The sequence below is a fragment of the Serratia sp. J2 genome (assembly GCF_046269175.1).
In the GTDB taxonomy this organism is placed as follows: Bacteria; Pseudomonadota; Gammaproteobacteria; order Enterobacterales; family Enterobacteriaceae; genus Chania; species Chania fonticola_C.
On sequence record NZ_JBKABN010000035.1, the window covers coordinates 1 to 52,009 of the forward strand.

Annotated in this window: 66 protein-coding genes; 10 read left to right on the top strand and 56 right to left on the bottom strand. The window is 44.2% G+C overall.

The window, feature by feature from the left end; translation table 11 throughout:
- The 5 genes from ACKWMY_RS24775 to ACKWMY_RS24795 all read right to left on the bottom strand — a co-directional run.
- On the bottom strand, positions 1–2,101 hold a 2,101-nt coding region (locus ACKWMY_RS24775; RefSeq protein WP_409487232.1), incomplete at its 3' end, for a DNA topoisomerase.
- Between the two features lie 163 nt (positions 2,102–2,264).
- Positions 2,265–2,798: a restriction endonuclease gene (locus ACKWMY_RS24780; RefSeq protein WP_178380963.1), complete on the bottom strand. Its 534-nt coding sequence runs from the start codon at positions 2,796–2,798 to the stop codon at positions 2,265–2,267.
- A gap of 110 nt (positions 2,799–2,908) precedes the next feature.
- Positions 2,909–3,193, bottom strand: a complete 285-nt coding sequence (locus ACKWMY_RS24785; protein WP_409487233.1) for an Arc family DNA-binding protein — start codon at positions 3,191–3,193, stop codon at positions 2,909–2,911.
- Between the two features lie 167 nt (positions 3,194–3,360).
- Positions 3,361–3,687: a hypothetical protein gene (locus ACKWMY_RS24790; protein WP_409487234.1), complete on the bottom strand. Its 327-nt coding sequence runs from the start codon at positions 3,685–3,687 to the stop codon at positions 3,361–3,363.
- A 41-nt stretch (positions 3,688–3,728) separates the two neighbouring features.
- Positions 3,729–4,232 carry a hypothetical protein gene (locus tag ACKWMY_RS24795; RefSeq protein ID WP_409487235.1) on the bottom strand — a complete coding sequence of 168 codons (504 nt, stop codon included), beginning with the start codon at positions 4,230–4,232 and terminating at the stop codon, positions 3,729–3,731.
- Positions 4,233–4,368: 136 nt separating this feature from the next.
- Between ACKWMY_RS24795 and ACKWMY_RS24800 the strand changes: the two genes are divergently transcribed.
- Positions 4,369–4,875, top strand: coding sequence for a DapH/DapD/GlmU-related protein (locus tag ACKWMY_RS24800; protein WP_409487236.1), 507 nt, complete (start codon positions 4,369–4,371; stop codon positions 4,873–4,875).
- Between the two features lie 62 nt (positions 4,876–4,937).
- Here the strand turns inward: ACKWMY_RS24800 and pilV are convergent, their stop codons facing one another.
- The 24 genes from pilV to ACKWMY_RS24920 all read right to left on the bottom strand — a co-directional run bounded on the left by pilV (position 4,938) and on the right by ACKWMY_RS24920 (position 28,305).
- Positions 4,938–6,290 carry a shufflon system plasmid conjugative transfer pilus tip adhesin PilV gene (pilV, locus tag ACKWMY_RS24805; protein WP_409487237.1) on the bottom strand — a complete coding sequence of 451 codons (1,353 nt, stop codon included), beginning with the start codon at positions 6,288–6,290 and terminating at the stop codon, positions 4,938–4,940.
- Positions 6,291–6,303: 13 nt separating this feature from the next.
- Positions 6,304–6,969, bottom strand: coding sequence for a prepilin peptidase (locus ACKWMY_RS24810; protein WP_409487238.1), 666 nt, complete (start codon positions 6,967–6,969; stop codon positions 6,304–6,306).
- Positions 6,966–7,412, bottom strand: coding sequence for a lytic transglycosylase domain-containing protein (locus ACKWMY_RS24815; RefSeq protein WP_074032018.1), 447 nt, complete (start codon positions 7,410–7,412; stop codon positions 6,966–6,968). Before ACKWMY_RS24815 ends, ACKWMY_RS24810 begins: the two co-directional genes overlap by 4 nt.
- 118 nt (positions 7,413–7,530) lie before the next feature.
- Positions 7,531–8,148, bottom strand: coding sequence for a type 4 pilus major pilin (locus tag ACKWMY_RS24820; protein WP_074031999.1), 618 nt, complete (start codon positions 8,146–8,148; stop codon positions 7,531–7,533).
- Between the two features lie 2 nt (positions 8,149–8,150).
- Positions 8,151–9,257 carry a type II secretion system F family protein gene (locus ACKWMY_RS24825; RefSeq protein ID WP_409487239.1) on the bottom strand — a complete coding sequence of 369 codons (1,107 nt, stop codon included), beginning with the start codon at positions 9,255–9,257 and terminating at the stop codon, positions 8,151–8,153.
- 41 nt (positions 9,258–9,298) lie between these two features.
- Positions 9,299–10,828: a GspE/PulE family protein gene (locus ACKWMY_RS24830; RefSeq protein WP_409487240.1), complete on the bottom strand. Its 1,530-nt coding sequence runs from the start codon at positions 10,826–10,828 to the stop codon at positions 9,299–9,301.
- A 9-nt stretch (positions 10,829–10,837) separates the two neighbouring features.
- The gene (gene pilP / locus ACKWMY_RS24835) at positions 10,838–11,401 is read right to left on the bottom strand and encodes a type IV pilus biogenesis protein PilP (protein WP_409487241.1); all 564 of its coding nucleotides are present in this window, start codon (positions 11,399–11,401) and stop codon (positions 10,838–10,840) included.
- The gene (pilO2, locus tag ACKWMY_RS24840) at positions 11,388–12,704 is read right to left on the bottom strand and encodes a type 4b pilus protein PilO2 (protein ID WP_409487242.1); all 1,317 of its coding nucleotides are present in this window, start codon (positions 12,702–12,704) and stop codon (positions 11,388–11,390) included. Before pilO2 ends, pilP begins: the two co-directional genes overlap by 14 nt.
- Positions 12,705–14,348, bottom strand: a complete 1,644-nt coding sequence (locus tag ACKWMY_RS24845; protein WP_409487243.1) for a PilN family type IVB pilus formation outer membrane protein — start codon at positions 14,346–14,348, stop codon at positions 12,705–12,707.
- Between the two features lie 14 nt (positions 14,349–14,362).
- Positions 14,363–14,809 carry a type IV pilus biogenesis protein PilM gene (pilM, locus tag ACKWMY_RS24850; protein WP_409487244.1) on the bottom strand — a complete coding sequence of 149 codons (447 nt, stop codon included), beginning with the start codon at positions 14,807–14,809 and terminating at the stop codon, positions 14,363–14,365.
- A 6-nt stretch (positions 14,810–14,815) separates the two neighbouring features.
- Positions 14,816–15,718: a TcpQ domain-containing protein gene (locus ACKWMY_RS24855; RefSeq protein ID WP_074031992.1), complete on the bottom strand. Its 903-nt coding sequence runs from the start codon at positions 15,716–15,718 to the stop codon at positions 14,816–14,818.
- 16 nt (positions 15,719–15,734) lie between these two features.
- Positions 15,735–17,561, bottom strand: a complete 1,827-nt coding sequence (locus ACKWMY_RS24860; protein ID WP_409487245.1) for a type IV secretory system conjugative DNA transfer family protein — start codon at positions 17,559–17,561, stop codon at positions 15,735–15,737.
- A complete protein-coding gene (virB11, locus tag ACKWMY_RS24865; protein WP_409487246.1) occupies positions 17,548–18,579 on the bottom strand; it encodes a P-type DNA transfer ATPase VirB11 in 1,032 nt (343 codons plus the stop codon). Before virB11 ends, ACKWMY_RS24860 begins: the two co-directional genes overlap by 14 nt.
- A gap of 1 nt (position 18,580) precedes the next feature.
- Positions 18,581–19,861, bottom strand: coding sequence for a VirB10/TraB/TrbI family type IV secretion system protein (virB10, locus tag ACKWMY_RS24870; RefSeq protein WP_409487247.1), 1,281 nt, complete (start codon positions 19,859–19,861; stop codon positions 18,581–18,583).
- A complete protein-coding gene (locus ACKWMY_RS24875; RefSeq protein WP_256714439.1) occupies positions 19,854–20,768 on the bottom strand; it encodes a TrbG/VirB9 family P-type conjugative transfer protein in 915 nt (304 codons plus the stop codon). The genes virB10 and ACKWMY_RS24875 overlap by 8 nt, the downstream gene beginning before the upstream one ends.
- Complete coding sequence (locus tag ACKWMY_RS24880; RefSeq protein ID WP_409487248.1) at positions 20,765–21,451, bottom strand: virB8 family protein; 687 nt, start codon at positions 21,449–21,451, stop codon at positions 20,765–20,767. Before ACKWMY_RS24880 ends, ACKWMY_RS24875 begins: the two co-directional genes overlap by 4 nt.
- A gap of 171 nt (positions 21,452–21,622) precedes the next feature.
- Positions 21,623–22,672, bottom strand: coding sequence for a type IV secretion system protein (locus tag ACKWMY_RS24885; protein WP_409487249.1), 1,050 nt, complete (start codon positions 22,670–22,672; stop codon positions 21,623–21,625).
- Positions 22,673–22,723: 51 nt separating this feature from the next.
- Positions 22,724–22,972 (bottom strand): EexN family lipoprotein, encoded by a 249-nt coding sequence (locus ACKWMY_RS24890; RefSeq protein ID WP_409487250.1) that lies wholly within the window; start codon positions 22,970–22,972, stop codon positions 22,724–22,726.
- Positions 22,969–23,700 carry a type IV secretion system protein gene (locus ACKWMY_RS24895; protein ID WP_409487251.1) on the bottom strand — a complete coding sequence of 244 codons (732 nt, stop codon included), beginning with the start codon at positions 23,698–23,700 and terminating at the stop codon, positions 22,969–22,971. Before ACKWMY_RS24895 ends, ACKWMY_RS24890 begins: the two co-directional genes overlap by 4 nt.
- 10 nt (positions 23,701–23,710) lie before the next feature.
- The gene (locus ACKWMY_RS24900; RefSeq protein ID WP_409487252.1) at positions 23,711–26,455 is read right to left on the bottom strand and encodes a VirB3 family type IV secretion system protein; all 2,745 of its coding nucleotides are present in this window, start codon (positions 26,453–26,455) and stop codon (positions 23,711–23,713) included.
- Positions 26,456–26,472: 17 nt separating this feature from the next.
- The gene (locus ACKWMY_RS24905) at positions 26,473–26,763 is read right to left on the bottom strand and encodes a TrbC/VirB2 family protein (protein ID WP_409487253.1); all 291 of its coding nucleotides are present in this window, start codon (positions 26,761–26,763) and stop codon (positions 26,473–26,475) included.
- Positions 26,764–26,773: 10 nt separating this feature from the next.
- Positions 26,774–27,409, bottom strand: a complete 636-nt coding sequence (locus ACKWMY_RS24910) for a lytic transglycosylase domain-containing protein (protein ID WP_074031983.1) — start codon at positions 27,407–27,409, stop codon at positions 26,774–26,776.
- 122 nt (positions 27,410–27,531) lie between these two features.
- Positions 27,532–27,756, bottom strand: a complete 225-nt coding sequence (locus ACKWMY_RS24915) for a hypothetical protein (protein ID WP_074031982.1) — start codon at positions 27,754–27,756, stop codon at positions 27,532–27,534.
- 81 nt (positions 27,757–27,837) lie between these two features.
- Positions 27,838–28,305: a transcription termination/antitermination NusG family protein gene (locus ACKWMY_RS24920; RefSeq protein ID WP_074031981.1), complete on the bottom strand. Its 468-nt coding sequence runs from the start codon at positions 28,303–28,305 to the stop codon at positions 27,838–27,840.
- A gap of 220 nt (positions 28,306–28,525) precedes the next feature.
- Here ACKWMY_RS24920 and ACKWMY_RS24925 point away from each other — a divergent pair, with 220 nt between their 5' ends.
- Positions 28,526–28,807 (top strand): helix-turn-helix domain-containing protein, encoded by a 282-nt coding sequence (locus ACKWMY_RS24925; protein WP_074031980.1) that lies wholly within the window; start codon positions 28,526–28,528, stop codon positions 28,805–28,807.
- 480 nt (positions 28,808–29,287) lie between these two features.
- Here the strand turns inward: ACKWMY_RS24925 and mobP1 are convergent, their stop codons facing one another.
- From mobP1 to ACKWMY_RS24990, 13 genes are all read right to left on the bottom strand, one after another.
- Positions 29,288–30,433, bottom strand: coding sequence for a MobP1 family relaxase (mobP1, locus tag ACKWMY_RS24930; RefSeq protein WP_409487254.1), 1,146 nt, complete (start codon positions 30,431–30,433; stop codon positions 29,288–29,290).
- Positions 30,423–30,980, bottom strand: coding sequence for a DNA distortion polypeptide 1 (gene ddp1 / locus ACKWMY_RS24935; protein WP_074031978.1), 558 nt, complete (start codon positions 30,978–30,980; stop codon positions 30,423–30,425). Before ddp1 ends, mobP1 begins: the two co-directional genes overlap by 11 nt.
- Before the next feature lie 454 nt (positions 30,981–31,434).
- Positions 31,435–31,638, bottom strand: coding sequence for a hypothetical protein (locus ACKWMY_RS24940; protein WP_409487255.1), 204 nt, complete (start codon positions 31,636–31,638; stop codon positions 31,435–31,437).
- Between the two features lie 153 nt (positions 31,639–31,791).
- Positions 31,792–32,001, bottom strand: a complete 210-nt coding sequence (locus ACKWMY_RS24945; protein ID WP_409487256.1) for a hypothetical protein — start codon at positions 31,999–32,001, stop codon at positions 31,792–31,794.
- Positions 32,002–32,124: 123 nt separating this feature from the next.
- Entirely contained in the window at positions 32,125–32,316 is a 192-nt protein-coding gene (locus ACKWMY_RS24950; protein WP_409487257.1) for a hypothetical protein, read from the bottom strand.
- Positions 32,317–32,328: 12 nt separating this feature from the next.
- Positions 32,329–32,559: a hypothetical protein gene (locus ACKWMY_RS24955; RefSeq protein WP_409487258.1), complete on the bottom strand. Its 231-nt coding sequence runs from the start codon at positions 32,557–32,559 to the stop codon at positions 32,329–32,331.
- A gap of 137 nt (positions 32,560–32,696) precedes the next feature.
- Entirely contained in the window at positions 32,697–33,212 is a 516-nt protein-coding gene (locus ACKWMY_RS24960) for a J domain-containing protein (protein WP_409487259.1), read from the bottom strand.
- A 479-nt stretch (positions 33,213–33,691) separates the two neighbouring features.
- Positions 33,692–34,126: a hypothetical protein gene (locus ACKWMY_RS24965; protein WP_409487260.1), complete on the bottom strand. Its 435-nt coding sequence runs from the start codon at positions 34,124–34,126 to the stop codon at positions 33,692–33,694.
- On the bottom strand, positions 34,123–34,392 hold the full coding sequence (locus tag ACKWMY_RS24970) for a hypothetical protein (protein WP_409487261.1): 270 nt from the start codon (positions 34,390–34,392) through the stop codon (positions 34,123–34,125). Before ACKWMY_RS24970 ends, ACKWMY_RS24965 begins: the two co-directional genes overlap by 4 nt.
- Positions 34,385–34,945, bottom strand: coding sequence for a hypothetical protein (locus ACKWMY_RS24975; RefSeq protein ID WP_409487262.1), 561 nt, complete (start codon positions 34,943–34,945; stop codon positions 34,385–34,387). The genes ACKWMY_RS24970 and ACKWMY_RS24975 overlap by 8 nt, the downstream gene beginning before the upstream one ends.
- Before the next feature lie 43 nt (positions 34,946–34,988).
- Positions 34,989–35,270: a type II toxin-antitoxin system RelE family toxin gene (locus ACKWMY_RS24980; protein ID WP_074031970.1), complete on the bottom strand. Its 282-nt coding sequence runs from the start codon at positions 35,268–35,270 to the stop codon at positions 34,989–34,991.
- Entirely contained in the window at positions 35,260–35,511 is a 252-nt protein-coding gene (locus ACKWMY_RS24985) for a type II toxin-antitoxin system Phd/YefM family antitoxin (RefSeq protein ID WP_074031969.1), read from the bottom strand. Before ACKWMY_RS24985 ends, ACKWMY_RS24980 begins: the two co-directional genes overlap by 11 nt.
- 69 nt (positions 35,512–35,580) lie before the next feature.
- Positions 35,581–36,273, bottom strand: a complete 693-nt coding sequence (locus ACKWMY_RS24990) for a hypothetical protein (protein WP_409487263.1) — start codon at positions 36,271–36,273, stop codon at positions 35,581–35,583.
- A gap of 1,053 nt (positions 36,274–37,326) precedes the next feature.
- On the opposite strand from ACKWMY_RS24990, the gene ACKWMY_RS24995 reads away from it, so the two are divergent.
- From ACKWMY_RS24995 to ACKWMY_RS25010, 4 genes are all read left to right on the top strand, one after another.
- Positions 37,327–38,265 carry a RepB family plasmid replication initiator protein gene (locus ACKWMY_RS24995; RefSeq protein ID WP_409487264.1) on the top strand — a complete coding sequence of 313 codons (939 nt, stop codon included), beginning with the start codon at positions 37,327–37,329 and terminating at the stop codon, positions 38,263–38,265.
- A 9-nt stretch (positions 38,266–38,274) separates the two neighbouring features.
- Positions 38,275–38,736: a hypothetical protein gene (locus ACKWMY_RS25000; RefSeq protein ID WP_409487265.1), complete on the top strand. Its 462-nt coding sequence runs from the start codon at positions 38,275–38,277 to the stop codon at positions 38,734–38,736.
- Between the two features lie 223 nt (positions 38,737–38,959).
- Positions 38,960–39,322 carry a DUF2726 domain-containing protein gene (locus ACKWMY_RS25005; RefSeq protein ID WP_409487266.1) on the top strand — a complete coding sequence of 121 codons (363 nt, stop codon included), beginning with the start codon at positions 38,960–38,962 and terminating at the stop codon, positions 39,320–39,322.
- 15 nt (positions 39,323–39,337) lie between these two features.
- Positions 39,338–40,402 carry a hypothetical protein gene (locus ACKWMY_RS25010; RefSeq protein ID WP_409487267.1) on the top strand — a complete coding sequence of 355 codons (1,065 nt, stop codon included), beginning with the start codon at positions 39,338–39,340 and terminating at the stop codon, positions 40,400–40,402.
- Positions 40,403–40,426: 24 nt separating this feature from the next.
- Here the strand turns inward: ACKWMY_RS25010 and ACKWMY_RS25015 are convergent, their stop codons facing one another.
- From ACKWMY_RS25015 to ACKWMY_RS25040, 6 genes are all read right to left on the bottom strand, one after another.
- Positions 40,427–40,744: a hypothetical protein gene (locus tag ACKWMY_RS25015; RefSeq protein ID WP_074031964.1), complete on the bottom strand. Its 318-nt coding sequence runs from the start codon at positions 40,742–40,744 to the stop codon at positions 40,427–40,429.
- A gap of 128 nt (positions 40,745–40,872) precedes the next feature.
- A complete protein-coding gene (locus ACKWMY_RS25020; protein WP_074031963.1) occupies positions 40,873–41,517 on the bottom strand; it encodes an AAA family ATPase in 645 nt (214 codons plus the stop codon).
- Positions 41,518–41,877: 360 nt separating this feature from the next.
- Positions 41,878–42,105, bottom strand: coding sequence for an antirestriction protein ArdR (locus tag ACKWMY_RS25025; RefSeq protein WP_409487268.1), 228 nt, complete (start codon positions 42,103–42,105; stop codon positions 41,878–41,880).
- 11 nt (positions 42,106–42,116) lie between these two features.
- Positions 42,117–42,359 (bottom strand): hypothetical protein, encoded by a 243-nt coding sequence (locus ACKWMY_RS25030; RefSeq protein ID WP_074031961.1) that lies wholly within the window; start codon positions 42,357–42,359, stop codon positions 42,117–42,119.
- Positions 42,360–42,469: 110 nt separating this feature from the next.
- Complete coding sequence (locus ACKWMY_RS25035) at positions 42,470–43,294, bottom strand: SprT-like domain-containing protein (RefSeq protein ID WP_409487269.1); 825 nt, start codon at positions 43,292–43,294, stop codon at positions 42,470–42,472.
- Between the two features lie 269 nt (positions 43,295–43,563).
- Complete coding sequence (locus ACKWMY_RS25040; protein ID WP_409487270.1) at positions 43,564–44,031, bottom strand: hypothetical protein; 468 nt, start codon at positions 44,029–44,031, stop codon at positions 43,564–43,566.
- Positions 44,032–44,574: 543 nt separating this feature from the next.
- On the opposite strand from ACKWMY_RS25040, the gene yjeJ reads away from it, so the two are divergent.
- Positions 44,575–45,432, top strand: a complete 858-nt coding sequence (yjeJ, locus tag ACKWMY_RS25045) for a YjeJ family protein (RefSeq protein ID WP_409487271.1) — start codon at positions 44,575–44,577, stop codon at positions 45,430–45,432.
- A 91-nt stretch (positions 45,433–45,523) separates the two neighbouring features.
- On the opposite strand, the gene ACKWMY_RS25050 is transcribed toward yjeJ, so the two are convergent.
- Positions 45,524–46,306 (bottom strand): tyrosine-type recombinase/integrase, encoded by a 783-nt coding sequence (locus ACKWMY_RS25050; protein WP_409487272.1) that lies wholly within the window; start codon positions 46,304–46,306, stop codon positions 45,524–45,526.
- Positions 46,307–46,869: 563 nt separating this feature from the next.
- Here ACKWMY_RS25050 and ACKWMY_RS25055 point away from each other — a divergent pair.
- Together ACKWMY_RS25055 and ACKWMY_RS25060 are read left to right on the top strand one after the other, a co-directional pair.
- Entirely contained in the window at positions 46,870–47,316 is a 447-nt protein-coding gene (locus ACKWMY_RS25055) for an STM2901 family protein (protein WP_409487273.1), read from the top strand.
- A complete protein-coding gene (locus tag ACKWMY_RS25060; protein WP_409487274.1) occupies positions 47,316–47,621 on the top strand; it encodes a DUF1493 family protein in 306 nt (101 codons plus the stop codon). The genes ACKWMY_RS25055 and ACKWMY_RS25060 overlap by 1 nt, the downstream gene beginning before the upstream one ends.
- A 73-nt stretch (positions 47,622–47,694) precedes the next feature.
- Here ACKWMY_RS25060 and ACKWMY_RS25065 read toward each other — a convergent pair whose 3' ends face one another.
- The 3 genes from ACKWMY_RS25065 to ACKWMY_RS25075 are packed head-to-tail and all read right to left on the bottom strand — an operon-like array spanning position 47,695 to position 48,753.
- Positions 47,695–48,174 carry an Hcp family type VI secretion system effector gene (locus ACKWMY_RS25065; RefSeq protein ID WP_074031956.1) on the bottom strand — a complete coding sequence of 160 codons (480 nt, stop codon included), beginning with the start codon at positions 48,172–48,174 and terminating at the stop codon, positions 47,695–47,697.
- A gap of 25 nt (positions 48,175–48,199) precedes the next feature.
- Entirely contained in the window at positions 48,200–48,466 is a 267-nt protein-coding gene (locus tag ACKWMY_RS25070; protein ID WP_065684450.1) for a hypothetical protein, read from the bottom strand.
- A 41-nt stretch (positions 48,467–48,507) separates the two neighbouring features.
- Positions 48,508–48,753 carry a hypothetical protein gene (locus tag ACKWMY_RS25075; protein ID WP_409487275.1) on the bottom strand — a complete coding sequence of 82 codons (246 nt, stop codon included), beginning with the start codon at positions 48,751–48,753 and terminating at the stop codon, positions 48,508–48,510.
- A gap of 882 nt (positions 48,754–49,635) precedes the next feature.
- Here ACKWMY_RS25075 and ACKWMY_RS25080 point away from each other — a divergent pair.
- Positions 49,636–49,914: a hypothetical protein gene (locus ACKWMY_RS25080; RefSeq protein ID WP_409487276.1), complete on the top strand. Its 279-nt coding sequence runs from the start codon at positions 49,636–49,638 to the stop codon at positions 49,912–49,914.
- 202 nt (positions 49,915–50,116) lie between these two features.
- Here the strand turns inward: ACKWMY_RS25080 and ACKWMY_RS25085 are convergent, their stop codons facing one another.
- From ACKWMY_RS25085 to ACKWMY_RS25100, 4 genes are all read right to left on the bottom strand, one after another.
- On the bottom strand, positions 50,117–50,311 hold the full coding sequence (locus ACKWMY_RS25085) for a hypothetical protein (RefSeq protein WP_409487277.1): 195 nt from the start codon (positions 50,309–50,311) through the stop codon (positions 50,117–50,119).
- A 2-nt stretch (positions 50,312–50,313) separates the two neighbouring features.
- Entirely contained in the window at positions 50,314–50,634 is a 321-nt protein-coding gene (locus ACKWMY_RS25090) for a PcfJ domain-containing protein (protein WP_409487278.1), read from the bottom strand.
- A 201-nt stretch (positions 50,635–50,835) separates the two neighbouring features.
- Positions 50,836–51,120: a hypothetical protein gene (locus tag ACKWMY_RS25095; protein ID WP_409487279.1), complete on the bottom strand. Its 285-nt coding sequence runs from the start codon at positions 51,118–51,120 to the stop codon at positions 50,836–50,838.
- 402 nt (positions 51,121–51,522) lie between these two features.
- Positions 51,523–51,960, bottom strand: coding sequence for an H-NS family nucleoid-associated regulatory protein (locus ACKWMY_RS25100; protein WP_409487280.1), 438 nt, complete (start codon positions 51,958–51,960; stop codon positions 51,523–51,525).
- Positions 51,961–52,009 lie beyond the last annotated feature (49 nt).

Consider the following 52,009-nt stretch of genomic DNA (forward strand, 5'->3'; position numbering starts at 1 on the left):
CTTTATCCTGTAATACCAGAATTGCGTCAAACTTTTTACCCGCACTACTGGTGAAGCCTTTAATCTCGCTTGATTTACCTTTTTTAAGGATCGTTTCAACCTGATTCGTGGTCAACTTCTTCTGTGCTACTGTTGACCAGATTTTGAAATCACACCCTGTACAAGCAAAGTTCTTTGGCCGAATCATGATATCGCTATCACAGTTCGGGCATTTTTCAGTGAGTCGAGGGATTTTACCATCCTCCCTTTTCTCACCTTTAATTTCGCCTACATTAACGTCTTTAAGTTGCTCAGTCAAAAAATCATATAAATCGTTTACGAACTGATCAACACTTAACTTTCCTTCAGCAATCTGTAATTGCTGCTCAAACCAAAGCGCTGTCATATCAGGTTGCGTCGCCACCTCCGGCAATGCATCGAAAAGCGCCAAACCAGTATCGGTTGGGATAAGCTTGCCTTTTTCAACAGTGATAAAGTTACGTTTTTTCAACGTCTCAATAATTGTGGCGCGAGTTGCCTCAGTACCGATTGAGCCGTGCGCCTGATCGTTGTCCTTGTCCTTCTCTTTAAGCAACTTCTTAATCTCAGGGTTATCAACAAAATCTGCAATTCGCGTCATAGCCGATATTAAACTGGCTTCATCAAAAAGTTTGGGCGGCGTGGTTTCTTTCTGTTGAACAGTAGTTGAATCGCAATTCCCATCTTGGCCGACTTGCAATTGACTGACAGTTTCAAAAGCCGTTTCTACCGTATCATCATCACTAGTTTCTTTAGGCTCTCTCAGATACAACTCAAAGCCCGGATGCACGTCTTTAATCGCGCGATAGGTAAAGATATGGCCGTTTGCCTGGATGCGCCCTGTGGCCTCCTGGAAGCGCTTAGGCGGCATAAATTGGATCAGGTACTGCTTAGCAATGGCTGTGTAGACATGCCGCTCATCGGTGCTCAGTTTATCCAGGTCAGGTACGTTATCGGTCGGAATGATAGCCGTGTGCGCCGTCACTTTGTTGCTGTTAAACGCCTTGCTCTTGCGCGTGGTGTCTACATCAGCGTCCGCGAACGCAGCACTGGCTTTCAATGCGGCCACTACGTCCGGGGCTTCCGTAAACTGCTCATCGGACAAATAGGCGCAATCCGAACGGTTATACGTGATCGCTTTGAACTTCTCACGCAACCCTTGAGTCACTTCCAACGTCCGGGCGGCAGACATGCCGTGATCGCGGTTCATTTTTTGCTGTAATTTGCTCAGGTTAAACGGCAGCTTAGGCGCGGTTTCCTTGTCTTTCACGGCAGCTTCAACAACACGCGCTGTTTTACCGTTCACCAGGGCGGCCAGCTCGTCTACATAGCTTTTCTGGAGCACATGCCCTTTATCATCGACCGGGACACTTTCTGGGAATTGAAGCCGGGCAGTCAGGCTACCGGCACCAAATGTAAAAGTGCCATCGAGCATGTAGTAGTAAGATTTGCTGTGTACCTTATTGGCTCGCCAGCGGCGGACAATAAGCCCAAGCGTTGGCGTCTGGACACGCCCGACCGACAGCACACCACGATAACCTTGTGATTGCGCTTCAATGCTGTAGGCGCGGGTTGAACTCAACCCATAAATCTCATCGCCCACACTGCGTGAAAGCGCCTTGAGGTAATCCCCATGAAAATCTTTGTTGTCTCGCAGATCGGCAAGTGATTTTTTCACGCCTTTATCGGTGTTGTCGTTAATCAGCACACGCTTTACCGGCTTATCATTGCCGCTATAAATCAACAGTTCATCAACCAACAATTGCCCTTCATCGTCTGGGTCGCCCGCGTGTACAATCACATCGGCTTGTTTGATTAATTCGATAACCTTGTTAACGTGCTCAACCTTATCCGGTGAAATTTCATACTGCGGTGGATACAGTTTTAACGGTAAATCCTCTTTACGCCATTGTTTGTATGCCGGGTTATAGATTTCCGGCTGAACCGTTTGTAAAACATGGCCGAACAGCCAGGATACTTTATCGTTACCACAATCAATGTATGCACCTTTATGACTTCCACCACCCAAGGCGGCGGCAATATCTTTAGCAACAGCGGGTTTTTCTGCAATAAAAAGTCTCATTTTTATTTCCTTTTAATTAGGTATGAAATTAGAACGTTAAATTAGCGGGAGAAATACTTAATTCTTCAATGTCGTTATTTTCCTATGCACCCCAAAAATCACACTGCATCGATAGCAACGATAATATTTAATAAATCTTATTTAAATCCCATCTATTCCCCATTCAATTTATTGAGAAGGGCTTATCCAAATCGATGAAATCCAGTAACCTGCTCCCGGAGAGCATAAATATGTTTGAATGACCGTTAACAAGGTCTTTAGAGCCGCTCGACGTTCGCCCGGTATGGCAGAACAAACCTTTGCACTGGAACACCTCGATCAGCTCGATAAAGTCCTGTACATGACGTTTATTGATTTGATTGCTATAACGCTTGGCCTGGATGAAGTAGAGCTCGCCATCGTGCCAAACTTTGCCGTCAATACCGCCATCACCGGAGTAGCGCTTGTTGCGTTGGATCGTGAAGCCACGTCGCTCAAACACTTCGAGAAGCAGCTCTTCAAAAGCGTAGGGGTCAATCTTGCGTAGATACGTCAAGCGCTGCCCTGGATGCGGTATCTCGTTGAGTTTCGCTAGTACCCGGCCAGCCTGGCGGATCTTGCGTCGGTGTCGCTGTGTCTTTCGCCGCCAGGACAACCAGGCGAAGAACAGCAACACGGCCAGAAAAGCTATGGCATGGAGTAAGTGAAAGTTCATCATTGCATTCGCTATCATAAGTTGCCGCGATGGCGGGATGGCCAACACGAAAATGACTGTAATTTTTCTGCCTGGTTAGCTGCTGCTGAGATCTGTTTGCTATCAAACAAGTATTAATCGTTTGTGTCTGGAGGGTAAACGTCTTCCTTAGCAAACGATTCAGTTAGACGTTTGATAATTTCATGTCTGATACTTCGGAATCCCTTTTTAGCCGATTCGCGCAATGCGTTCAGCATCCACTCTGGTAACTCTGTGCCTTCGTTTAAAATGGGATTATTTAGGGCACATGTAAGAAGAAATCGAACATGTCCTTCTAAAGAACGCTCATTTTTTTGAGCATCCGTCATTAACTGTTCGAATAAATGCTCTGGAAAATTTCTAGCTTGTATTTTTGCCACAAAAATAGCCCTCTATTGAGAGATAGCAATATAGCGCTATCCACAAATCCACATGAGCAAAGCCAGTGAAGCGGAGAGGCCAACAAGCCACCTCCGCGAACGGGAGCGCCTTGATAGCCGGTGCAAGGCTTTCAGGGGCGATTGTGGAGTTCGTGGATAACGCGGAGCTACGCATTACGGAGACGATTGGGGATTAACCGATTTTTGGCTCCAAAGACCAGGCAAAATCCTGAGTACAAAAAAAGAGAAATGACAGTCAATTGAAATGACAATTTAACGACACTTTTTAATATCTCAAGGAATTGTTCAAAATTTAATACCGTCGCTGGGGACTGGCTAACTCCAGCCAGCATGATCCAGAAAGTCAGCACAGGAACTGTTATTGAAATTGCCAGAATAAAACGAATTACCATCTGACAAAGGTCGGCAAAAACCTTAAGGAAAGACATTGCACCATTTACCAAACCAATTGCAACAGTCTTTACATTACCCATAAAATACTCCTTTTTTTATTTAACAACCGGAACCTAGCTGATTAGAAATCATTTGGGTTGTAAATATTTCCATTGCTATCGTAATAAACAGCTTCCCCCCACGGCTTCCCATCAATTATTGTCTGAACAAAACTAATCGACTTACATTGAGAACGGTATGCATCCGTATAAGGTTCTTTTTTACATCGACTCTCATTAACTATTTTATTTGGTAATTCTTTGAAAGCAACACAACCGTAATCATTATGTTCCCGTGTACATTTCACCCGGTCATAGTAGAACGCTGCATACCCTTCATTGGTTCCAATATTTCCACTTTGAGGCGAGTCTACAGCGCAACTGCCGAAAGATGGCAATGGAGACTTACCCTTTTTAATACGCTTAATCATTGCATTGTGGGGTGCATTACACTCACTACCAGGAAACCCCGCAGGCATACAAAGCCAAATAGCGCATTCATCTTGTGATGCAGCCATTGAGACTTTTGGGGAAATTGTAGAAACTAAGGTTAATAAAAATATCACAATAAAATATTTACTCTTCATCAACTCACCTCTTCTAATTAAAACCATTTAAACTCACCCTCTACTTTCTCTTAACACCATTAAACCGCGAACAATAGCATTGTACGAGCAATCAATTAGCTGTATAATTTAAATTTTAACGAAGTGGAAATTCAAAATGTTATTTTACTACCTTTCAAGCATATGCAAGTCGATTAAAGTTTCACGCGCCAGATCACTTTTCAACACAAAAAACTTATCGAGAAAAAAAAGGAATACTTTACTTAAAAAATCGGGAGTTGTACTTGATGGTGAAATCACCATTGTTGCCCCTTTCTTTTATGAGTTTGGTAAAATAACCGTTGGTGACAACGCCTACATTAATTCCGGTTGCGTCTTCCTAGATAACACAACAATATCAATCGGCGCGGACTCTTTAATAGGGCCGCATGTGACATTAAGTACCGTAAGCCACCCTATTTCTCCTGCACTTCGTAATTCTGATGTAATTACGTCACCTATAAAAATCGGATGTAATGTATGGTTAGGTGCCGGGGTCGTAGTGCTTCCTGGTATAACTATTGGAGATAATAGCATTATCGCAGCAAATAGCGTTGTGACATCTAACGTACCTGAAAATACTTTATTTGCAGGAGCACCCGCAATATTCAAAAGAAATATTTAATAATTTTCATTTGACAGCAAGGTCAATACATTACAAATCTTGCTGTCAAAATCTGAAACCTTTTAGTTATTAGCACACCAGGCGATAGCCTGAATACATGATCCTCCATCAACACCCCCACCAGTGTAAATCTGCCAACCATTACCATCCGCCGTAGGCTTGGTTAAATCAGGGGCATTCCACCCATCCCCACCCCAACGAGACAATATATACCCACCAGATAAAAGCTGCTTTCCAGCAGGGCAATACGCATTTGAGTAATTATATTTACCACAAGCATCCCCACCCGAAACCATCTGAAAATCCTTTAGTTTTCCAGAGGCAGTCCATAGACCATTTTGGCAATATAGGATAGCACCAGAGGCATCACGACTTACAAGTCCGTTTGGACTACAGCCCCATCCTACGTTTGCAGTACCGTCTAGCTGTAAGTATTCACCTACAGATGCACGACCATCCGCCCTAACAGTTCCGCCTTTAAGCTGCCCGCCTGTATAGATGCCTTTGTTATTAACCGAACGAATCCAGTCATTATCATCCATGTAGAACCCGCCACCGTGATCTTCATTGAGCCAGCCTTTACCATGTTTGCTAATAAGCCAACCGGCATTGCTACGAATATCACCATTCGAACCAATCCAACCGTTCGACCAAACGCTATCATTCGCAATTAAACGTTTACCGTTAACATCTTCGCTAAAATTCCCCATTTTTGCGTTGATTTTATTGGCGTTATTCATGTCATTGGCTCCCATGTCAATGCTGGTATGCATTCTGTTCAAGTCTGGCCGTCCATTGACCTGATAACGATACAGCCGGTCACTCTCCTGCATTGCTGTTCCCAGCACCTCAGACGACAAGGCAATTGCAATATGGCCTGTCGTGCAGGTGATCCCAAAATCGCGCGTGTTGCTCGTCCAGCCGCCGTACGCGCCGGTTGCAACATTATCTTCATTCACATAGCCACCCATGCCTTGAATTTGCGTTGAAATTGACCGCAAACCGCGATAGGGGATCGCCGTTCCACTGACGGTACACGTCAGCGCCTGGAGCTTGTCTTTCAATTTGTCGTTTTTGACAACTGCCGTTACATAAGTTTGACCGTAGCTGTTCTCTGCTGAGAATCCATTTTGCAAGTAGCCCTTGCTGATCAACAGGGATGGCGTGATCTTCGTGGGATTACCAGGCGTCGAGGTTGCCAATAGTGAGTCTGTATTATCCGCAATATAGCTTTTGGCCGCTTCGTTGAAGGTCGTGGCATGTATTGCCATGACACCCCACTCTTTTTCTTGGAGGTATTCACTAACTTTTTCAGCCGCGAATACAGACGCCAGCATGATAATGAGTAAAACACCCAGCGCTTCAAGCGCCATATAACCCCGGTGTATTTTTGGGGATGGAGGGATAATTTTCATGATCTAATCCTGATTATGAGAAGATTGCGACAGGCAGAACACCCCACACAGCCGCTACCCCGCATAAGAACGGGGCAAATGGTGTACCTCGATATTCATGATGGTGACGCCAACGAGAAGGGAAACGATACTTTTTGAATAAAAGAAAGAGGATTGCCAACAACGTTGCGACGATGATTAATTTTAGTGCGGTTAAAACTGAAAACCATACAGCCAAGCCCACTATTAAATAAACATCACCCAGACCAAAGACTTCCCCTCCTGCTCGCCTGTTGATATAGACTCTAAACAGAAACAACCCCAGGCACAGGAGAAATACTGTTGCTGTCATTATCCGCCATTCGTATTTTTGTTCAATAAAAAGGTAGGCAATACCAATAACAATAAAGGTGAAGGTAAAACACTTTGGTAGCCAATTACGCTCGGTGTCTAATATGATAAACAGTGACAAAAAACCATAAAGTGCCGAAATAAATAACACATTTATGAATGTTGTGTCGTTTTGCATTGACAGAACAGCTAGCACAGAAAATAACGATATAATTATCGCATAGTACCACTGACCGGTCAGGCCAGAAGGAGATCCATGTGCTTTAACAAAACAGTCAGCAGAATATAAGGCCAGCATCTGAAATGCATAAGCGGAAATGATAAACAACAACACGTCCCAATAGTTCATGAGGCTTTCCTCTTCCCAGTCAATAATGACGTGTAAATAGCGTAAATCAGCTTGGCATATTCCATCCTTTTTTTATCGTTATCCTCACGAAACCCGGCGTTATATGTCCCCAGACACATCCAGTTCACACCACATTGTTTTATGTGCTTAGCCAGTATCCATGCCCCAATTTGTACATTCAGGCAGGGGTTAGTGAGCAGATCATCTTTTGATTTAATTACCCCCATACGAATGAGTGTGGGAATATGCGTTGAGTTAATTTGTGCCAAACCGTAATCGGTACTGGTTATCTTGCCCGCTTTATTTTTATTGTGATTAATGGCTTTTGGATTTAACCCGCTTTCTTGTATTACTATTGCTTTTAACAACAGCGGATCAATTTTATATTTTTCTCCAGCAGTCTCAAAACAATAGGCTTTTACACCGGAAGAAAAGCACAGCATGATTATAGTGAAAAAACACAATAAGGATAAAAAGGTATGCTTACATTTCACTCGCTACCCCCAGTTTATTCAGTAACAGGGGGCATAAGCCCCCTTGATTACCTATAGGGAAATGTCATTAGTTATTGGACTTGAAAATCAAGGTATTTGTACCAACAGAACCGTTATCCGCTTTGCACTGTGTACCGGCTTTTTCTGCGGTTACACCACCAACATTATTAGTTCCCGTAATGCTCAATTCACTTACCAGGCTAGTTTCACTCATTTTTGTAGCCAGTGTTACACATGCCTCTTGAGGCACGTTCTTGTAGGTCAGCGAGAATCCTTTGTTATTCGTAGAACCATTCACTTTCTCAGGCGCTATTGTCACATCGCCGCCCCACACGTTAACCGCCGTAGCCGTTCCTGATTGCGCATTACCGTTAATGGTCATGCCGGAAGGAATGCCGCCGAACTGGATCAAGGTGCCGGTCATTTTAGTGGAACTACTGAAGTCATAGTTCCCCTTGGATTTCAGAAGGCCCCGCGTCTGGTTCATGATGAATTGTGCGTTAGAAAGCTCCGTACTGGTATCATTTTTACTAAACAGCGAAGCAACCAGGATTAACGCCAATACTGTACCGACCATAATCAGCAGCAGTACCCCGCCCGCCTCCAGTCCTAACCAGCCACGGTGTACGCTGTCAGTTTTGTTAGTGGTTGATGCGTTAGTTTTATTACGTGTATTTACAGTCATTTTTATCTTCCTAATGAGTCAACAAGTGAATTGATTTGAGATATTGCCAGCAACAGTGTTGCCATATACGAAAACACCAAGACAAAACAAAATATTGTTAAACGAAGTGCTTTTTTCTTTACATCTTTTATCGCTTGTTTAAGCCAGCGATTAGCATATCCTTCAAGTATATTTTCAGCGCCATCTCCTTCTGTTAGTAACATCATTTGATTTACACATTCCTTTGACGGGAAATTATAGCCTGTACTTTTTAATGCTTTTCCTAAGTGTTGCCCCTGCCTAATGTATACCTGTGTTTCATTAACCCGCTGTTGCAACCAAGGACTGGCATTCTCGTTGATAATGTTCAGTGCATTTAACGTCTGGATATTCACACGCAGTAGCGCTGATACATTTAGCAAGAATGTGACACCTTGAAAAATTCGATACAGTGACCAGGGCGTTGTTGAATCAATGAATCGCCTTAATTTACCGGTGTAGTTTTCTAAAGACCAATAAATCAACCCACCAATCAACACTGCAAGAATGATGAATAAAATACCGTTTTCTATCACTCCTTGTGATAGGTTACCCAACCACCATATCGCCCCCTCCCATTTCTCACGCGGCACCATTTTCTCTAATTGAGGAATGAATTTAGCGTTTACCATGTACATCATCGCAATCACGATAATGATTAACACGCTGGGATACATGACAGCACCTTTGATAGCGCCCAACATTTCTCCCTTACCCGCAACGATCCGGCTGGCCCGGCGCAACGACTCAGCGATATTACCTTCGAGAACGCCTGCCCCGATTAATGTTGCTTCCTGAATAGGCACCCAATCAAGCAATGCCACTTCTATTGATTCCCCGTCATCCAGGGCATGTATGCAGTCCGTCAACAACACCGCAGAAGGATGTTTTTTTCGACCAAAATCCGTCGCAACGTCGCGCATGTCAGATAACGCTTGCCGCAAAGGTTTTTCATTATCTAATAAAAACGCAAGCATCTCGTAAAACTCGATGCGGTCGTTAGCTGAAAATGAGTGTCGATATAGCCATCGATTCGCATGAGTGGCCTTTTCTTTGACGGACTGCAATGAGAATTGCAGCCGGTGGATCATGTAAAGCAACCCCTTATAATGAAATGGTTAATTGTCGATGATTAACTTTCTTTAATTAACGTATAAGTATCTTCATCAATTGGACATATTGCATCCGCTGCAAGTGGGTCAACTTCTCCGGCGTTGATGTAATGCAACAGGTGTTCGTTTCTCGTGATGCCTTTTAGGTTTGTTTTCCAGTAGGTTTTGGCTGCTGCCTTTCCCCGCGTAAGGTATATTTCAAAAAATTTAGCGTCAGGAGCAATGACTTCCGATATAACCGTCCGACCAATAACGCCTTTAAAACATTGTTCACATCCTTCCATACTACGTAGATATACATGCTCAGATTGACAGTAGTGCTCTATCAATTTGCGGTCATCTTCATCCATGCGCTCCGCCTCTTCCTTGTAGGAGACTTTGCAATTCGGACACAATCGTTGCACCAGGCGCTGACTTATCAATCCCACCATAAGTTGCGCATCGGCAATTAAACGCACGTTTATCCCCATAATCTCAAGACGTTCAATAATACTGATTGCATCATTGGCGTGTAGCGTTGTCATCAGCAAGTGTCCTGTCATAGCCGCATTAATCGCAGCCATTGCTGAATCCATATCGCGCATCTCACCATTCAAAATAGCATCTGGATCTAACCTTAGCGCCGATGATATAGCCCGAAGCCAGGCAAGCGTTACCGCTCGCGCATCCTTTTTGTCAGCAATAATCGGAGTTTGTACTGCACCAGGTATACGCCCTTCCGGCGGGTCTTCTATCGTCAGGAGTCTTTTCCTTGGAAATCCATTTTTACTTATCCCCGCCCTCGATAGGTAACACGAAGATAGCGATCTAAGCGTGGTGGATTTCCCAGACCCCGTGGGGCCTGACAGAACAACAATCCCTTCCGGGCGACGCAGGATGCGTTTGGTGGTGGCAATCTGTTCGGGCAAAAAACCCAGTGCCTCTAGTGAAGGAACATTATTACCATCATCAGGAATAATTCGCATCACGGCATAAAGCCCCCCCACCGCAGGGGTATGACTGTAACGCGCACCAAAAATACCGAGTGGCTTTACAAACTCCTCTTTAATTCGACCATCTTGCTGCCTGTTGGGATAAAACTGTTTTTCCGTCACATCGCACATGCCCTGGCAGATAGCCGCAGCCAGCTGCATCCCATCTTGTTTATCGATGCAGTCAATCTGTTCCAGTTCGCCGTGAACGCGAACCTCGATGTAGGTAAACTCACTGTTATCCCGGCCAATGGTAAAGTGAATATCAGAAGCGCCAAGCTCGACGGCCTGCTTGAAATAACGCAACACACGCTGCTGGCTTTCAACATTTTCCCGCGCATCGCCTTGTTGGTTATCAATACCGTTCGCCTCGCGGAATTGACTCACCTCATCGAATGAGACGAACTTTACATTCGTTTTCCCTGGATGTTTACGTTGCAGAGTGCTGACATAATTCTGCACCGAGAATTGTGCTCTGTGGTTATCTGACACCACGATATCGATAAAACCTTCGTCAGTAAAAGACGCACACACATAGCGCTCGATGTCTTCACCAGGACGCTCAATGACATTTTCCATGACTTATCCTCAATTGAACGGTAACGACTGCACCCCGGCACCATCCAGGGCCGAAACACGCACTTCCCGCGCGGAAATGCTGGTTATTTTCAGTAGAGTTCCCGGCACTTGCTGTCCGGTAGTCAACTCGGCATAGCTTCCATCACCAAGCACCAGGCGGGCGATCAGCCGGTTGCCTGTACCATAAATTTCATTGATCTGCGGTAATGGCATCGCTTTGCTTTTCATCTGTGACACATTGACCGCCACCGCAGCCGTTCCCGCCATCACATCCGGCACACTGCCCGATGAACCGCTGTCCACTAGGGATTTCATGGCCTTTGCTCGAGCAACCTGCGCTTCTACGATCACCGTCTCAGCCTGAATTTTTTCCAGGCGGCGAAGAGTAAAATCCTTCCCCTCATCACCCTGCTCCACTGTTTGAGTGTGTTCTTTCGGCAGTTCGACCTTTTCTAACGCCTGCGCCGGTGGAGACGCTGGTAACTCATTTGTCGCTGCATAAGCGGGCAATTGTCCCCAAAGGCCACAAATAGCCAGAACAAGCCATCCCGGAACTAATTTACTGTTTAGCATAGAATTTTCCTTCAATTTGATACGTCAACCGCCCCTGTTGGAGCGATAGCTTGATAGCGCTCAATCGAACGCCTGTATCGTCCAGTCCCGAGAAGAGCAACGTTGGGGGAATATCGGTTTTTAATGACATTGTGAACACTCGCCAGGGCAAGAGCGTTTCTACACCGGCCTCATTGGTAATACGGTTGTTTTCCTCCGCAAAGGTAAACTGTAGGCGGGTTTGCTGTGCGAACGTAGTCATACGCTGCACCTGAATATCTGCACTTGGCAGCGGTCTGTTATCCCTGCTTGCCAGCAGTTCTACAGACTGCGTAAACCCTCCCAGATCCCCCGGCCCAGGGACGTTAAAGAATGGCGTGTATTCACCGTCGAAATACCGCTTAACCCGGAAAGCGAAATCGCCCACAGTGCCACCTTCCGGCTTGGTGTAGGCCAGTCGGATACGGCCCTGGTTCCCTGTCACCTGCGCACATTCAGCTTCACTGAATAACCACCCCGCCAGGGATAAAGGCGCTGCTTGCCAGTGTGCCGAACAGGCAGCAACGAAGCTTTTGACACTTGGCGCATTTTCCCAAGGTGCCGTGACCTGCGTTGCTGCTTCCTGAGCCGCCTGCTGCGCCTGTAAATAGGCTTCGTGGGCGGCTTTGAGCCGTAAGGCTTCCTCGTGATCAGCATAAAGACGGTAGCCGTAATAGCTGCCACATAAGGCAAGCGTCAGAACGATTACCCAAGTGAGCGGTTTTTTCGCGGACACCGATTGAAACCGCGCCGATGCGGGGAGTTTTTTAACATCCAGAAGGCTGTCCAAATCGAAGACTGAGCAGCCCTCTAAACCAAACTCCGGCGGCGCATAGCACCGCCAGCCCGTTTCTGGCTCCGGGTTAAACTGGAGGAATGTGTGGTGCGCCTGCTCAATCGCCGATTTGTCGCCGACAACATCGTTCATCAGCACACCATCGACACAACCAACGAAGGTGTAAACGTCAGGGGCAAGGTTAATAATGGCGTACCCTGCTTGCTCCAATACAGGAATAACCATTAGCGCCAGGGCATAAACACCTTTCACCGCTTGAACCGGTTGACCAAGATCGGCCAGGTTGATTAACCCGGCCACATATTCGCGCCCGGTATCCTGATTTTGATAAGAATAGGTGACAACCCTGTCAGCGCCCTGGCGTCTTGCCAGCCCCTTGATATTTTTGCGATAACGGGTGGATACCGGCACCCAATTTACGCCAGCGAGATAAGCAGTTTTCCCTCTGACGAGCGGCCACACGTTGGCATTGTCTTGAACGGCTCCCATTTATTCCCCCTGCAAGATGGTTGGTGTTATGAGGATCACCAGCAAGGTGTTGTCATTCTCTCCGTTATACCCGCCACCCAAGCCAAAGAAATTCGCGCTGCCTACGCCCTGCTTACTGCCTTTACGGCTCCCTTGCTGGAACCCACTGAGTACGATTGTTTGACCGGACTTCATATTGACGCGCTGATTGACCGTTTTCAGTTTGGTTTTCAGCAGTTCCACCGAACTGTCGCCGCTGGTGAATGTTCTCCGGGTCGGCGAATCGGACAGACTGATAGAAAACTGGAGTTGCAAGTTGTTGGCATCCGGCATGATGTAAGGCAACAACGTCATGTTAAAGCCGGTGGTAATCGTCGCGGGTGTGATAGAGGTTGATGTCCCTACGTTAGCCGTAGAGTTGGTACTGACCTGGGCGGCGTAATCCTCCTGATCAGCAACCTGCATCGGCAACGGCGTCATATTGGTTGTTGTACTGGCCTGCTGGGTTACAACACTCACCCTGGCTTGCTCGGAAAGGGCTTTAATAAAGGCTTTCGAACCTGCCAGCTTCCCATCAACGATCGACAATCCGCCGGTCATGCTACTGGCGGCTGCTTCGGTAAAAGCGCTGCCTAACGTAGCGCCGATACTGCCGCTACTGAACACCGCGTTCCAGTCTATGCCTAACTGATCCTGAGAACGTTTTTCAACGCTGAGCACCTCAACATTAAGCACGACCTGGCGATTAAGCTCTTTATTGCGGTTCTCGATAAACTTACCGATCGCATCCAACACCTGCGGTGTGTCGGTTACGGTCATTACCCCAGCGGACAAAAACATCCTTCCAGATGTTGGGGTAAGCATGGACTTAACCGACTCCTGTAGATCGGCATAAAGCGAACTTTTGATTTCCATTGTCGTGCTTTGAGAGGTGTTCGAATCCCCGGCAATACTGTTGCCGCCACCCCCACCGGTATTTCCAGCCGAAGACGTTGTGCCGCTGACCACTTTTGAGTTGAAATCCGCTTTCGAGTCCATGAAGGCAATCGCAAAAGAGCGCGTCTCCAGGTAATAGAAGAAAATACGGCCCTGCTCATAACGCCAGGAAATCCCTAACCGGCTGGATATGGTATCCAGCAAGCCGGATAATGAGCCACTCCAGTACAAACCGTTCAAGGTGTTCCCAGTGCCTGTAACGACCGTTTTTGTTGCTCCCCCCATTGCCGCCAGCGGCACCATGCCGGTTGCATCAGGTGCAGGAATACTGCCGCTGATCTGTTCTGTCTTCCCGCCACTGACACCACCCAACGCCATCGTCGCATCAGGCGAGATCGTCACAGGTACGCCGCATACCGACGTGATCCGTTGTGTTATTTCGCTGAGCGAGATACTCCCCTGTCGGTTAAGTGTGATTGAACACCCAGGGGCCGCCTTATTTACTGTGCGCTGTTCAATAATTGGCATCGTATTAATCCACTGTACATTTGTCTCTTTCACTACCGATTTTTGTGCCTGTAGGTTAGACATATGACGTTGCGCCCGGTCATAGTCTAAACCGGCCTGATCCATCGTGTTATTAATGCGATCGACACTGGCGCAACCGTTGAGTAGAGCCGCCGTAACAAGCACACTTGGGCATGTCAGAAGCAGTTTTTTTAATTTCATGAGTTCGTTCCAATTTAATTTAAATAGACTATTGCGCCTTCGGGTATTTGAGTGGGAACCTCTACTCCCATATCAACGTTCCCGTTATCAATGAGTCGCCGATTTTTAACCTCACCAAGCAAGGCAGAGGCCAGCGTTTGTACTTTCAATGCTTTCATTAATCCCTTTTCTGGCATTTGCCAGACATATACCCGCTTTCTAAAAATGACATTATTTATTGCCGGATCAACTGAAATACCTACTTGGCTATGAGGTAACACAATAGGGTTATCACCATCAATCACATCAGGGTGGTCATAAATATAATCATTTATGGCGTTAATAAGCCTTACGGTATCAATAGCGCGTTGTGTTGTAATTGTCTCTATCTGCCTATTTTCTTGCTCAAAAGCTTGTCGGTTATCGATGTAGCCCACAAAAGAAAAAATAACGAGAAAGAGCGAAAACAGAAGGTAGCCCATCGAGTTCTACCCCTTATCAGTAACCTTAATTAAACACTGCATACTGTTCGTGAGGGCATACAGCGGCTTTTGCGCATATTGGTACAGACCAAATATGCCGTTCAATGCTGCTTTAAAGTCCCCTTCAAAACGTAACGGTGCATCAATACGATAATTTACCGGGGTATCCCAAATAACACGCCAATTTCCGCCGCCAACGCAGGTTTGAGACGCAGACCAACGGAACACCGTGTCTTTTAGCGTCGAACCCACTTCTCCGTGCCAGATAGGGAGACTAACAGGCTGTGGTTTTTTGATTGGTACGTTAGTTTTTTTATTCGCTTTTCCAGTAAATGGGTTTTTCCCTGTTGCACTGCTATCCATCTTTTTCGTGCTTGGTTGCTCTGTCTGTTTTATAGGATTTATCAGTGGTTTTTTCAGCACAGTAGCATTCTTCACTACCTTTTTACTCGCCTTAAAACCACCTTGCTCCCCAACAGCTTTTGTTTTTTTAGCCATTACCACATCTGGTTTAATGCCATTAAACAAAAAGATATCAGTGTCGTTACAGGTTATACAGCTTTTATTTTTTTCGAACTGTATCACTCCTTTCGCTCCGTGAACTTGCAACCAAAGCTTGGCATTAAAAAATGAATTCGTATTGCTAGCCGATACCTTAACAAAAGATGAGTGCGCAACAGCATAATAAACATCAATGCCATATGGTGTATCTTCTGAAAAGTTGCGAATAACTCTAGACCATTTCCCTTCTACATATGGAGCAGGATTAACAACAAAGTTTTCTTTCCATTCCGGTAAAGTTCCGTTCATAGCCGTAGGCTTCTTACCCCAATCGACCGGCGTCGGTGGCGGCGGAGACGAACACCCAGCAAGCAACCCGGAAACCAATATCAATTTAATCAGTTTCATTATCATTCCTCATTTTTTAAAACAGTTCTGCTTCCAACTCACCTAATGAAAGCATGATTTCTTTTGATGGATACTTGAGTCCAGGTCTACCAACGGCCACGCCTTTATTCAAACTTTTAACTTCATGCTCAAGCTTTGGAGATACCGAAATCAGTCTGTCCATAAAGTAGTAATCGTTGAAGTAGAAAGCTTTATTACACTTAATCGGGTTTTCCCCTTTGAGAAGAATGAATTCCTCATCAAATTTCAACGTACCAAGCTCTTGAGGAAGCACCAACGCACGTTGCGCGTCTGATTCTGATTCCCCTCGAGTGGTAGAATGCAACGCCATATTTCGACTTTTCCCTTTATTTTTTACTGTGGTATAGCCTAGTTTTGCAGACACTTCATCAGCATCTTCTTTTTCGCTAACAGCATAAATAACCCGGCAAGGGTGATTAGCCATCAGTGATTTCGCACCATACAACCCGTAGATCTCGATTAACTGCGCGATATTTTGATAAATAGTCAGCAACTTCAATTTAAACCCAGCAATAAAACCAGAAGCTTTTTTGATGTAATGCATTGCCCCAATTGAAGGGAACTCGTCGAGTAAAAACAACACATCATCTTTGTTTTCCGGCACAAAGTCCGGGTTTTCTCTCATACTGACGTCAATCGCAAAATTGAAAAAAAGATTCAGGAAGGAATCAGCAATTTTAGCGTCATCGGCATTTACACCGATGTAGATAGTGATTTTCTTCTTCCGTAAATCTCGCAAATCAAAATCATTGCGATCGGTTGCGGCCCTAAAGAGAGGTAGCGTAAACGAATCTAGTTTTTTCTGGAATGTTTCCTCCATACTGGATTTTGCTTCGCCCTCGGCTTCAAACAGTTTTTTTATCTTATTGAGAGAGTCGGTAATAATGTAAGTATCATTGGAGTTCCCTTCGGCGAACGAGAGTAACTCTTCCCTTTCACTCAATAATGCCTCTTGGTCTACGGCATAGTAGAGGTCTAGAACCGTACCGATTGAAAACACCGGCTTAACGCCAATGTTTTTCAGGTATTTCTGGTCGTACTTAATCAAAAAATATAGTAACTCGGTGAACCCCACGAACACCCGGCTGGCCGCGCTGTTAAAGTGCGCCTCTGGGCCAGTCAAACCGATAGACGGCCATACGGTTTCGGCCAAATTTTTCAAATACCCGGCACCTTTTTCAGAACCGAGGTCAATGTAGAAAAGCGGGTTAAAGCCATGTGTCTTGCTGCTGAATGGGTCGAGAAGATAAACAGCATGGCCGAGAATGAGTTGCCGGAATTTGCTAGTTATCATGTAGCACTCTTGCTTCGGGTCGAGCACAATCATCGAGTGAAGCCAGCTCAAGAGATTAGGAATAACAACAGCGGCCCCCTTACCGGCGCGTGTACCTGCTCCCATAGAGATAAAATCAGGGGCGATGTATCGAAGAAGCTTGCCTTTGAAGCGGCCAATGATAACGCCGCCTTTGGATTCATCACCCCACGTCACCACTTTAGAACGCCGTATGTCAGCCTCAGTGGCAAACTTTGCATCACCGTACAAATTAGTATTACTTTTATTGCCAGAAAATAACGCAATGACAAAAAGCATCAATGAGCCGACAAATCCAATTCCCAAAGCTTTAATGGCACTCAATCTAATATCAAATCGAATATTATCTCCGGTCAAGATTTGCCATAACATGCCGAATCGATAGGTTTTGTATATCCCTTTAACCCCGATACCGTTTAACGGATAAACAGCAACGGTAGCAATCATCCAGACTATAGGCAGTGTGACAACGATAAGAAATATCCACTGTTGTTTGTTAAAATATTTCATCTCGGAACCTCTTCTGATACGCCTCTTTATCGGCGTCCTTGAAGTAAATTTCCCCGATCCGGCGAACATCGCCCTCAACTTGGATACTGGCAATAACGTCAATGCAGTTTAAAACCTTACTGAGAATAACACTGTACGGCAGCATTCTGCATTCGCTGTTCTGATAACAGCGCTCTATCAAGCCCATGATAGCCTCATAAGGACTGCCAGCATGGAGACTCGTAATTGCCCCCTCATGCCCGGACGTTACGATTTTTAAGAAATCCCAGGCTTCCCCGCCGCGCACTTCGGTTTGCAGAATACGGTCAGGGTTCATGCGGTAATTAGCACGTAATAACGAGCTGGATGTTACGATTTCATCTGCGCCATTCCCCGATTCACTGGGATAAAAAAGATGGACATAGTTTTTATGACGAGTGAATTTCACTTCCGGGTTATCTTCGAGTGTAATGATCCGCAAATCGAGTGGGATATAATCAATCAGCGTTTTCAAATACGTTGTTTTACCCGAACCGGTTTCACCAACAAAAACCATCGTCTTACCGTATTCAATACACTTTTCCATAAACGCAGGAAAATCTTTATCGCGGTATAACTGCAATAACTCAGCATTACGACTACTATGCTGCTCCCTTCCTGAAATTCGATTATAAAAACCAGAATCTATGTATTTTTGGTGAGGAATTTGAACATAGGACGGCTTTCGAAGTGTAATAGACACTGTATCCCGCTCACACGCGGGATTGAATATTACCTGACCACGTTCCCCCGACTCTAAGGTTGCCGATAAAATTGGCTTTATATTGCTAATTTCATCTTTATGAAAGTTTGCTAATTGACGCGCAAACTTTTCGCAATCATCTAGTGGCATATCAACATCATGTCGATTCCATTTGCCAGAAATCTTTGTGAAAAGTTCATTTGGACGGTTAACTGCAATTTCCGTCAACCCTTGCTGGTTGAGAAAACCACCGAACATTTTATTCTTTTGATACTCAAGACTTTCATTTTTTGCCATGTTACCCCCGCTTATACTGCAATCGGTATATTTTAGAGAAATCGATATCCCTACCTGTTACCAGCGTGATGATCTCGCCCTGATTTTTGTAAATCGTTGGTGGGATATTGACACTGTTTTCAAAAGCGGTTTTCGCCATATCAGCAAACGCCTGACGGCTGTTTTCCGTGTAATCGGTATTACGGTCTTTTTTACCAGCGCTGTCCGTCGCGGCATTGGCAATGTCGGGAATAATCCCCAGCATCATCGCCCCAACAAACCGGTCATAGAAATGTGTATCTACCCAGCCGTCCATGCCTGCTTCACCTAACTCGCCCGCAGCAGCAGTATCAACAAGCGGGATATCCAGGAACGGCGGCTGTTGCGTTCTCAGCTTGGTCGCAATGACGAACGCACGCGCCTGCCCGTGGCGAAGGGTGCCCGTTTTATAGACCAGTGTGGCTACAGTGCCTTTATCAAGCAGCTTGGTATTCTTGCTGGCGCTATACACATCCTCCGTCAACTGGCATTGCAGCTTACCGGCAACGTCTGAAATAAACCGCCGAGTCAGTGCACACGGCAACGGCGTGTTCTCCGGTAAATAGAGATCTGGGTTATACGGTATACGCCTCACCGCCTGTAGAACGCCCTCATCGCCCTCTGACGCAGCGATCGCATCCCCACCTTTAGATGATGATGCTGAGTCTGCTTTGTCGTCCTCTTGTGTTTCCTGTTTGCGCGTAGAGCCACCAGGTTGACTTGATGATGAGGCGCTATCACTGACAACAGCCAGCGCCCTGGAGAACACCATCGGTGACGGTGCGCCCGGCCTAGCGGCAACGACTTCTCCTTCAGGCGTGGTTACTGTCGCCTCTGCTTTAAGCGGATCTTCTTGTTTGAAGGGGTCAACACCCTGTCCGAGATCGCTACGGCGGTTTACGCTTCCCTCCGTGGATTTAACGGACTCTTGCTTATCCGTATTATCCGGCGACTTATATTTTTGGTAAATTTTAAGTCCGACAACCGCCGCAATGATTAAAGCCAGAGTGAAAAAAAACATCCCTTTCAATACACGGTCTTTTTTGCTTTTCTTGAGTTTAATTACTTCCGGCTGGTGAGTTAACACCTCGTCTTCAACATCATTTTCCCGCGCTTCTTTTTCTTGACGCTCTCGAAGTTCCTGTTCTATTTCTGCGACGGTTTTTTCTCGCTGTTGTGTTGGAGGTGTCTCACTTCTCGGCTTTTCTTCTCTTTCCAGCAACTCTTGTTCGATTTCATCAGGCGTTTTATTGTCATTACTCATTATTGACCTCCACACGTTCGACGCTTGGTGAAACTGTCGTACCATCTTTAACCGTGACTTTTCCAAAACCTTTATTAACCAAGCCAATTACTGCATTACCATAACGCAAAACAAACGAGGGGTTGGTTTGAGGGATCACGATGACTTTGTAATTCCCTTTCTGTTTAATACCAGGGCTGGTAGCAATTTCCTTCCCATTGGAATACATAAACGCAGCAGGGAGCTTTTTCACAGGTGAAAAGCCGATATACGTAAACCGGCCATCGTCATAGGCAAAATCTGGCGTGATCATGCCGCTGTCCTTACCAACCTGCATGTAGTATTCCCAATTACGAGGCGCTTGCGCGTTAGCCAGGGATTTCTCAATGCGTTGGTTTTCTTGTTGTTGCTGCAACTCTTTAAGTCGCGCTGCTTCCATTTTTGCGGCTTTGGCACGAGTTTCCTGTGGGTAGGTGTAGCTGACCACATAAGAAATCGTTCCAGATGGCTTACCGGGCTCCTGAACGTGCAGTTCGACGCTGTAGTAACGCTTGGTCGTGACAATAAAGAGGTTAGTCACCCAATCCTTACTTGTCGGCTCGAACACCTGATTCACCTGCTGGCCGTTCTCACCAGGAACCGGCTGGGTGACAGGAACGGCACGTATATACACCCGGTTAGCGTCTTTCTTAATGTCCCAGCCCTTTTCCAACCCCGGACGTGCATCAAGAACTGTTTCATCGTCGTCAAATACCAATGTAGACAGGAAACCGACACCGGCAGTGATCACCGTCGTGTTAGAGGCGTTGTAGCTGACCTGCTGCATTCTGCTGTCATAGCCTCGACTGCTGGGCGATACGGCTGCATTGGCCGTCTGCGTCATCAGGAAGCCGCCCAAAACCAGAGCTATGGCTCCATATTTCATCATGGCGTTACCCCGTTTTCTTTTTCAGCTTCATAGCTGGTAACAACAAAACCCAGCTTGTTGATGTCACGCTGCTCTTCTGTGAGATCTTTTGTCGGAACGTAGCGGAACGTGAAACGTGCAACCCAATACTCATCACGCTCAATACCCGATTTAACATTACGAATGGTTTTCTTAAAACGGATCGTTGCAAGAAGGTCAGGTTTGGTCGCCTCCGTGATAAAATCTGAAATCACTTTAATTCGAACCGTGTTATCTGCATTGCGATAAATAACATCAGGAGCGTTTTTTCCATTAAACACTGAAAGATACTCTTTATTCACATCATCCGAATTATAAGCCTGAACACGGTTATAATCGTCTTGTAATGAAAAATAGTTATAGCGCTCGCGCAGTTCAATGTAGTTTTCAGCATTAACTTTATTAGTAGCCAAGTCCCCGGAAATGCTCTCTTCTGTAAACTCGCTGACTTTAGTAATAGTACCTGCTGCTTTATCCAAAATATAAAGACTAATTTTGGTTTCTTTTAACGGAATTAAAATAAGGATGGCGACAATAGAAAGAATGGCAATCAACACACCAACGGCACCGATAAAAAACCCAACTTTTTTATCACGCTCATCGCGCTCCATGTTTTTTCTCTCGAATCCTTGAGCGGTTTTTATCGTCTCAGCAACTTTAGACATTATTGAACACCTCCACCGAATTAACAGGAACCAACTCACCCGTTGCAGATGGTGGTAACGGGGAATTTGAAGCGCAGCCAGCTAAGACGGAGACAAGCACCATGACAATTAATTTATTCATGAGAATTACCTAATGGAAATTTTAATTACTGTGAAGTGGATTAATGGTTATCAGGACGCGCGTGAATTATTCCGAGCAATGACTTTTTGAACGACTGCACGGCCAACTCGACCAGTTCCATAGCCAGCTCCAGCAGACAGCCCGGATGACTCTCTTTGCTTCCAGGATTTTCCTTTAGAACCTTCGATGGTGCCACGGCCAGCGTTAACAGTTCCACGAGCAACACCGCCAGCAGCTTTTGCTGCACCAAAAGCACCAACCGACAATCCCACAGCAGCCATTCCTTGAACAGCACCTTCGAGGCCAACACCAGCTAATTGCGCAGCAAATTTGGAGGATAACCAAACTACAAATGCACATATAACACCAGCAGCACCTGCCATAGCCCCCATTGTAATTAGGTTAGACTCATTAGCTGATGCTTTTATGGTTTCCAATACCCCATTTAAATACTTTATTCCAGATGAGAGAACCAATGTAGCAAACATCAATGTTAGGATTGAGGAAAAAATGGACTGTAACCAGTTATTAAACATAGTTCTTAAAAAGCCAAACATCAAACAAAAAATAAACACTGGGGCGGTAACTGTTAATAGCAGTATCGTAATTTCAGCACTTAAGAATACAATCGTTGTTAATAATAACGCCACCAGGACTCCAGACCATACAAGAATAGAACCAATCCCGCCCTCCATTTTTACGTAAGTTGAAGAGTCTAAGTCTAGAAGAGTACCACTGATTTGCTGGGCTTTAAACCATAACTGATCAAGATAAAACCAAGCGTTATCAGAACCGGATAAACCTGTTTTGAGCCCTTCTAAGGCGCTTATAGAAAGGTCTAGGAGTCCACCTCCATTTTGTAAGAATGCGATAATAACCCCCAACTTCCCCACTTCAAAAACAGTGTCTTCAACGGGGCGTTGAAGCTTACCTGCCATAATACGATACCCTTGCACAAGCAAATATAATGTTATAGAAGCTTGAATCAGAGAAGAGAAAAGCCCAGCATAAAAAGCCATTTTACCTTGGGTTGAGCTTTCAATCGTATTCATGACAAGTTTATCCATAGATTGGAAAAAATCTGTGGCTTCGCCAGGCATAAGTATCTCCTAAGAAATCAGCCCTGAAAATTCAGGGCTAAATTGTTCTATCTACTTTCGCATTAGTGGTAGGAATTTATTTTCCAGTTCAGCATTACCAGAACGAGCAAAACTAATAGCGGCCTTTCTGGCGTTCTCACAGTTTTGACTTGCCTCTCCAGAATCAATACATTCCTTATATACATTGAACGTTTCTTCTGGATGGCTTTTGTACCAAGCTTCCGATTTTGGTTCATCATTACATCCCGAGAGAACTCCAACAAAGATCGATACAACTCCTATATAAATAATCTTCTTCATGACCCCAAATCTCCAAATGTAGGTAACGGTGCATTTATTTGTTGCTGCCGAAACGCTTTTTCGCGTTTCTGTTGCAACAGCTTATCACGCTGCTCCGATGCCTTCATGTTCATTTCCCATTGATTTGAGAGCACGTTGAGCTGAACGCTTTTCGCCTGGATGGCGTTAGCCAGGTCTTGTGATTCTTTCGAATCCTTCGAACCGGCGATGCGACTGGACAAAGAAGCAATGTCATTGAGCGCGGTGTTGATTTTACCCTGTACTTCGGTGGTCTGCTCAATCGCCCATACCTTGTTGACTGTTTCTTGCTTGCAGATATTGATGTAGCTTTGTGCTTGCTTCACGTCGCATACATCAAAGTCTTTATACTTATTATAAAGACTATCCAGCGCCCCAGTTGGAGCACTGTTCGACGTCAACAGATCATTTAAGCTGATCCCTTGCTTTTGAAGGTTGACGATATCGTTTTTCAGGCTTTGCCCCTGAGCGACCAAGCCTTGAATATCCCGCAACCCGGTTGCCGTCATGAGCTGATCTTTGTAAGCCTGGATTTGAGAGCGGTAGTGCTGGGCGGTATCCATCCACTGCCGTGCCTCTGTCGCCCACTGTTTTGCATTTGCTGCCATAGCCGCAGCATCGATAACCGGAATGCCGCTTGCATAAACAGGCAAAGAACCACTTAATACAGCAGCAATAACGAAACCAGCGATTAATTTACGCTTAGCCATTTCATTCACCTTATAAAGCTAAGTTAAGATAGGCATCCAGCCACTGATCTGGCTTCATACCCGGTTGGAAAATAGAGTCAAATATTTCTAGATTATCTTCACTACCACTTAATACTTTTGTATAAACGCCCAAGCACGATAAATCAAAAGAAACCAGTGCAGCAAACTTTTGCACATCCCCTTTGCGCAAAGCAGTTTTAACGATTAAAAACTGCCGTGATTCCGGATCAATATTCTTAATAATTTCAAAATGCACCGGGTCTACCTTAGCACCTTCAACATAATCATTGTAGTCTGCCGCAGGATTCGCCAAATAAATATCCGTTGAGGTCTGCTCAAGCGTGGCTTTGGATATTTTATGTTTTAATACCTCATCCAAAGATTGTGTTGCGAAAATAACGACACCGTTTAACTTACGAATGGTTTTAAGCTTGTTATATACAAAGTCAGCAAAAGCATCATTTGCCAGCCACTTCCAAAACTCATCGAGAATAAGAACCAGTCTTCGACCATCCAGCAAACTGGTAACACGATAAAGGAGGTAAAACGCTATCGGGGAACGCGTATCTTCATCATCGAGAAACTCCGTGCCATCGATACCAAAATTATCAATATTGCTAATATCAAATGAGTCCACATCGTTATCAAAGACCCAACCAAAATCGGCTCCCTTTGCCCATTGCGACAAACGTATACATAACCCATTTTCCTGTGCTTCAACAGTAGTTGATTCATTGAGGTTTTCAAGTACGCGTGTAATGCCAAAAGATCGCAGTTCTTTTGGCAAGTCCATCACATCATCGACCGCTTGGTACAAGTCTATTTCTTGCCTGGCAGTTAATACTTCACCACGTCGAGTAACTATCAGTTTCATCAAGTTTTTGACAAAAACACGGTTACGCTTAGTCGGTTCCAGCTTGAACGGGTTCCAGCCCGTTGATTCACCCGCTTTTACACGAAAATATTCACCACCAAGCGCTCTTACGTTGAGTTCAGCCCCACGGTCTTTATCGAAATACACCGTAGTCATGCGCTTATTTTTAGCCTGTGGAGAAAAGCTCTCAGGATTTGCGTACTTCTGAAACGCATTTTGCAAAAATGTAAGCAGGACTGTTTTACCTGAGCCTGTTGTACCAATGATCTTAACGTTACCTGTTGTCTTACGGTTGAAATCATCCTGCCCCAGCATTGAGTTGTGAACATTCAGATAGTACGGTGCCTGGCTGTTGGTTTTGGCAATGACAATGGCTTCACCCCAGGGGGTTTTATCCCTTTTCCCACTCATCACCGAATGGAAAGAAGTGAGCTCAACAAAGTTCTGGCTACTCACCGGCACCAAGCGCGGCCTCAAGTGGTAAACACCAGGCAATTGAGCGCAGAATGCAGCCGACAACGACAACGTTGACAGCGTTACGATCAGGCCGATATCTGTAAGCGTTGAGCGGATTTGGTTGGTATCTTTAACCAGTTGTTCTAACGAGTCTGCATATACAATCAGAGAGTAATGATACAGCCCAAAACTGATATCCCCAGAGGTAAGCATACTCTTGGCTATTTCGAGATCTTCCTTTTCTTCTACAGCATCGTCTTGAGTGCTTTGAAGCCGTTTTTCCTGGTCATTGATGGCTTTTTTCGCCTCAGCCTTTGTCATGCTAGTAAAGGATTGAGTAAGCACATATTCAACAGGTTCGTATAGAAGTGAATCTAACAATCCCGGTTCAGTTAACTTTGTAAAACCCTTGATTTCGATAGAACGGAAATAACGACGTCGATCAAAATTATTAGCTTGTGCTGAGTCAGAACTAATAAAAATGTCAGCATTGCCAATTAACTCATAAAATGGCGTGTTATTGACTAAAACATCTTGCCAATCTCCAGTGATGAGATAGTTGTAAAAACTAAGCTGCGAAGAGTAGACACGGTTGTTTTTTTCGAATAACCCCAATGCTTTCGGTCGGTAGCGCTGTAACATGCTTTCAACCGAAGAACGCAATTCGTTCATTCTTAAAATGGCGTCATGCTGCGTTTTCTTTTTAAAGCGGTCACCCTTCGTTTTTCTCTCTACCTTCTCTTCTTTATTGAACGGAATAAAGCACAATGTCACGAAAATGCTAGTCCGATAGAAAGGTTTGGCTTTTATACCTGCATAATAGAGTAAGGACACTTTATCAGCAAAAGCATTACCAGATGATGAGTCGAAGTGATCGTAAAATTTACGGCGCACCTTATGCGTATAGAAAGTTACGGCCTCACCTGAGTACGACACGATCCCTTTATTGAGTTGAGTAGCCAACATATCTAACACATCTTGAGTTTGGCATTCAAACGGCTCACCATCAACTTCCCATGTTGCAACCAAATCAGACTTGCGATTTTTAATAATCTCCTTGTCTATATGTGACGAGTAGGGAATTATTGTTTCCAATGGCGCTCTTTGATTTAACTTCATAGCCTCTATAAACTCCGTAACATCAACGGCGTCATAGTTTTGGCAACTTATCGTTGTCACGCCGTAAAACTTATTAATGACTGCATTCCCCTTTGTTTTTATCCAAAGAAACAACAAGTCAAAGTAATGCTCATCTTTAGATGTTTTCCTTCGCATGAAAATAAAGACAATGGGGATCAACGCCCAGATGAACTTAGTAAAAATAAGACCAATCATGAAAAGAGCAAAAAAAACTATTAAAGCAGGGGCAACAGGCACCCCTATTAATAGCGGAGGTCTGGTTAGTGCTTTAAAAACGGTAGCCATAGTTACCCCTTGCTTAATTAGGAAATGACCAAGGCCACGAACTCAGAGATACCAATAACAATAGCGGCACCTATGATGACGTTCTTCATTTCCATCAGAGAGCGGCCATCAAAGAACACTTTGAAACCAACCCATAGACCAGCCAGGGTTGCAGTCGCGATAGCAATGGTGTGCAACCCCGCGATGACCGCATTCAGCATCGTGTTCACTTTATCAAAACCGTTGGCAGCGTTCGCATTGACGCTAACGGAAATCAAAGCGAACAGAATAACGGTATTGATAGTGGACAGTTTTTTTTTAGCGAACATAGAATTTCCTTTAAGTTTTTGAAAGTTGTAAATCACCACGAATAAGACGTGATGGATATATGATGGTCGGTTCATTCGATGCCTTTCCTTTCTCGCCTACTTCCTCTTTCTTTACATCCCCCTTATCTTCCTTAGTGCTGGGTACAATATATTTTTTCCCTGGTGAATCGAGATAGCCAATACGTTCTACGTAACTCGTCTGATTGAATTCAGACTCCTTTTTATTCCCGGTTATAAAATTCCCGGAGTAATAGCAACTCAAAGCATTCTTGAGCGTTTCTCCCCTGATGTAGCAGTCGGTGATGATTTTTTCGAACACAGCCAAGTTAATACACGGATTGAATAACTTTTCGGCATTAACATTAAACTTCTTAAAATTGGAACTTGTTATTTGCATCAACCCCACTGAGTATCGCCGTTTTTTAGACTCAATTGATTTTACGATAGACAGCGCTTCCGCCTTATTACTAGGCAGATAGGTTATGACGCTTTTGCCGTTTTTCTTTCTGAGGTCTTTTGGAATTATTTCTGCAATTGCATAGGGATTAAAGCCAGACTCCACCCTAACAACATCCATCGCTGTATCAGGGTGTACAGTGGCCGCGCACTGCATCGCAAGTGCGATAAATGTTGTGGCTGAAATCATAACAACCTCTATCTAAATAAAATATATAATGGGATTGACCAGAAAAAAAGCAGGGCAATGAAAATAGAATGCCATGTGTATCTAATAATTAAATGCATAGTCGCTCCAAATGGTAGCGGCTTTTATTCTTCTCTACTGAACGCCTTAATAATATCGTTCTTTACTCTCTCGCCTTGCTGATCGATAAGATATTGGAAGAATTGAGCCGTTGTTATTTGTTTTCCCGTCATAAATGACACTTCAATGGCTAGCTTTTCTACAACTTGCTTTCGGGCAGCGCCGATATAAATGACGCCTCCCGCCGAAGAAGGTTTTTTTATTCGATCAAGGCCTGGGTTAGATGACATGGATACTCCTGATAAGGATGAAAAGAAACACCGTTGATAAAAACCAACGGTGTTGTATAAATGAGGCTTTTGAAAAAGATATTAATGCGCGTTTCTGACGAAACCATCCAGAAAGCTGATGAGAGAAGCCATTCGATTAACAGGTTCGCTCTGTCCGTTAATCTCTTCCAGTTTTGCCATGAGTTCGTCAGGCACATTACTGTAAGATGTCGATTGGTCACTTTGATCAACTTTCGCCAGTTCTAGATACCGTAGACCATCGATGACGGATTCTGGTAAGGGGCGAATTTTTCCTCCAATTTTTACAAACTCGTTCACACCTATGAGCTGCGTGATTTTAGTGGTGTGAACCACCTCCGGATCGAAGTGCAAGAAAAGGTAAGCAGGGAACAAAGGGCGCTGATTGATTCTAACGCTTGTTTTACTGTCCGCCCTCTTGGTGATGACCGTAAGCTTTGGTGTGTAATGTGTGACCGATAAGCGCTCAAACCCAGCCAGGATTTGCTGGTACGCTTTCGGGCTGTGGTAAAGCAGAAACCAACCCTTCATAGAACCTCCTTTCCACGCTGACGCCCAAGGCGATCCAGGTGGATATCCCCAATACGCGCCACGTCATAACTGTACGCATATACAGCATTATGTGAAGCTATGGCATGTGCAACGCTCGTTGTTGTTTGGTGATTCTCTGGTGTTGCTAAAAAGGCAACATTATAAATAACAAGTGATGGTAAACGTGTGCCCATGTTTCCATTACTTATCAGGTTTTATAATGGTTCCGAAGAGATTAAAGGTAGCACGTAAGTATGCTGGTCTATCCCAGGAAAAACTTGGTGTCCTCAGTGGGCTGGATGAAGTTTCTGCACGGGCTCGTATATCAAAATATGAGCATGGTACAAACCGGCCTACCTATGAATTGACACGTCAATTCGCCAAAGTCCTCGACGTCCCTACATGCTACTTCTATATCGATGATGATGGCTTTGCCAACCAGGTCTTAGCGCTGTATGACAAAATCAACAACCCTACCATGCCGCCGCGTACATTCTATTGATGTTATACCACGCTGACGCCATTCCCGATCCAGATGAGGGGGAAGAAGGAGGGACTCGATCATGTTGTTAACTATCTAAATACTGCTACATTCATATAATATCAAAACTTCCGGCCAAGGAAAGCATAAAAATCAATTGCACTATGCCATTTTTTAACGCGAAAACAGCGATTTATTCTATGTAATACACAAAATGCAGTTGATATCACCATTAGTAAATGCATATCTAGATCAATCGATCAGCTCAACCACCCAACGCAAACAAAAATACTTTTTTCCTTTATCATTGTATCGCTAATCTTAACCGATCAATATCAATAACTTGCATACAAAAGTGAGAAATATGATTTTTCAAAACCCACCTATAAAATATGTAAAAACAGGATTATTACAAAATATAAAATATATTACAAAAAACATATATTAGATATATTACTGATTGGATTTAGAGCATTTCTGTAACTGACTAGGCAGTTTACCTTAGAGTTTGAAGAAGCCGACTCGAACACCCACTTTTTCCTGATTCTGCTTCATGATACTCATCTTGGCATCCTGGAACTGCCTAATGCTCATGCCTTGCTTGATAGCCCTCTGCGGGTCGCTGAGCACTTCAACCTTGTTGAAGTTGACATGGCGATCGATACCCATGACACCCTTATTCTCTATAATCCAATTATTCCGTTTTGTTTCTTTATAGCCCTTCACCTCTCCTTGTTTGTCGAACAACGGGACTTTTACGGTCGTTTCACCTTCTTTTTTTATCTTTATGACGCTGCCCTTATTCACCTTTTCTCGCAGCAGCTCACCAGGAAGATTCGTTCCCCAAATAGTAACCTCTTTACCGCCCTTTATTGTTTTCAGTTGAATGAAGTTTTGGCGCTTATTTTTAGGGTCATTTTTGAAATGTGTTCTGCCAAAATCCACCACTTCATAAAGATCACGGGTGCGATCAGGTTCTGATTTTAAATTATGTTTCAGGGCAAAATCATGTTTATGAGTTGCTTTGACGTTATAACCTTTGTTCTGTAGTTTCTGTGCAAATCCAGAACGTAAATCTCGCAAATCAGCTTTGCGGATGTTAATCCTAACGCCTGAATTATCAGGGATGCGCATAACCACATGAACATGTGGATTATCTGTATCGTTGTGATAAGCCATGATGAATCGGTTATCAGGGTATTTTTCTTTAATTACGTTCTGAACGGCATCAAGCATATCTTCCTGGGAAACACCTACAACTGCATTAGTGTTAAACATCATGTTATGAGAGATATTTGGGTTTTTATCATCATCGATTCTTAGCCGATCTTCTGGAGAAATCATATAGTCGTTAGCGTCCGTTATATCACTTCCACCTTCGTATTCACGCCCTTCATCATCTCTCAATTTTAATTCTGACTCACGGCTAATATAATTTATAGAGTTTTTTATACCCTTGGCTGTTTTGGCATTGCCGGTTATCTTAACCATCACTTCACGACTAGCACCCTTGGAGGTTATGCGCTGCTTCACGGTCTTATGATAAGCCGTACCACCATTCCTTGCTTTATGAGCAAGCGGATTTTTCGCTGCTCTTTCACTTCGGGCTTTCTTGATTTTATACTCTTTATCAATACTAACGCCCATTACGCGCACCTCTTTTACGATAATTGCTTCTATTTATACCCAATGTAGTCAAGTTATCGACCTGTGACTTTAAAGCTTCAATATTAGCATTAAGCCGTTTAACGTCTTCCCAAAAACCGTCATCGTTTATAGTTAACATTTGTTTTTTTGAAATAATATAGTGAAGGTTTCGCCCTACTACATCTACAGCATTTCGCGCACGTCTGAGCTCGGCAACTTCATCCGGGTAAAGAGCCGGATCGCTTCTTAATGATGATGCCAATCTAAACCTTGATTCCTTTGATAAAGACCATCCATTTTTAACAGCCTCAATTTGTAATTTTTCTTTGAGTTCTAGGCTAACCTTTACATTCAATTTTTCAGAGTTATCAGCAAAGTCAAAATCCTTTGCATCATAGCTGAATGCCTCATTATTAGTTATAATTGTCATGGCGATCTTTTTTAATAATGAAGCAGGAGTGAGTCCAGCTTTTGCGGCTTCTGATTTTAAAATCGTGTCAGCTTCGCGGTCTAACCGTATTTGTATTTTTTTGCTTTCATCCTTCATCGAGAGCCTCCGGCAGCGTGGCAAATTGCTACATATACGGAATAAAATGACGTCATATGTGGCTAATTCGCCTATTTTGCCTCGACTTGTGATCCTTTGCAAGCCCGCTAACCGCCCACATACTGCTGATTAATTTTATTATTCGCTGATAAAGCAGTGAGTTAACGCATCTAGATGTTTTCGCTACGCGAAACCATCAAGACAACGGAAATCACGCCAAGGCCGACGCAATGCGTCAACCTGGCCGCTCACCGTTGCAAGTGCGTTAGAAATGGTTCTGTGTCGCTTAGATTAATTTTGGCTTAGCAGAGCGGAGGGAGGGGTTTCGCGCTATGCAAGTGTGTAACGCCTTCGGCGGCTGCGGGGGAATGAAACACCGGCTATCTTCTGTTACGTTCTTTTCCCCCTAACATGCCCTTTCGGGCATAAAAAAGGGAGCCTAAGCCCCCTTCCCTTATTGTATTTTAGTTAAGTCGTATTTACTGCCGAACCATTCGACTAGCTGCGCAGGAGTCTCTTTTGCCTCAAATGCTTGTTCGATAAAATCTTCACTTAGAGACACATCCTCCATCGTTAGCCCATATTGGTGCTCAAAAATTCGTTCAACGCCCGCCTTGTAGCAGTGAATTGACTTCATGTAAAGCGCCTTGTCGGTCATAGCGCATATCCCCGCAGGTAATCTACCATGTGGGTTTGTTTTCCGCTTGCGAGCTGTGTTGCCAGCTGTATAATGTCAATTGGCATCTTTAATTCCTCGACAGTCTTAGATTTGCCTGAGAGCCGGATTGTTAGCGCAACCCGGCTTTCTTTTTTAGAAAGGTTGAATTACTTCGTTTACTTCTTTAATGACATATTTCTTTTGAGCATTGTTCTGACCAAAAAGATAAGCGGCATCGTATTGATTTAATGCATTTGTGATATTGCGGCATTCAACCAATTCACCAGTTATATTTTCAGCAATGAAAACAACTTCAAAGCGCGTTAAGCGGAGGGTGTCAATGTTGCGGGTAGTATTATTCATATCTTTAACTCCAATCACCTACGGGGTGTACCGACTGAACCACTCTTGATTCAATAAATTCATTATACATCGTTTGATCTCCAGTGCAATATTTAAATAAAAATTCCCTATTAAAAGGGCAAATTAATTAAATCCTTTGAACTTTGACAACCAAGGTGGGCCGAATTGGTTCCGTATTTGTTGCAGCGTTCCACTAACTGATGATAGCACACCTGGATAACTCGACTTTATCCAATAATATCTAAGTTCCTTTTTCCAGTTTTCGCCGTGGAGTTCCATTACTTTTCTAATTGCATTCTTTTGTTGTTCGTCCATAACAAATCTCCTTTAATCTGAAATTTTTATGATATAGAAATTACTCGAACCTGTTATTTTTTTCCCCATGCCAGCGCTTTTTAGCGCATCATCATAGGTAAAGTTTGAAGTATATTTTCTATGCTTGTCATTATATTTTTGAGTGACTATCCATTTCTTACCCAATTCAAACGCGCAAAAAACCTCGTTCACATCACTGATAAAGTCATATACTTCACTAAGTTTTATTTCAATAATTTCCATGATTTAATATCCTATCATCGTTCGGGATGTTCCGATTAAGTAGCTTCTACTTAATAAATCCATTATACATCGTTTGATATCCAAGGTAAATAGCATAAAGAAAATACATAAAAAATGGCGGGTTTCCCCGCCTTGTATTAATTTGTTTTTTCTAACTGTCTTTTCCCTTTCGCTTTTCGTTGTCCATTTGTTCCGTACATTTCGCGAATTTCTTCGATGGTATGCGTTTTTCTGTTGAAAACACTTTTATGTTCCTCTGGTCTGTAATACCACACTTTTTTAATTGGAGCCCATTTGCATTTTAGTGCTTTAAGTATTTCTTTATGACTTTTAGTTTCACCACGGATCCAAACCCAGTTTCCTATCACTTCAAAAACAACCCCTTCCAACGTCACAATCGTTTTTAATACGCTTTCAATTTCATCACTGTAGTTATAAACATCTTCTTCATTCGGTGACTGGGATTGTTTTATTTTTTCAAGGTTATTTGTAAGGAATTCATACGCCGCATTAATCATTTTCATCATTTCTGCGCCGATTGGGTTTTTATCTGGATGATACTTAACAGCGAGGCGTTTAAATGCTTTTTTCAGTTCTGCCTGATTAACTTCACCAGTCAAACCGAAAACATTAAGGGCTTCTTGAATGTTCATATTTTTATTCCTAGCGCCGATCGGGGCGTACCGTTCAAATCACTGCTGATTTGATAAAACCATTATACATCGTTTGATATCAGCTGCAAGGTGTTTATGCACGTAAGTGCATGAAAAGCGGCACTATAAAGCCAAATTTTATACAATTTCCAACCCGCTGATACCCGCCCTTGGGCGGTGCAATATTGCATAGAGCAAAACCCCACCCCTTCCTGCAAAGCCTATACGCGTCATCAGACGACGTACAAGTAAACCGCTCCCTTACCTCGGTGAGCGGTCAGAACGACGCCCAGCGACGTTTTGAGCGTGATTTCCGAGGCGTTAGCGACTGCGCACGCGCAGACGGTTACGTGGGAGGATGCAGAGGACAAACAGAATGGGATTAATACAATCAAAAATGGAGTTAATGACAGCTGACCAGGCACAGAAATGATGGTGTTTTCATGCCTGGCGCCCAATGGCAGGACGAGCCTTTGACATCAAATTGACAAATACGGGTGTTTACCAGCTAGCAGGAGCAAATAATTATACTCTCCTACAGTCAGCGTTCCGCGCGTGTTCGGGTTCTCTTTGGACTGCCAGCTGCGCGATAGACAACCAAATAGTGCTGCGGCTTGTTCTACGCTCAGCCCGGCCTCTTCCCGCGCTCGCCTAACCTCATCAGCCGTAGGTTTATTCTGTACCGTCACCAACTCCGGCTGTAGCTGTGTCATCGTATGCTGCGGGTGCTCACCAGCCAACAACAGCAAAAAATGATACTCACCAGGTCGAATGCCAATTGTCTCTTTTGACGTTTCAGACTCCTTTTTCTGCCACGTTGCCAACGTAACACCAAACAATGCAGCCAATTCTTTTTGCGTCAAACCTAACTGATTTCTCAATTTAGCAATATCGTTGCCGCGCGGGACTATCATTCTTCACCCTTAAAAAAATCAGAATCGAGTAAAATTTTTGTTGAACGTAACTTAGGTAAATCTAGCCCTTTTAATTCTTCCTTGCTGTTTGCGGTAAACTGTGAGACTTGATCCACAAATTCTTTTTCTGTTCCGTCAGGAAAGCGTTTACGTTTGATTCGTGTAAACACGACTTCTAATTGCCCGTTATCCAATTTAAAAACTTCTGTTTTGAACGTATTCATGCCGCTGGAACCGGCATGATGATAGACGCAGGTCTTAGACATTGCTTTGCCCTCTTAGCTGGCTAATAAATCCAGCGATCCGAATAGTTTCATCCATCGTTAACCCTTTGAGGTTGAGTTTATAGTTTTCATAGCAGTAATGTTGAACCTCACCGCTGATCCCTTCATGGTTCAACCCACACACTCTATCGCTGTGGCCGTAGCGAGGCCGTTCGACGCTGACTAAGCGGCTCAGTGCATCGATGAACCAACCTTTAGCCTGTTTCCGTTCAATCTCTCTTTGTCGATCGCTGGCTGCTTGCGCAAGTTTGTCTAGGGCTCCGGCCAATAACCGCGTACGGATATCACGGCTGATCGCGGTTGGTGTTTTACTATGAGACATATTAATTACGTTGTCGCTGCGGTGGTCGATGACGGCCAGCAACCGAAACTGGTGATATGAGCATGTGATTATGATGCTGTAATGCCGATACTCAGGAGAGCGCAAGACTTGACGCCATTGCTGAGATTGCAGGCGGTCTATATGCCACCCGTCGCCGAGTAGCAAACAGACTTGCTCAAGGGTGATAATCTGCTGTTTTGAAAACTCTTGCATGTTGTACTCCTATCGCCAATCGGGGCGTACCGTTATTAATGAATTACCGTTTATCGGCAGTTAAGTAGACTTCATCCCCTGCCCTTTTTCCAACTGCGATCACTAGCAGAACAATTTCGTTATCGATGACTTCATAAACCAGTCGATAACCGGATGACCGAAGTTTGATTTTATAGCGGTTTTGGCGGCCACTGAGCCGGGAGGCTGGCACATGTGGGTTCTCTAACCGCTCAGCTAGCTTTTTTTTCAGTTGCTCCCTGATCGGGTGTCCCAGCTTTTCCCACTCTTTAAGAGCCCGTTTTTCGAACTTGAGTTTATAGGTCATCGAGAGAAACGCTCACAAACTCGGCATCTTTCATGCGCTCATCAGCGATTTGATTCAACTCGGCATCTTCGGCCAGTTCGCGATAATAGGCGTAAAGCTCTGGGGGGACGCAGTAGAATGCAGGTTCGTTGCGATTGAGGATCGCGACTGCTTCACCGTCACCATCGGCAACGGTTCCCATAGGATTTTTTTTCAGGTCGGTGATAGACGCCGCCGTTGTTGTTAAGATTTGGTAGGACATATGCACCCTCTCCACCCATCAGATTAGAACACCCATAATAGCACCATTAAAAACACCTTTCAACGTGTTCTAGCTTTGGAATTCATCTTCAAAAGGTTCCATTAATTCATTTATATATTTAATCCCAACTTTGTTTTTTATGTCTTCTTTTAGTCGTTGGCAGATTAATTTAACGGCATTTGTAGTAGCTGCCAATTCAATTTCGCAATCATAGAGCCGTTCTAGCATGTATGTTATTTTTGTTATATTAGATCCGTATTTAGAATTGGCATAAATTAAAAATTTACCCCCTTCTTTATCATTATGCTTTTCCATGAAAATGGTTGCAATCGAATCTTCATCATAGACAAACTCATCAATGACTATTTTCTTTATTTTTTCAGGGAGACTTATTTCAATAAAATCAACATGTATTCCTTTCATTTTCTCGAGGAACTCAATGAAAGGAGGATAGGTCTGAGCAAAGGAAATGAATTTATCCGCCGGGACTGAACAAGTATAGAAACAGTGAATACCGTCATCCATTTTTGACTGAAATCCTAAATCACGGTCATAGTAGCTTTTGCAAAACTCAACTAAGTCGCATAAAGCGTTTTTCTCGGTTAACCGTTCGTCGGCAATTATCGTCTGTTCCTGGGTTTGCGCGTAATAGTCAACATCACCGGCACTGATCGCCTCAAGGATCGCAAAATCCATCAATTCGCACTGAGACAGAATACTCATCTCAATACGATGCATCTGTATGTTATTGATTCCAGCCATTAATAATTATCCTTGTGATGTAAACAAATACAGCCGAAGCATCTCGAGGCTCGGCGACCAGTAAGCCTAAGCGACAGCCCAGCAAAAGCAAGTGGCAATGCTGAAGAGAGCTAAAAAGCCCTCAGCCGGTTGTAGAGCGTTTTGCGGCTTTATCGTGATGAGTTGCATTACCTAACCCCGTATAGCGCCTCTGAGAGCGTTTTAGATAGACTCAAAAGGATCCATTTCGGATCTTCCCCACCGCTCGCCGCAGTTTTGACTAGCGTAGGCAAGCATAGCGCAGCCGTAGTCTGTCAAAACGAGGAAGCGGAATTGCCACGGCGTTTAGTGTGAGCACGTTCACACAGTAGCATATTGGGGCGATCAGGAGGTCTGACCGTGTTTTTTGAAGCCGGGAGTTATCCACAGGGTTTTGTATTACTGATCTTTTTTTACTTATTAAAAAGACTTACTTCTAACTTACTTAAACTTGATCTTAACTTAATAGACTTAAGTAACATTTATTTAACATTTATAACCTACTGTTATTTCTTAATTAATTATCTTTTTTCTTAATACCGAAACCGTCAAAAGTGAGCGGCTATGCCGTGAAAGGTGAACCCCTATGCCGTCAAAGGTGAGCCGTTATGCCGTGAAAGGTGAGCTGCTATGCCGCTAAGGGTGAGTCGTTATGCCGTTAAGGTGAGCCGTTATGCCGTGAAAGGTGAGCCGGTGTGCCGTGAAAGGTGAGCTGCTATGCCGTTTAGAGTATGGAAACCTTCCTTACACGATGAGTTAACCGCTAGATTTGCACATATATCACTGTGATATATGTGATATGTCCAAGATTATTAAGATAAAAAATTGAAGGGTGAGCCGGTATGCCGTTAGTGAGTTGTCGCTTAAGTTGAAAGGTGAGCTGTTATGCCGTGTGGGGTTTTCCGTGCTCACCTATCAATGAGCGAAAGGTGAACTGGCTAGTTTTATGAGTTCACCTTTGGGTGAGAATCGTTGTTTACGCGTTCTCACTTTTAGGTTATGTTTTAGCTAATGGATGGTCAAACAGGATTTTTTATGAAATTAGCTAACGTTACACCGAAGACTAAAATTCGTCATCGTAATGAGATAAATACAACATTCTCTATGCTACCTTTATCAGCTCGCCGAATCTTGTTTATGGCTATAGCTCAGCTTGATTCTAAAAGGATGTTGGAACAAGGCCAGTCTTTTAAGATATCTGCCAAAGACTACTCATTAATAGCCGATGTGGACATATCTGTAGCTTACAAGCAACTTAAAGAAGGTGCTAGCGAGTTACAATCCAGTATCATCAGTATACCAAAGAGCCAACTTTTAGAACCCTTTGCAAGGGCTGGCGATCCACTTTTGCCAAAGAAAGGAAAAAAATCACCACCTGATACTATACGTTCATTAAACCTGACTGAATATTGTGATTATGCAGATAGTGAGTCAACAATTGAGCTAAGTTTTTCAAGGCATGTTGAGCCGTACATCTGTCGACTTAAAGATAACTATACGACTCAAGTTCTTTTATCAACGGTCAGACTGACAGAAACTAACGCAAGCTCTCTTTATCAGTTGATACGGAAAAAAATAAGTTTAGGTAAAAGAAGCTACTTTGATATTACAGTCGATGAACTGAAGGAGGAAATGAATCTTTTCAAAATCATCGATAATGAAAAGGTTTACTCTTATCCTGAGTTTAAGATTTTCAACCGAGACTTCATAAAAAAGAATGTTGACTTGATTAACAAAATAACGGAAATACAACAACTAAAATACGAGGTTATTGAGAAAGTGGCGCGAAAGGCTTCTAAAATTCGCTTCTCCTACTCTGTAAGTAAAGAGAGTGAAGCAGAAGATGATTTTGTAGATGAGGCGCTGGAGCTAAATAAAAAAGGTGAAATGAAAGTATCGGGTAACAACTATCGGCGTGATATCAATGAAATCTCTGAGCCTGACACAGAAATCCCGCCTGGCTTTAGAGGTTAAGGAGGCTTTATGTCAAATATCTATCAGTTCCCACAAGGCAAGGAACGTCAGCGTTTCAAGTCAACGGTCAAGAAAGCCAGGAACAGACGCAAACGCGCTAATGCATCAAACACCCTCCTATCCTGGATAAGTTCGGGTTGGTTTTATGGCCGACTTAGCCTGGCCTTTGTAATTACTGCTTTCGCCCTTTTTGTGATCAACTTGCTTTATTCGTTTAGAAAGCTGCTAACGTTTTTAACTTTGGTGCTGGGGCTTATTCTTTATTACACCGTCTACGAACACCACTTTTACAAAGGAACTGACTTCACTCTGCTTTTTTGTATTGGTGCTGTTATCCTGGCACAAGCAGGTTTTGGCCTTAACTTCCTTATGCTTCGATACAAGCCATTCTTTAAGCTTCTTGGTGTTTGCGATAAAGATTCTACTGAGCTAAATCACGTTAGTGACACAGCTCATAATCAGCATGGCTGATGCGGGCGCTACGCGGCACAACCCTTTAGCGCTGCAACGCCTTTTCCTTGTGCTACCATAGAGAACAGTGAAGAATGATCAGCACCATGCAGCAAAGAGAAACAAACGATGCAAGATAGGCAAAGTGTTCCCGTTTGACGTCATTTCATTCCGTCATCCGCTTACACTTTGCCAACCCTGCCGGTGGCTCTCGGAGTTGCTACGCAACAGAAGGACATGAAAAATGGATTATCAAAAACGCAACCCACTAACTGACTCTGAGAAAGAGTTTTATGTAAACCTGCTACAGCTTTGCCCGCCTGGTATGGCTGTATTTACAAAGATAAAGCTGGCCGAGTTGGTGAAGCCGACAGCTGATCCAGGAAGTGATAAGTTCTATGTTGACGTAAAAAAAATACTTAGCTATACCGTCGATTTTGTCGTTTATGATTTGAATTCTAATTGTACTGTTGCAGTATTGGAATTTCAACCAGATGGAGAATCAAATAAAGAAAAAGAGGTGTTGTTGAATCAATGCTCACTTGAATTGAAATTTAAATACTTTCGTCTGAACACTCTTGTTGATTTATATAAAATTGATTTTTAGAAAAGGTTTTTATTTATGCAAAAACTAACTAACTCTACACGAAACCAACACTATATAGCTCAAGTTGAGCAAAGACTTAATTCAAGTTCAAATTTAACCAGTTTGTCTAATCCTAGAAATGCTAAAATATTTGAATTTAAAATATCCGATATAAAAGAAGGTTCACATAAGCCTAGTTTGAAATTAATGGGTAACAAGAGCATACATAGTGTGTTATCAGTTCAAGATATTTTCACTATCCAACATTTGCCCAATGGTTTAAGCGTGAACTTCGAATCATTATTTCAGCGATATGAGAATGATTTTTCTAATCATGTTAACTTGTTTCTAGATTGCGTGGTGAAGATCAAGGATACAATCCCACCTGATCAAGAAAGCATTGAGTCCCATGATACCAACTTACAAGGCTATATTAAGTGTGTTTACAAATACAAAATTATGAATTGGCTTAGAAATCCTTTTCACATAAAAACGGTTTTAAAAAATTTTTCACCGTTCGGGTCATATGTCATTCAAAGTCAGAACGGACTAGATTTGTACAATGCGATCGATACCATTAACCAATCCCAGTGTAATTACATCTGCACTAGATTTTCTATTTCTATAGATGAATATAAAGAATGGCTTCGCCTTATCCTCCTGTTCCTTTATCAAGATAGCTCTTGCCATGTAACTGTGCTCGATGATTATGTTGATAACTTCTTTTCTGCTACTGATTTATCAACCTCAGCATATATTTTTTATTATGATACCGATTCGCCACTACTTCCTGATAGTGCAATTGTTGTTGATGAAGTTAAAGGGAACCCATCATTTTATATGAATATTTCAAAAAATTGTTTGCTATTAATACAGCATGTAGTTATCGATAACGAACAATCGAAAGAAAGAATGGATAAGATCGGGGTAAGTGAAGAGCAGCGAGAAAAACTAAACGCAATGCTTGCTGGAAACAAAAGAGTAAAAGTTTTTTTAAATGACCTTCGTGTTTTAAATGGATTCAACGAGTTTTGCGTCGGAACAGCCTCATCTGTTGTTTATAGTTCCTCCAATAAAGTGCATGATTTTGTCGTTGAATGAGAAAAGCCCCGAAAGGGGCTTTTTTTAATTCCACCTTCCAGGGCTTCGCAGACTGATTTCACCTAGCAACATCAGCAGGTCGTTATCGTCTAACTTAGCCAGGGTTTTTAAAGCAGCACGGATGACGTTAGTTTTTGTCGCGCCGGTTCTTTTGGCGGTGTTTTCTACAAAATCTTTTTCCTCTTCCGTCAAGGTAAACAATGTGGGTTTAACCTTTTTACGGGATTCTGGACGTTTATCCCCTTCACGAATAAATGCTGTTACTTGTTCCGTAGCAGTTACCGACTCACTATCTGTTGTAACTTTACGGCTTGGTAATTGCACTTTAGGTTTGGTTGACATAATGATTTACCTTTATTTTTGTTTTATCGCGACCAGGGAAAAGATGAAGCCTGCGATAATGCATATACCGCTAAGATGATCTATAACAGAAGTTCGCGGCCCTGGTTCGATATTGTGGTTCTATGGAATTAGAAAATCCCTACTTCATGGCACAGCAATTCAATCTCGCCTTTAGCTTGGCCGTCTTTTGCTTCATGTACTCCCTGCCCTGCGTTAAAGGTTTTGACGTAAACTGTGCGCTCACCGATCCGCTGTTTCGTTGGCTGTAACCAATATTCATCGCTTTTAAGCATATTGGCTAAATCAGTAGCATCGGTGTTACCGCTTCGGGTTGAACACCGGTTAAAGACCAGGTGCGCTTTTAGTGATGGGTTGTGCTTTTCTTGTGCTGTTCTTACGGTTTCTGTCAGGGCCGCTATTGAGTCTATTTCTGATTGCGAAGACGGTTTTATAGGTGATAACAGAATATCGCTCACAGTCAACGCTGAGCGGAATTCCTGGCTATCGTGACCTGCGGTATCAACCAGGACGATATCGTAGCGCTTACTGAGCTCGGTGAGCTCCTTACGCAGATCTCCATAAGCCTCCACGAAGGTAAAGGACGGCAACCCCGCTTCCTGGCGTCGGGAGTACCAGCTTTTGAGACAACCCAGCTTGTCAGAACCCACCATAGCGATGGTTTTGTTTGTCATGTAACGTGCCGCTACGGCGATATTGGCCGCTTTCGTAGATTTCCCTACACCGCCTTTATGACTACCTATCAGTACAATCATGATGACCTCGAGTGTTAGTAATATGTCCGATATATTCAGGTTAACATTTATCTGATATATGTCAACATGAATATATCGGATATATTATCTATGATATATCAGTGATACGTTGTCCAAAGGAAGGAAGTGATGCTTCCAGTTCCGAGGCATGTGGTTGTGGTTATTCGATTTGTGGCGAAAACTGCTTCATATAAGCCACTTCCAACGGATTGCTCCGAGCTAGATAGTGGCTTTTTGGCCTGTTGGGCTATCAGAATCAAGGGTAATTGCGGTGGTAAAGTGGTGGCTATTAAATAGCCGTGGATGATGTAACTAAAATAGTAAGAAGATAAGGGGCTTTGCCCCCTTCAAGTCTTGCAATTACTTTTGAACGACCCACCGTTTCGCGCCGTCATCGTCATTCCCCCCTTCGGCTATGAATACATGTTCGTCGGCATCCACAGCGATCGCTCCTGGGCGCTCATGCTGTGCATCACGCAGACAGTTCTTCCAACCGTAGACTTCACCCGCCCAGATCAGAACAACGCCGTTACTGGTATGTTCTTCATTCTGTTCGCGCCACTTATTCGCTATTTCGATATGACCCATGCTTTCCCTCCTTATAGTGCCAACAGGTTGTTATGAGCACGTTTGTAGTCCTCAATCTTGTTGCGCAATTCATCGCGCTCCCATTTCATAGCGCTTAGCTCACGTCTGAGCTGCTCAATCTCTTCGCAGTGGCGCTCATACGACATCAGCGACTTGAGTAATGTCTGAGAGGCCGTCTTTTCACCTAAGCGATTCCCTACGGCCACCAGGGCTGTGTCGTGCTCTGGCTGTGTCCTGATCGTTAATGTCCCCATTCCTTACTCCTTTGATAGTGTTTTTGCGGCCGGCGCCTGGTTCCGGGTGCCAATTATGCCGTCAATTTCGCGTTGGCCATCGCGCCGGTGCCGATGGTTCTGATAGCAGATTACTTATCGACATCGGTAAATGCGACGTTGCACTTGCCACACAGAATATTCAACCCGGGTTTGCCCCATGCCGCTGCACCGCACTTAGGGCAAACATGTTTATGCCGTGTTTTAGGTTTCGGTTGCAGAACAATCCCTGCCACCTCCGAATCGTCTCCTTCATCGGTAACTTGCACGGATGGCACCAATGCCAACGTCAGCAGCCGTTCAACTTCCGCGGCATCCTGTTGAATTACCCCTGCGGGGTTCGCCTGTAGTGCCTGGGCGAGCGTTTCCCGCCATTGTTCGATTATTGGCGTCAGGTCTTTCGGTTGTTCCACTTTGACCGGAAACCGGTCAAACCAACTGAGCGCAAAGCCGGTACGGAACAGTTCCAGCGTTTCTTTCTGGAAGCGGCCGCCGGGGATTGGGTAATCGTTGATCGACTGACCGAGTTTGTCGCCGCCCGGTCTGCCGGTCGACGATGGCATTAGCCCTACGGCTTCCATCTTCGCTGCCCACTCTGCATTGTGATATCCCTTGCGGGATGGCTTACCGTAGTGGAATTGCCACATATGACACTGCTCATGTACCAATGTCTGCATGACCTCGATCAGCGGGTAGACCGGAAAATACTCAGGGTTGAGGGCTATCTCATCTATCTGCGTGCCGTCCGCCGGTGAAACAAACCGATTACGGCTGAAATAGCCCATCGTGTTCTTTCCGCGCTGGAAGGTAATCAGGCAGTCCGGCAGCTGACCGCCGAACAAACGCTGGTTATAGAAGTCATACGCCTGTTGCAGCTCAGCATAAGCGCGTTCTGTTGCACGGTTAGCCCTCTCCATCTTTGCGTTCCTTAAAGTGTATAATGTACAAAACAGATAATGGCATACATAAATGTATTGTACAATACATTTTGCTATCAAATTTAGGGTTATACATGCGTACCTGGTAGGGGATTTACTATCATTTGAACTTATCTTGATGCGCTGCAGGCGATTGATTTGATGGTTTATGCCTTCATGCGCTAACGCGCATTGAATCCAAAACGTTCATGCTCTCCTTAATGGGCGGCGGCGGATGAAGGGCTGAGAGCCAGCCAGCCCTCAGTTCATCATGCGAATGCAGTAATCATCTTGAAGAAGTTTTCTTGGTTGAACTCAGTACGCTGTACTGGAGCATTACCTACACCGCCAGAGACAATTACCCATCCTGGTAGTTTACTTATCCCATCTTTCCAGTGGAGGCTGAATTTAGATGTGCCTGGTGCTCGATGAATAGTCACTTCGAGGTTACCTTTCACCCCAACGTAATAGAGACCTTCAGGGATGATTTTTAGTGTTTTATCACCATTTTTTAAGGTGAGATTTGATACTTCAAATCGGTCAGTGTTCTCGGTCACTTGCGTTGAGCTGGCACTAGCGGTTACTGGCGATCCATCAAACCACCCCATTATCTCTTGAATCAGTGCTTTTGTATCTTCCTGGAATGCTAATACATCATGTGTAAAGGCCTCTTCACCTTCTTTTTGTGCATTGCCATTCGTTTCTAATTTCTGGAAAAACGCGTCTTTCGCTGACATATTGGTATCCTCTTTTTAAGGTACTAACAATATGGGGGGGGGTGTTCGCTATTTCAACATGTAGCGGGCAGGAAAAGGCAATAAAAACATGATGCCCGATGATAGGTACGCAATGTACCATCGCTCAAAACTGCCCCCGTTTAAGAGGGGATGGGGTCGGCCACCCCGCTTGGCAGACGGTGATCCCTACCCACCAAGTAGAGAGACCAGCCAAAAGAGCCCCCGCTAAGACAGGGATTCTTGCGTTTTAACCTCGCGTTATCCCTTCCAATATGGAGGATATATCCAATATATTGATATATCTGACATATATTTTAGAAACCAGTCGCTGTAATGGAAGTCTTATCGTTCCTTTCCCAACAGCACTACATGCGCGTACTGCACTAGAAGGAAGAGGATTTTGTGCATCAGCACGAGCTTCCATTTTCAATATATCTGATATATTGATATATCAAATATATTCTTTACTTTACCTTATCGGTTGCTGCATTTTTGCTCCCCCAAATGCTACCATTGAGCAACATTGACCGATAAGGAAAGAGGATGGAAAACAAAGCGATTGGATTAATCACTGGTGCGATCAAGAGTAAAGGGCAATTCCTAGCACTGGCAACAAAGATCCGCCTCAACGGTGGACGCGATGAACTGTTGTACTTTGCATTCCCTAAGTTAAAGGGTCTGTTGTTTACCCTGCAAAGCAAACTGGCCTTGATGCACGAAAGCGGTGCTTTCAACACAACCCAAAGCAACCAGGAAACTGACCAGGAACAAGCACGCTATCGCCAAGAAACGATGGCGTTCACCGATGCTGAGCTGACCGCACCGGATGGGAAAAAGGGCGTTAATATACTCACAACCCTGCCAGGGAACGGCTATATCACGCTGAATATCGAACGCATAGACGGCCAGCAGGTGAATATCGATATCTCCGATGCCGCCATCGAGATCTTCACCGGCTACATACTGCACACCTTAAAGGCAGCTGGCGGTGAAGCACTGATGGAACACGCTATCTCTAACCTGGATTTTATGGGGCTGTACTCCGTTGAGTACAGAACGAATGGCGAACTGGACTATAAATATTTCAATCAAGATCCGTGGCAAATGAACGCACTGAAACACCATATGGCAATCCTCTACACCGTCAAGAACGGCAGCAAGAAGGATGTCAAATGTGCGGCCATCGTCAAAACGTCCATCCCAAGCGGGACGCAAGAGACGCTCGACATGGCTAAACGCGTGGCAGAGGCGAATCCTCAATTAGCCGCTTATCAGCATCGGTTTGATACAATCTATACGCACATCCTACACAATCCGACTGATCAGCCTATGGAACTCGATGCTGCATTAGACGTATTATCCCGGCTCTACCTTACCCATTCAGCGGCAGGTAATGCGTAGATATATATCGGAAATATACACGATATGATATGTCTAACAAATACCTATTAGAATATATCGGATATATCCAATAGAAGATATATCCGATAAATCACCTGGGTGATATCTTCGATATATTCCCAACGCCCATTATGGCGATCGCCTCTTCCGGCAGCATCGAGAACGACAGCCCCAGATCGCGGGTCACGTCCAGGGCGAAGATCTTGGTGTACACCTCCGTGCTTTCCAGGCGCTCATGCCCCATCAGTGCCTGCACCTTCTTGATATGCACCCCATTCATCAACAGATGCACCGCAAAGCTGTGCCGGAACGTCTTGGGCACGATAGGCGTAATCGAGAAGGTGACACCGTCACGGCTTGCCCGACACACAGCGGCCTTCAACCAGTTGCGGGGGGTTTCGGTACTGCTGATATCCCAAATCGGTGACGCACGTCGCGCCATCAACTTGAACGTCGAAAAATACTCCTGCACCCGGCGTTGATACGCCAGATCCGGCAACGGCACCGCCCGCAGCGGCACAACATGGCTGGCCTCTTTCGTCGGACGGCCTACCGGCTTTTTGGTGGTGCGCTGCTTGAGGGTACGTAACCGCACGAACGGCATCACATCGTTGAAGAAAAAATCGTTCGGGGTGAGGGCCAACGCTTCGTTGATCCTGGCACCGGTATTCCACAGCGTATCGATGAGCAACCGCTGGCGCATGTCGGGCAGGTACGAGAGCAACACGGCCACTTCGGGCGCAAGCAGATAATGCGGGAGGGGCAGATCGGCGGCCAACGCCATTTGACGTAAGCGAACGGCGTGTTCATAGCCCCACATCGGGCTGATCGCGCTACGTGAATTCTGGGTGTCGTTGTGAGGGATAAGCCGCAATTTTTTACTCTCCGCAATCTGGCGATTTTTTCATCGTCCCGTCATCAAAATAACGACAGGGTGAGCCGGTGAGGTAAATTGTGGCAGAACAGGCGGCGCAGGGCGACCGCAATAATTCGGTGATCGTTCGTTGGGGTGTTTGGGGAGTTATCGGTATGTGCGGGAAAAACCCAATCAGGAGGGGAGGGAGCGAGGCGGTCAGTAACGCCCCCGTTACCGCCGCCAACCCCGGATGCAGATGTGCAGGCATCTGATCCACAACGGATTATAACGCAATGAGGGGCAAAGGCTAACCCGGACGTGCCGGGGACCGAAAACAGGGGCGAAAAGGGGGGCAAACACTACATCTGGTAACGATCGCCGCTGATGGAGCCACTAGATATAGTGTTTTACGGCGGGGCCAAGGGGAGCCGGGGTAGGGCGCTGGGGAGTCCTCCTGTAAAGCCCAACCGGCGAAGGCCAGGCAGTGATCAGGGGACGGAACACCTAAAACTGCTCAGTTTTTAACTTATTGTTGAAAGTGGTATGATGACAACCATTATTTGATGTGGAGAATGAGTAGAATGGATACTACCGAAGAACTCAATGGCACGTATTACTATCACGGAATAGACAATGTCACCGCTCAAGAATTGTTTTGGATAATATTTGTAGAAGAATTTGCCAAGCATGAAGGGCTTGCCATAGAAAGCGCAGCGATGATCATCTCAGGCTTGCCCCTGATACCGAAAAAAAAAGGGTTAGGCAAATCAACCTGGGGGACAAGCGTTGCCTCTAAAGCCTCTCGAAAGATCTTTAAAGATATGCGTTTTGCTGGGCCAGTAGAAACACCTGTCGGTTTTATGAAAACCCGTATGACCAGCAAGATCGGGACAGCCGTAGGGCGATATGCCCCCTATGTGGGCTACGTTCAGGCAATGATCGTTTTTAGCATCATAGCCAAAGAAACACGGAATAAATACAATCTGATCGCACGACCTGAACACCGTATTGAATGGACGCCTTTCTAATGGTCGATGAAACTGAAATCCTAACCTACCTGACTGAAAAATATAGTCTGCATAAAAAGCCCGTCCTTAAAGAATGGACTTTTCAAGAGCACTTTAATTTTGTTCAGGAAGAGTTAGAGGAAATGCTCGTCGACCTGTTCACGCGTTACGCGATATCCCATGATAACTTTGATTTGGATGAATACTTTGAACCGGAATGGCCTGTATGGTTGTGGTGGAAGAAGCTACAACGAAGGGCATACAAACCCCTCACGGTCAATATGATCATAGAATCCGCAAAAGCGGGAAAATGGCTGTATCAATAAGAGACTCATTGCCCCCTGTATTATCATACAGCCTAGACGATCATGTTATGGGCTCGGTTTATGCCGTTAACGCTTAAAAGACCCTATCATCCCAAATGCTATAACCCGACGTACCCGCCATCCGGTGATTCCAGGAAATAGATTTATATTTAAGGACAATCTTCTCATGCGGCATCATGTCATTATCATTGATGGAATGCGGATAGATGCACGTAATATCGACAATACTGGCTTCCGTCAGTTTGATTTCGTAATAAAGCTCTAATTGCCCAGTCGTATTTATCCTGTAAAAATAAAATATCGCCTCAATAAGCTCGTTGCCAGAAATTGCCATCGCTAACAAAGGTGAGGACTTATCGATAGGTTTAATAAAATGTACAGGGTGATGCTGTACGTTCTGCTCACGCGTGATACTATGATCTAACTCTAACACTTGTGCTTGGTCTTCATGACCTGTCTGGGTTCTGTTACCAATGGAATCGAATGATGAACATCCGGCGGAAATCAAACCTTGTTTCTTTCCATTAAGACTCACATAAATCAGGCTAGACATAGTATTTCCTTATATAAAGTAGACATTATTTTTCATTAGAGCCTGCCGGAACTTTAATTTCCAGCGTGAATTTGTGGTGAACGCCATTGCCATCAGCATACTTCATTTCAGCGTAATGGCCCTCGGTTTCAGCAAACAGTGTGAATATTAATTCCATCATGACTAACAATGCTTCCTCTGGAGCCATGACGCTATCATTAACCGCACGCATGAGTTGTTGATCTAACTGACTTACAGCCTCATCTTTTAATTCGTTATTCACTTTATCTAAAAAGCTCTTGGCAATTTCCATATCACTGACTCTGTTAGTAATAAAACGAGTGTATGTTGATACTAATGAAAACGTGAGGGTATTTTTTCACGCGTAAGCTTGAGTGTACGACCATCTGAGACTTTCATTTCAGCGGTGTCAGTTTTCATTATGCCAAACAATGAAATGCATCGTTTCATCATAAGCGCCATTTTCTCTTCAGGCGCTAATGGGCTTTCACTCAAACTATGGCTAATTTTTTCTGACAATTCAGCCATGGCCGGGGATTGATGACCGAAAAAAGTCCGTGTTTCTTTTTCTTTATCCATACCAGTAACTCCCTTTATTAGGGCGGAAGCCCAAGCTTGTAAAAGTGTACGCTAAGTGTGCATTTTTAACAATCCTGTCAAGATTAGCACAGCGCGATCAGAACTGACCGCCCGGAGCGAGCGGCCAACACCGATTTGATAGCGTTTAAAAGGGCTTCAACTGCTGCCGGTCGCGAAAATTGATAGCACTCGCTTGACCAGACACCAGGCATCGAGAACGGAAATGCTATCAACAATGCCTTAACGGCGCGGACGTCCGACAAGATAATGATAACTACCATAGGCAAGCAGGCCATAGGATACCGCAGTGATTAGGATATCCTTACGAATGGTATCGGGTTCCCATGTGACGAGAAAAGGCACCGACACCATAAGCAGTAAAAATGCTGCGATAAAACAGAAGCACAGCATTACAAGAATTTTATGTAGTATTTTAGTTAGCATAACCATCCTGTCTCACGTTACTGGCCCACGATATTAACATTTTAATAAACCAGGCGGAACGCCGTTCCTGCCGCTATTGCCCAATCAGGGCGGCGCTATCATAACTGACTGCCCGGACAACACGGCCAACGCGAAAATGATAGGAGTTGGTCGCACAGCTGGCGCTGCCGGTGGCGAAATTTGATAGCACTTGTTCACCCAAGCACCAGGCATAGAGCGCAGAATTGCTATCATCGAGCAAGCGCGCTTTATCTTCTTGCGTCTGAAAGTCTGCCGTTAACTGATTGCCCACCTAGGCGTATTTTTTTCAGTAAGGCGCCTGCACTCGCCAACGAAAAAAATGGTTTTATAAATCTGTTATAATCGCTCACAGAAGTCGATGGTTATTGAAATTTAGACTTCACTCAATCATAAACTTAAATTAATTAGGTGGTCACAATGAACAAGATTGAACCAAGCCATGCCATACGGGAAAAAATTCTAAAGTTAGCCAATGCGGCATTCCCCTCGAAAAAAGACTTTAGTTTTGTATATGATTTTGGATTTCAACCAGGACATCCTGATGCTGCTGCAAGGGATTTGATAATCATTACATTACATAGCATGGCAAAAAACGGAGAAATTGAAATCGTCAACATTGAGGGTGATGATGGGGTCAGCGTGGTTCTTTCAATGGAAAATCACCAATCTTTCAATGCAAAATCGACACAGGATTAGTAAGTAGCTTTTCTTAGCCCGTTCGCCCGGTTGGGCTTTATTCCCGTAAAGCCCAATCAGGGCGGCGCTATCAAAACCGACCGCCCGGAGCACACGGCCAACGCGAAAATGATAGGATTTGGTCGCGCAGCTGGCGCTGCCGGTGACGAAAATTGATAGCACTCAGCACACCAAGAGCAAGGCCTCGAGCGCAGAATTGCTATCAAACGTGACTAAACAAAATCTTCCATGCTGCCGCCCCCAGAAGCCCACAGGCAAGAATACTGAAAGTGACCACCACCCCTAAAGTTTTCCACCTGCGATCCTTTATTATATCAGCCGTCAGGATTATGACTCTATAGACAGAGAGGAATCCCATTCCAGCCAAAATAATAAACCACCAATCTATATCAAACATAATTACACCCCTATCCTTTTATTTACTATGCTTAGGACTCTACGGCCCAGTTTAACCATGTCATTTGAAACGGCATCGTTTGACAAGCCACGGATCTGATCATGCTGGAAAATAGCTTTATTTGGCATACGACTTAAACCCAGAGTCGCCCTCTCATTATTCATGTTAAGAGAGAAAACGCGGTAACTGCCATAAGCGCAAAAACCATGATAGGTAACAACACAATGTTGCATGGCATTTCCTTCATTTTCCAAATCAACCAGACAGGTGATCTCACTGACCTTAGCGCTCCCCTTTAGGGATTGTGACCAATCAACCGCCACTCCATCCCATTCTGGCTTTATATACTCTCCTAAATGGCTACTGTTTACCCTATACTCCACCATCCATTTTGTTGCCAATCGCTGAAGCGAAGGCCAATTTTCTCACAAAGCATAATTATTCCTATCAATTAAACGAGTATATATCACTGTTATGGGTAGCTAAAAGGCTTACTGAGCTTTTATTTAGACGGGTGCGGGGTGTCACCCCGCCTTGATTTTCCGTTGTTTCATGTACTTAGCTATCATAGACGTTAAAGAAGCGATAAAAACAAACATTGCTGCTAAGTTAAGTAGAGCAAACATAAGGTTTACCCACAAATTTTCGATGAATAAAAGCGAGCTATAAAAAGGGATAAACGAAATACAGTAAATAATCATAGCTTTTATGGCGCGAGGTTCTCCCTTTGAAAAAAAAACTCCTTTGCAAACAGCTAAAAAAATAATTATACCCACTAGGAGATCAACGAATGTGCTAATATGAGGCATGACAACTTCCTTTTTAATTGTGTCTTTACGGTATTTTCTAGCTGTAGCTTTTTTTCTTTAAGATATGAAACTTTGCAAAATTTCGATTAACTATGCAAAACAATAGTGCAAACAGTGACGAATAAAAAATAGTTTTATTTTGTTTTATGAATAAACGCTTAGCGGCTCTTTGTTAACCACGAACTCCACAATCGCCCCTGATAGCCTTGCACCGGCTATCAGGGCGCTCCCGTTCGCGGAGGTGGCTTGTTGGCCTCTCCGCTTCACTGGCTTTGCTCATGTGGATTTGTGGATAACAAAAGGTGATAGCATTTTAACTTTTGTTGCAGGATAGCAGGCAGAAAAAAATCCGACACATTAGAAATATGTCGGATATATATTATTTAATATATTAGCTATCGGTTACTGATTTTCTGATGGGATGAGGAAGCTGTCTAAAGTCTTCCCCTGATCCAATGCATCTTGAATCTGTCTAGGTTTACGACCAACACCCGACCAGTAAAGTGTTTGACCATCCAGCTCATACTGATACTTAGGCGCACGTTTAACACCTGTTTTTGACTTTTTGGCTGCGCCGCCAGCCGATTCGATACCCAGCAGCTCGCTAGGGTCAAAACCTTCTGATTGGATCAACTGTAGCAGTTCCAGGCGTTTTGTCTCACGTACAGCACGTTCTTGCTTCTCTCGCTCAGCATCTTCACGCCGTTCTTCGATAACGATGTTCAGTTTTTCTTGCATTTCAATCAGCAGATCGAAGTCTGTTTCACGCGCAAATGCGCGTACAGAACGAATATTAGACAAAATACCTCTAACTTTGCTATAGATGTCGTTGTCGCTCATCATTTCCCCTTAGATTTTTTAGAGAACTCAAAGCCCAGTTTACCTGTGA

Excerpts from the sequence above, each read along its gene's own strand:
- ACKWMY_RS24780 (WP_178380963.1), bottom strand. The coding sequence starts at position 2,798 with ATGATGAACTTTCACTTACTCCATGCCATAGCTTTTCTGGCCGTGTTG.
- ACKWMY_RS24790 (WP_409487234.1), bottom strand. The coding sequence starts at position 3,687 with ATGGGTAATGTAAAGACTGTTGCAATTGGTTTGGTAAATGGTGCAATG.
- ACKWMY_RS24795 (WP_409487235.1), bottom strand. The coding sequence starts at position 4,232 with ATGAAGAGTAAATATTTTATTGTGATATTTTTATTAACCTTAGTTTCT.
- ACKWMY_RS24800 (WP_409487236.1), top strand. The coding sequence starts at position 4,369 with ATGTTATTTTACTACCTTTCAAGCATATGCAAGTCGATTAAAGTTTCA.
- pilV (WP_409487237.1), bottom strand. The coding sequence starts at position 6,290 with ATGAAAATTATCCCTCCATCCCCAAAAATACACCGGGGTTATATGGCG.
- ACKWMY_RS24810 (WP_409487238.1), bottom strand. The coding sequence starts at position 6,969 with ATGAACTATTGGGACGTGTTGTTGTTTATCATTTCCGCTTATGCATTT.
- ACKWMY_RS24815 (WP_074032018.1), bottom strand. The coding sequence starts at position 7,412 with ATGCTGTGCTTTTCTTCCGGTGTAAAAGCCTATTGTTTTGAGACTGCT.
- ACKWMY_RS24820 (WP_074031999.1), bottom strand. The coding sequence starts at position 8,148 with ATGACTGTAAATACACGTAATAAAACTAACGCATCAACCACTAACAAA.
- ACKWMY_RS24825 (WP_409487239.1), bottom strand. The coding sequence starts at position 9,257 with ATGATCCACCGGCTGCAATTCTCATTGCAGTCCGTCAAAGAAAAGGCC.
- ACKWMY_RS24830 (WP_409487240.1), bottom strand. The coding sequence starts at position 10,828 with ATGGAAAATGTCATTGAGCGTCCTGGTGAAGACATCGAGCGCTATGTG.
- pilP (WP_409487241.1), bottom strand. The coding sequence starts at position 11,401 with ATGCTAAACAGTAAATTAGTTCCGGGATGGCTTGTTCTGGCTATTTGT.
- pilO2 (WP_409487242.1), bottom strand. The coding sequence starts at position 12,704 with ATGGGAGCCGTTCAAGACAATGCCAACGTGTGGCCGCTCGTCAGAGGG.
- ACKWMY_RS24845 (WP_409487243.1), bottom strand. The coding sequence starts at position 14,348 with ATGAAATTAAAAAAACTGCTTCTGACATGCCCAAGTGTGCTTGTTACG.
- pilM (WP_409487244.1), bottom strand. The coding sequence starts at position 14,809 with ATGGGCTACCTTCTGTTTTCGCTCTTTCTCGTTATTTTTTCTTTTGTG.
- ACKWMY_RS24855 (WP_074031992.1), bottom strand. The coding sequence starts at position 15,718 with ATGAAACTGATTAAATTGATATTGGTTTCCGGGTTGCTTGCTGGGTGT.
- ACKWMY_RS24860 (WP_409487245.1), bottom strand. The coding sequence starts at position 17,561 with ATGAAATATTTTAACAAACAACAGTGGATATTTCTTATCGTTGTCACA.
- virB11 (WP_409487246.1), bottom strand. The coding sequence starts at position 18,579 with ATGGCAAAAAATGAAAGTCTTGAGTATCAAAAGAATAAAATGTTCGGT.
- virB10 (WP_409487247.1), bottom strand. The coding sequence starts at position 19,861 with ATGAGTAATGACAATAAAACGCCTGATGAAATCGAACAAGAGTTGCTG.
- ACKWMY_RS24875 (WP_256714439.1), bottom strand. The coding sequence starts at position 20,768 with ATGATGAAATATGGAGCCATAGCTCTGGTTTTGGGCGGCTTCCTGATG.
- ACKWMY_RS24880 (WP_409487248.1), bottom strand. The coding sequence starts at position 21,451 with ATGTCTAAAGTTGCTGAGACGATAAAAACCGCTCAAGGATTCGAGAGA.
- ACKWMY_RS24885 (WP_409487249.1), bottom strand. The coding sequence starts at position 22,672 with ATGCCTGGCGAAGCCACAGATTTTTTCCAATCTATGGATAAACTTGTC.
- ACKWMY_RS24890 (WP_409487250.1), bottom strand. The coding sequence starts at position 22,972 with ATGAAGAAGATTATTTATATAGGAGTTGTATCGATCTTTGTTGGAGTT.
- ACKWMY_RS24895 (WP_409487251.1), bottom strand. The coding sequence starts at position 23,700 with ATGGCTAAGCGTAAATTAATCGCTGGTTTCGTTATTGCTGCTGTATTA.
- ACKWMY_RS24900 (WP_409487252.1), bottom strand. The coding sequence starts at position 26,455 with ATGGCTACCGTTTTTAAAGCACTAACCAGACCTCCGCTATTAATAGGG.
- ACKWMY_RS24905 (WP_409487253.1), bottom strand. The coding sequence starts at position 26,763 with ATGTTCGCTAAAAAAAAACTGTCCACTATCAATACCGTTATTCTGTTC.
- ACKWMY_RS24910 (WP_074031983.1), bottom strand. The coding sequence starts at position 27,409 with ATGATTTCAGCCACAACATTTATCGCACTTGCGATGCAGTGCGCGGCC.
- ACKWMY_RS24915 (WP_074031982.1), bottom strand. The coding sequence starts at position 27,756 with ATGTCATCTAACCCAGGCCTTGATCGAATAAAAAAACCTTCTTCGGCG.
- ACKWMY_RS24920 (WP_074031981.1), bottom strand. The coding sequence starts at position 28,305 with ATGAAGGGTTGGTTTCTGCTTTACCACAGCCCGAAAGCGTACCAGCAA.
- ACKWMY_RS24925 (WP_074031980.1), top strand. The coding sequence starts at position 28,526 with ATGGTTCCGAAGAGATTAAAGGTAGCACGTAAGTATGCTGGTCTATCC.
- mobP1 (WP_409487254.1), bottom strand. The coding sequence starts at position 30,433 with ATGGGCGTTAGTATTGATAAAGAGTATAAAATCAAGAAAGCCCGAAGT.
- ddp1 (WP_074031978.1), bottom strand. The coding sequence starts at position 30,980 with ATGAAGGATGAAAGCAAAAAAATACAAATACGGTTAGACCGCGAAGCT.
- ACKWMY_RS24940 (WP_409487255.1), bottom strand. The coding sequence starts at position 31,638 with ATGACCGACAAGGCGCTTTACATGAAGTCAATTCACTGCTACAAGGCG.
- ACKWMY_RS24945 (WP_409487256.1), bottom strand. The coding sequence starts at position 32,001 with ATGAATAATACTACCCGCAACATTGACACCCTCCGCTTAACGCGCTTT.
- ACKWMY_RS24950 (WP_409487257.1), bottom strand. The coding sequence starts at position 32,316 with ATGGACGAACAACAAAAGAATGCAATTAGAAAAGTAATGGAACTCCAC.
- ACKWMY_RS24955 (WP_409487258.1), bottom strand. The coding sequence starts at position 32,559 with ATGGAAATTATTGAAATAAAACTTAGTGAAGTATATGACTTTATCAGT.
- ACKWMY_RS24960 (WP_409487259.1), bottom strand. The coding sequence starts at position 33,212 with ATGAACATTCAAGAAGCCCTTAATGTTTTCGGTTTGACTGGTGAAGTT.
- ACKWMY_RS24965 (WP_409487260.1), bottom strand. The coding sequence starts at position 34,126 with ATGATAGTCCCGCGCGGCAACGATATTGCTAAATTGAGAAATCAGTTA.
- ACKWMY_RS24970 (WP_409487261.1), bottom strand. The coding sequence starts at position 34,392 with ATGTCTAAGACCTGCGTCTATCATCATGCCGGTTCCAGCGGCATGAAT.
- ACKWMY_RS24975 (WP_409487262.1), bottom strand. The coding sequence starts at position 34,945 with ATGCAAGAGTTTTCAAAACAGCAGATTATCACCCTTGAGCAAGTCTGT.
- ACKWMY_RS24980 (WP_074031970.1), bottom strand. The coding sequence starts at position 35,270 with ATGACCTATAAACTCAAGTTCGAAAAACGGGCTCTTAAAGAGTGGGAA.
- ACKWMY_RS24985 (WP_074031969.1), bottom strand. The coding sequence starts at position 35,511 with ATGTCCTACCAAATCTTAACAACAACGGCGGCGTCTATCACCGACCTG.
- ACKWMY_RS24990 (WP_409487263.1), bottom strand. The coding sequence starts at position 36,273 with ATGGCTGGAATCAATAACATACAGATGCATCGTATTGAGATGAGTATT.
- ACKWMY_RS24995 (WP_409487264.1), top strand. The coding sequence starts at position 37,327 with ATGAAATTAGCTAACGTTACACCGAAGACTAAAATTCGTCATCGTAAT.
- ACKWMY_RS25000 (WP_409487265.1), top strand. The coding sequence starts at position 38,275 with ATGTCAAATATCTATCAGTTCCCACAAGGCAAGGAACGTCAGCGTTTC.
- ACKWMY_RS25005 (WP_409487266.1), top strand. The coding sequence starts at position 38,960 with ATGGATTATCAAAAACGCAACCCACTAACTGACTCTGAGAAAGAGTTT.
- ACKWMY_RS25010 (WP_409487267.1), top strand. The coding sequence starts at position 39,338 with ATGCAAAAACTAACTAACTCTACACGAAACCAACACTATATAGCTCAA.
- ACKWMY_RS25015 (WP_074031964.1), bottom strand. The coding sequence starts at position 40,744 with ATGTCAACCAAACCTAAAGTGCAATTACCAAGCCGTAAAGTTACAACA.
- ACKWMY_RS25020 (WP_074031963.1), bottom strand. The coding sequence starts at position 41,517 with ATGATTGTACTGATAGGTAGTCATAAAGGCGGTGTAGGGAAATCTACG.
- ACKWMY_RS25025 (WP_409487268.1), bottom strand. The coding sequence starts at position 42,105 with ATGGGTCATATCGAAATAGCGAATAAGTGGCGCGAACAGAATGAAGAA.
- ACKWMY_RS25030 (WP_074031961.1), bottom strand. The coding sequence starts at position 42,359 with ATGGGGACATTAACGATCAGGACACAGCCAGAGCACGACACAGCCCTG.
- ACKWMY_RS25035 (WP_409487269.1), bottom strand. The coding sequence starts at position 43,294 with ATGGAGAGGGCTAACCGTGCAACAGAACGCGCTTATGCTGAGCTGCAA.
- ACKWMY_RS25040 (WP_409487270.1), bottom strand. The coding sequence starts at position 44,031 with ATGTCAGCGAAAGACGCGTTTTTCCAGAAATTAGAAACGAATGGCAAT.
- yjeJ (WP_409487271.1), top strand. The coding sequence starts at position 44,575 with ATGGAAAACAAAGCGATTGGATTAATCACTGGTGCGATCAAGAGTAAA.
- ACKWMY_RS25055 (WP_409487273.1), top strand. The coding sequence starts at position 46,870 with ATGGATACTACCGAAGAACTCAATGGCACGTATTACTATCACGGAATA.
- ACKWMY_RS25060 (WP_409487274.1), top strand. The coding sequence starts at position 47,316 with ATGGTCGATGAAACTGAAATCCTAACCTACCTGACTGAAAAATATAGT.
- ACKWMY_RS25065 (WP_074031956.1), bottom strand. The coding sequence starts at position 48,174 with ATGTCTAGCCTGATTTATGTGAGTCTTAATGGAAAGAAACAAGGTTTG.
- ACKWMY_RS25070 (WP_065684450.1), bottom strand. The coding sequence starts at position 48,466 with ATGGAAATTGCCAAGAGCTTTTTAGATAAAGTGAATAACGAATTAAAA.
- ACKWMY_RS25075 (WP_409487275.1), bottom strand. The coding sequence starts at position 48,753 with ATGGATAAAGAAAAAGAAACACGGACTTTTTTCGGTCATCAATCCCCG.
- ACKWMY_RS25080 (WP_409487276.1), top strand. The coding sequence starts at position 49,636 with ATGAACAAGATTGAACCAAGCCATGCCATACGGGAAAAAATTCTAAAG.
- ACKWMY_RS25085 (WP_409487277.1), bottom strand. The coding sequence starts at position 50,311 with ATGTTTGATATAGATTGGTGGTTTATTATTTTGGCTGGAATGGGATTC.
- ACKWMY_RS25095 (WP_409487279.1), bottom strand. The coding sequence starts at position 51,120 with ATGCCTCATATTAGCACATTCGTTGATCTCCTAGTGGGTATAATTATT.
- ACKWMY_RS25100 (WP_409487280.1), bottom strand. The coding sequence starts at position 51,960 with ATGAGCGACAACGACATCTATAGCAAAGTTAGAGGTATTTTGTCTAAT.